37 protein-coding genes (2 of these 37 running past the window's edge) are annotated in these 57,671 nt (G+C 34.7%); 17 read left to right on the top strand and 20 right to left on the bottom strand.

The window, feature by feature from the left end:
* From FLAPXU55_RS15855 to FLAPXU55_RS15815, 9 genes are all read right to left on the bottom strand, one after another.
* On the bottom strand, nucleotides 1–566 hold the 5' end (the start) of the coding sequence (locus FLAPXU55_RS15855) for a RagB/SusD family nutrient uptake outer membrane protein (RefSeq protein WP_053470730.1). It extends 931 nt beyond the left edge of the window; 566 of the gene's 1,497 nt are visible here — the first part of the coding sequence; it begins with the start codon at nucleotides 564–566; the stop codon falls past the left edge of the window.
* An 8-nt stretch (nucleotides 567–574) separates the two neighbouring features.
* A complete protein-coding gene (locus FLAPXU55_RS15850) occupies nucleotides 575–3,583 on the bottom strand; it encodes a SusC/RagA family TonB-linked outer membrane protein (protein ID WP_053470729.1) in 3,009 nt (1,002 codons plus the stop codon).
* 514 nt (nucleotides 3,584–4,097) lie between these two features.
* The gene (locus tag FLAPXU55_RS15845) at nucleotides 4,098–8,228 is read right to left on the bottom strand and encodes a hybrid sensor histidine kinase/response regulator transcription factor (RefSeq protein ID WP_180859319.1); all 4,131 of its coding nucleotides are present in this window, start codon (nucleotides 8,226–8,228) and stop codon (nucleotides 4,098–4,100) included.
* 106 nt (nucleotides 8,229–8,334) lie between these two features.
* Nucleotides 8,335–10,278, bottom strand: coding sequence for a glycoside hydrolase family 97 protein (locus tag FLAPXU55_RS15840; protein WP_180859317.1), 1,944 nt, complete (start codon nucleotides 10,276–10,278; stop codon nucleotides 8,335–8,337).
* A gap of 39 nt (nucleotides 10,279–10,317) precedes the next feature.
* Entirely contained in the window at nucleotides 10,318–12,912 is a 2,595-nt protein-coding gene (xyl3A, locus tag FLAPXU55_RS15835; RefSeq protein ID WP_180859315.1) for a xylan 1,4-beta-xylosidase, read from the bottom strand.
* 40 nt (nucleotides 12,913–12,952) lie between these two features.
* Nucleotides 12,953–14,500, bottom strand: a complete 1,548-nt coding sequence (locus FLAPXU55_RS15830) for a glycoside hydrolase family 43 protein (protein ID WP_180859313.1) — start codon at nucleotides 14,498–14,500, stop codon at nucleotides 12,953–12,955.
* Between the two features lie 74 nt (nucleotides 14,501–14,574).
* On the bottom strand, nucleotides 14,575–17,283 hold the full coding sequence (locus FLAPXU55_RS15825) for an alpha/beta hydrolase-fold protein (RefSeq protein WP_180859311.1): 2,709 nt from the start codon (nucleotides 17,281–17,283) through the stop codon (nucleotides 14,575–14,577).
* Between the two features lie 44 nt (nucleotides 17,284–17,327).
* Nucleotides 17,328–19,058 (bottom strand): glycoside hydrolase family 43 protein, encoded by a 1,731-nt coding sequence (locus FLAPXU55_RS15820; RefSeq protein ID WP_180859309.1) that lies wholly within the window; start codon nucleotides 19,056–19,058, stop codon nucleotides 17,328–17,330.
* A gap of 640 nt (nucleotides 19,059–19,698) precedes the next feature.
* Nucleotides 19,699–20,733 (bottom strand): hypothetical protein, encoded by a 1,035-nt coding sequence (locus FLAPXU55_RS15815; RefSeq protein ID WP_180859307.1) that lies wholly within the window; start codon nucleotides 20,731–20,733, stop codon nucleotides 19,699–19,701.
* A gap of 351 nt (nucleotides 20,734–21,084) precedes the next feature.
* Between FLAPXU55_RS15815 and FLAPXU55_RS15810 the strand changes: the two genes are divergently transcribed.
* Both FLAPXU55_RS15810 and FLAPXU55_RS15805 read left to right on the top strand, forming a co-directional pair.
* A complete protein-coding gene (locus tag FLAPXU55_RS15810; protein WP_180859305.1) occupies nucleotides 21,085–21,780 on the top strand; it encodes an AraC family transcriptional regulator in 696 nt (231 codons plus the stop codon).
* Nucleotides 21,780–21,926, top strand: coding sequence for a helix-turn-helix domain-containing protein (locus tag FLAPXU55_RS15805; RefSeq protein ID WP_235992068.1), 147 nt, complete (start codon nucleotides 21,780–21,782; stop codon nucleotides 21,924–21,926). The genes FLAPXU55_RS15810 and FLAPXU55_RS15805 overlap by 1 nt, the downstream gene beginning before the upstream one ends.
* 15 nt (nucleotides 21,927–21,941) lie before the next feature.
* Here the strand turns inward: FLAPXU55_RS15805 and FLAPXU55_RS15800 are convergent, their stop codons facing one another.
* The gene (locus tag FLAPXU55_RS15800) at nucleotides 21,942–22,499 is read right to left on the bottom strand and encodes a cupin domain-containing protein (RefSeq protein WP_053470721.1); all 558 of its coding nucleotides are present in this window, start codon (nucleotides 22,497–22,499) and stop codon (nucleotides 21,942–21,944) included.
* Nucleotides 22,500–22,517: 18 nt separating this feature from the next.
* The gene (locus FLAPXU55_RS15795; protein ID WP_088636395.1) at nucleotides 22,518–23,528 is read right to left on the bottom strand and encodes an NAD(P)/FAD-dependent oxidoreductase; all 1,011 of its coding nucleotides are present in this window, start codon (nucleotides 23,526–23,528) and stop codon (nucleotides 22,518–22,520) included.
* 308 nt (nucleotides 23,529–23,836) lie between these two features.
* Here FLAPXU55_RS15795 and bglX point away from each other — a divergent pair, with 308 nt between their 5' ends.
* The 7 genes from bglX (at nucleotide 23,837) to FLAPXU55_RS15760 (ending at nucleotide 39,595) form a co-directional block, all read left to right on the top strand.
* Nucleotides 23,837–26,116 (top strand): beta-glucosidase BglX, encoded by a 2,280-nt coding sequence (gene bglX / locus FLAPXU55_RS15790; protein ID WP_180859332.1) that lies wholly within the window; start codon nucleotides 23,837–23,839, stop codon nucleotides 26,114–26,116.
* A 393-nt stretch (nucleotides 26,117–26,509) separates the two neighbouring features.
* Nucleotides 26,510–30,664, top strand: a complete 4,155-nt coding sequence (locus tag FLAPXU55_RS15785; RefSeq protein WP_180859303.1) for a hybrid sensor histidine kinase/response regulator transcription factor — start codon at nucleotides 26,510–26,512, stop codon at nucleotides 30,662–30,664.
* Between the two features lie 627 nt (nucleotides 30,665–31,291).
* Nucleotides 31,292–34,396 carry a SusC/RagA family TonB-linked outer membrane protein gene (locus FLAPXU55_RS15780; protein WP_180859301.1) on the top strand — a complete coding sequence of 1,035 codons (3,105 nt, stop codon included), beginning with the start codon at nucleotides 31,292–31,294 and terminating at the stop codon, nucleotides 34,394–34,396.
* A gap of 60 nt (nucleotides 34,397–34,456) precedes the next feature.
* Nucleotides 34,457–35,980, top strand: coding sequence for a RagB/SusD family nutrient uptake outer membrane protein (locus tag FLAPXU55_RS15775; RefSeq protein WP_180859299.1), 1,524 nt, complete (start codon nucleotides 34,457–34,459; stop codon nucleotides 35,978–35,980).
* A gap of 6 nt (nucleotides 35,981–35,986) precedes the next feature.
* On the top strand, nucleotides 35,987–37,090 hold the full coding sequence (locus tag FLAPXU55_RS15770) for a hypothetical protein (RefSeq protein WP_180859297.1): 1,104 nt from the start codon (nucleotides 35,987–35,989) through the stop codon (nucleotides 37,088–37,090).
* Between the two features lie 123 nt (nucleotides 37,091–37,213).
* The gene (locus FLAPXU55_RS15765) at nucleotides 37,214–38,605 is read left to right on the top strand and encodes an endo-1,4-beta-xylanase (RefSeq protein ID WP_180859296.1); all 1,392 of its coding nucleotides are present in this window, start codon (nucleotides 37,214–37,216) and stop codon (nucleotides 38,603–38,605) included.
* Between the two features lie 57 nt (nucleotides 38,606–38,662).
* Nucleotides 38,663–39,595, top strand: coding sequence for a glycoside hydrolase family 16 protein (locus FLAPXU55_RS15760; protein ID WP_180859295.1), 933 nt, complete (start codon nucleotides 38,663–38,665; stop codon nucleotides 39,593–39,595).
* Nucleotides 39,596–39,762: 167 nt separating this feature from the next.
* On the opposite strand, the gene FLAPXU55_RS15755 is transcribed toward FLAPXU55_RS15760, so the two are convergent.
* The 3 genes from FLAPXU55_RS15755 to FLAPXU55_RS15745 all read right to left on the bottom strand — a co-directional run bounded on the left by FLAPXU55_RS15755 (nucleotide 39,763) and on the right by FLAPXU55_RS15745 (nucleotide 41,433).
* Nucleotides 39,763–40,209, bottom strand: coding sequence for a carboxymuconolactone decarboxylase family protein (locus FLAPXU55_RS15755; RefSeq protein ID WP_180859294.1), 447 nt, complete (start codon nucleotides 40,207–40,209; stop codon nucleotides 39,763–39,765).
* 102 nt (nucleotides 40,210–40,311) lie between these two features.
* Nucleotides 40,312–40,716: a DoxX family membrane protein gene (locus FLAPXU55_RS15750; RefSeq protein WP_180859293.1), complete on the bottom strand. Its 405-nt coding sequence runs from the start codon at nucleotides 40,714–40,716 to the stop codon at nucleotides 40,312–40,314.
* Nucleotides 40,717–41,013: 297 nt separating this feature from the next.
* Nucleotides 41,014–41,433: a winged helix-turn-helix transcriptional regulator gene (locus FLAPXU55_RS15745; RefSeq protein WP_235992066.1), complete on the bottom strand. Its 420-nt coding sequence runs from the start codon at nucleotides 41,431–41,433 to the stop codon at nucleotides 41,014–41,016.
* Nucleotides 41,434–41,625: 192 nt separating this feature from the next.
* Between FLAPXU55_RS15745 and FLAPXU55_RS15740 the strand changes: the two genes are divergently transcribed.
* The 5 genes from FLAPXU55_RS15740 (at nucleotide 41,626) to FLAPXU55_RS15720 (ending at nucleotide 45,539) form a co-directional block, all read left to right on the top strand.
* Nucleotides 41,626–42,768, top strand: coding sequence for an alkene reductase (locus FLAPXU55_RS15740; protein ID WP_180859292.1), 1,143 nt, complete (start codon nucleotides 41,626–41,628; stop codon nucleotides 42,766–42,768).
* Between the two features lie 151 nt (nucleotides 42,769–42,919).
* The gene (locus tag FLAPXU55_RS15735; RefSeq protein ID WP_180859291.1) at nucleotides 42,920–43,495 is read left to right on the top strand and encodes a Crp/Fnr family transcriptional regulator; all 576 of its coding nucleotides are present in this window, start codon (nucleotides 42,920–42,922) and stop codon (nucleotides 43,493–43,495) included.
* Nucleotides 43,496–43,552: 57 nt separating this feature from the next.
* On the top strand, nucleotides 43,553–44,002 hold the full coding sequence (locus tag FLAPXU55_RS15730) for a carboxymuconolactone decarboxylase family protein (protein ID WP_180858879.1): 450 nt from the start codon (nucleotides 43,553–43,555) through the stop codon (nucleotides 44,000–44,002).
* 30 nt (nucleotides 44,003–44,032) lie between these two features.
* Complete coding sequence (locus FLAPXU55_RS15725) at nucleotides 44,033–44,680, top strand: HD domain-containing protein (RefSeq protein WP_180858878.1); 648 nt, start codon at nucleotides 44,033–44,035, stop codon at nucleotides 44,678–44,680.
* A 94-nt stretch (nucleotides 44,681–44,774) separates the two neighbouring features.
* Nucleotides 44,775–45,539: an SDR family oxidoreductase gene (locus tag FLAPXU55_RS15720; protein ID WP_180858877.1), complete on the top strand. Its 765-nt coding sequence runs from the start codon at nucleotides 44,775–44,777 to the stop codon at nucleotides 45,537–45,539.
* 3 nt (nucleotides 45,540–45,542) lie between these two features.
* Here the strand turns inward: FLAPXU55_RS15720 and FLAPXU55_RS15715 are convergent, their stop codons facing one another.
* Genes FLAPXU55_RS15715 through FLAPXU55_RS15690 form a run of 6 tightly spaced genes read right to left on the bottom strand, consistent with a single transcriptional unit; the run spans nucleotide 45,543 to nucleotide 50,874 of the window.
* Nucleotides 45,543–47,306: an STN and carboxypeptidase regulatory-like domain-containing protein gene (locus FLAPXU55_RS15715; RefSeq protein ID WP_180858876.1), complete on the bottom strand. Its 1,764-nt coding sequence runs from the start codon at nucleotides 47,304–47,306 to the stop codon at nucleotides 45,543–45,545.
* A gap of 12 nt (nucleotides 47,307–47,318) precedes the next feature.
* The gene (locus FLAPXU55_RS15710) at nucleotides 47,319–48,299 is read right to left on the bottom strand and encodes a FecR family protein (protein WP_180858875.1); all 981 of its coding nucleotides are present in this window, start codon (nucleotides 48,297–48,299) and stop codon (nucleotides 47,319–47,321) included.
* A complete protein-coding gene (locus FLAPXU55_RS15705; protein ID WP_235992065.1) occupies nucleotides 48,296–48,901 on the bottom strand; it encodes an RNA polymerase sigma-70 factor in 606 nt (201 codons plus the stop codon). The genes FLAPXU55_RS15710 and FLAPXU55_RS15705 overlap by 4 nt, the downstream gene beginning before the upstream one ends.
* Nucleotides 48,902–48,938: 37 nt before the next feature.
* Entirely contained in the window at nucleotides 48,939–49,223 is a 285-nt protein-coding gene (locus FLAPXU55_RS15700) for a hypothetical protein (protein WP_180858873.1), read from the bottom strand.
* Nucleotides 49,145–50,176, bottom strand: coding sequence for a sterol desaturase family protein (locus FLAPXU55_RS15695; RefSeq protein WP_180858872.1), 1,032 nt, complete (start codon nucleotides 50,174–50,176; stop codon nucleotides 49,145–49,147). Before FLAPXU55_RS15695 ends, FLAPXU55_RS15700 begins: the two co-directional genes overlap by 79 nt.
* A gap of 20 nt (nucleotides 50,177–50,196) precedes the next feature.
* A complete protein-coding gene (locus tag FLAPXU55_RS15690) occupies nucleotides 50,197–50,874 on the bottom strand; it encodes a DUF6134 family protein (protein ID WP_180858871.1) in 678 nt (225 codons plus the stop codon).
* A 514-nt stretch (nucleotides 50,875–51,388) separates the two neighbouring features.
* Here FLAPXU55_RS15690 and FLAPXU55_RS15685 point away from each other — a divergent pair.
* The 3 genes from FLAPXU55_RS15685 to FLAPXU55_RS15675 form a co-directional block, all read left to right on the top strand.
* Nucleotides 51,389–54,775: a SusC/RagA family TonB-linked outer membrane protein gene (locus FLAPXU55_RS15685; RefSeq protein WP_180858870.1), complete on the top strand. Its 3,387-nt coding sequence runs from the start codon at nucleotides 51,389–51,391 to the stop codon at nucleotides 54,773–54,775.
* Between the two features lie 13 nt (nucleotides 54,776–54,788).
* Entirely contained in the window at nucleotides 54,789–56,789 is a 2,001-nt protein-coding gene (locus FLAPXU55_RS15680; RefSeq protein WP_053470709.1) for a RagB/SusD family nutrient uptake outer membrane protein, read from the top strand.
* A 685-nt stretch (nucleotides 56,790–57,474) separates the two neighbouring features.
* Nucleotides 57,475–57,671, top strand: partial view of a polysaccharide lyase gene (locus tag FLAPXU55_RS15675; protein WP_053470708.1) — the beginning only. It continues 595 nt past the right edge of the window; the window shows 197 of its 792 coding nt (coding positions 1–197); the start codon lies at nucleotides 57,475–57,477; its stop codon lies beyond the right edge, outside the window.

The following is a 57,671-nucleotide window of genomic DNA, read 5'->3' as shown; positions in this document are numbered from 1 at the left end:
CTGATCAAATCAAAAGCTTCTGCTTTAGGACTTCTTGCGGCGCCTGTAATAGTTCCGGTTTTATAAATGGGCACATCCCCAAAACGATTCACTAAAAGAAAATAATAATAAGCTCTTAAAAAATGTGCTTCGCCTAAAAATTTATTCTTCTTCGCTTGTGATAAAACTGAAGTTGGTAAATCATTAATCTTACCTTCATTATCTAATACAAAATTAGCTCTGGATATTCCTAAGAAACAAGATTCCCAGTAATACTGAATAATGTCATTTCCTGCATTAAAAGAAAAATCCTGAAAAGGTTTTTTATTACCTTCTAACTGCGGATTTCCTGCTGCATCCTGCGCCATAAGATCCATGGCAAAAGCAAGATTTCGGGCATACAATCCTCTTGTCTGTAAATTTGCATAAGCTGCATTTACAGCAGATTCTACCTGCGCTTCGGTTTTAAAGAACGTGTCGGGAGATAATGTGTTTGGATTAGTTAATTCTAATTCCGAAGTGTCACATGAATTTATTGCGAAAACTCCCAACAATGCTGCAACTATATGTTTTATTTTTTTCATCATCTTATATATTAAAATTTAACATCAAGTCCAAAAATTACTGATTTAGGCTGTGGATATCTTCCTAAGTCGATACCCGCAGAATTTGCATTAGTATCTGCACGTGCAATTTCAGGATCTAACCCAGAATAATTTGTAATCGTAATAAGGTTTTGACCACTTATGTAGAATCTAATATTTGAAAAATGGCTGTCAAATGTTTCTCCAGATAAGGTATATCCTAAAGTGATATTTTTTAATCTAGTATAAGAACCATCTTCAATATAGCGTTGATTAGCCGAAGACCAGTTGATATCTGCTCCCTGCGCCCTTGGCAAAGTAGCCGATGGATTGGTTACAACACCATTTACAACAATTGCTCTGTCTAAAACTTCTGTACTGGCATTGAACAAGCGATTCATTCCTGTTAAATCAAATTTATTGGCATTGTAAATATCATTTCCCTGAACTCCAGTTATGAAGCAGTTGAAATCAAAATTTTTATAAGCTGCCGTAAGGTTTAAACCATAAGTAAAATCCGGATATGGATTTCCAATATTAGTTTTGTCATTTGAGTTGATGATTTTATTACCATCACGATCCACAATGCGAATATCTCCCGGTTTAATATTAGTTTGACCCGGACCAAAAACGGCGTCTACTTCTGCCTGATTTTGATAAATTCCATTTGTTTGGTAACCATAAAAGTAAAATAACGGCTGACCTACTTCCAGTCTTGAAAAGTTTTCCAAACCTGCTCTTGCAGTTGGACCGCCTAACACACTGGTTACTCCCGGCGCTAAACTTGTTACTTCGTTTTTACTTGTTCCTAAATTAGCTACGGCAGACCATGTAAAATCTCCTTTTCTGTCATTGTAGCCTAATGAAATTTCATATCCTGATACCTTCACATCGGCAATATTTTGAATTTGAGTTCCACCGCCGGCAGATCCTACAGAGGCCGCTAACGGAACTGCAAAAAGAATATCACTGCTTTTATTATTAAAATATTCAAAAGATCCTGTAAATTTTTCGTCAAACAAACCAAAATCTAAACCTATGTTTCTATCTTTTTTAGACTCCCATTTCAAGTCAGGATTAGAAGCAACTCCAAGAGAAACACCTGGTGCATTTCCTCCGTTAATTGGATAATTATAATCAGCAAGTAATGTCGCTGCATATTGATAATTGTCTATTCTGTCATTTCCTGTTGTTCCTGTACTTGCTCTGAGTTTTAGTGTACTAAAAACAGAATCTGCCATAAAACTTTCTTTGGCTATATTCCAGCCCAAAGCAAATGAGTAAAAATTACCCCAGCGGTTATTTGCTCCAAAACGAGATGAAGCATCTCTACGTCCTGAAACTGCAAGTATATATTTATCATCGTAATCGTAATTGATACGGGCGATATATCCAATATTTTTTTCTTCAAAATTTCCTGAACTCAAACTTCCTTCATTGTATCTCAGCTGATCAATTTCGTTTGAAATATAGTAACGGCTTCCTGCTGCTAAATTCTGCCCTTTTCCGTCAATTTTAGTGATAACTCCTAATACCTCAATATTATGCTTTGCAGCGATAGTAGTTTTATAAGTTAAACTATTATCAAAAACAATATTTTGACCTTGGGTATTTGTTTCATTGGTTGTTGAAAATGCTTGTTTATGATAGGAACCATCATTAAAACTAGGAATAAAGGTATGATCCTTGCTTGTAAAGTAATCTAATGAAACTTGTGATTTAAATTTCAGGCCTTTGTAAATTTCTAATTCAGCGTAGATATTTCCTATTATAGATAAATTATTGATTTTTTGATATCCTAAATTAGCTACACGAACAGGATTTTCGGCATCATTACCATCAATTGCGCTTGGGCCTTGATAGCCTCCTAAATTTGCTCCATTGTAAACCGGTAAATAAGGTGCCATTTTAATAGCATGTTCTAATAATGTTCTTCCTCCTGAGTTACGCTCGGGATTGATTTTACTAAAAGATATTCCCATATTGCTTCCTACCTTAAGTCTGCCAATATCCTGTGTATTATTTGCTCTAAACGAATAACGCTCAAAACCAGTATTGATAACAGCTCCTTCCTGTTTCAAATATTCCGCAGAATAACGTGCTGTAGAAGTTTCAGTACCATTTGAAAAACTCAAATTATAATCCTGCATTACACCGCTTTGAAAAATCTGATCCTGCCAGTTGGTATTGGTATTGCCAAATTCAGCAGCTCTTGCTGTTAAATCACTTCCTAAATCTTTAGCATACTGCAGATATTGCTGCGTATTTAAAACATCATATCTTTTTGTAATAGTCTGAAAACCCGCATAAGTGCTAAAATTCAACTGCCCAGGTCCTTTTTTACCTTTTTTAGTAGTAACCATAATTACTCCGTTAAAAGCTTTTGAACCGTATAAAGCTGTTGTTGAAGCATCTTTTAAAACAGACATCGATTCAATATCATTAGGGCTCAGTCCAGATAAGTTACTGGTTAAAACTCCGTCAATTACATATAAAGGAGCACTATTTCCCATTGTAGCCAAACCACGAATGGTAACCGTAGGATTAGAACCCGGAGCACCATTTACAACTGTAACACCCGCGGCTCTCCCTTGTAAAGCTGACTCTGCATTTGTAATTGGCACTGCGGCAATATCTTTTGAACCTACTGTTGAAATTGCTCCGGTTACCTTGGTTCTCTTTTGAGTTCCGTAACCTACAATAACTTCATTTAAGCTTTGTGTGGATAAAGCTAAGGTAACATCAATAGTATTTCTGGTACCTACAGTGATCGTTTGTGAAATTAGGCCAACAAACGAAAATGTAATTTTGTCTGTAGGGTTCACACCTTTTAAAGTATACTTCCCGTCAAAATCTGTAGCGGCACTGTTTTGTGAGCCTTCTACGTTAACACCGGCACCCGGTAAAGGAAACCCCGAGGGATCTGTAACTACCCCTTGTATGGTCTTTGACTGTGCCATCATATTATGACTGCTGATTATCAGCAATGTGATTATTGCATATTTCAATTTTAACATCATTTCAATTGGTTTTTTGATTAGTTTAAATAGTTATTTGGTTGTAAAGTTTTAGTTATTGTAATGCTTATTCTAAAACTTAAAAGTGGTTTTTATAGCTCTTAAATTTTAATACAAATAAGGATTCAATACATAATTTGGTTTTCAATTCATACTGTAATTTTTAAAAAGGTTAATACTTGTTTTCCTGGGTTATTTAATTTTTCTTACATCCAAAAATATAAGGTTAGCCTAAATTTTGTCTATTAAAAATGATGCAAAAACTATCAATTTTGTAGCATGAAAACTACAGAAACAGCCATATTGACGGTTTTTGAGCGATTTATCGAATAAAACAGAAATAGGATTTTAATAATTATGTTATTCCTTTTTTAAGCATGAAATAAAAAAGGCTTTAATTACAATTATTTCATAATTTCTAAAAATGACTTTTACTGTTTATTACTTTGATTTTTAATTATTAAAACAAAAAAAAGACGGTATAAACCGTCTTTAAGTGGAATTCAAAATCAATAAATTATTTGCTGTGCGTAGGCAGCTGCCCGTATTTTTCTTTATAACATTTTGTAAAATAAGAAGGAGAACTAAAACCCGTTTTAATACTAATTTCAGTTATATTGTCATTGCCCAGTTCTATCAATTCTTTGGCTTTTTCTAAACGAACATTTCGTATAAATTCATTTACCGAAACACCGGTTAAGGTTTTAATTTTTCGATACAACTGGCTTCTGCTTAAAAATACTTTTGATGCCAGAACCTCAACACTCAATTCATATTCATTGATGTTTTCATTAATGTAATTCAGTACACTTTTTATGAATTCATTATCCAGTGTGGTCGTTTTTTCTTTTGCTTTTGGAGTAATCCCGTTATAGAATTTATTAAACATAATCTGCCTGCTTTTAAGCAGCTGCACTAAACTGGACCTTAAAATATCCATGTCAAATGGTTTGCTTAAATACATATCGGCACCGGAATCTATTCCTTCTAATTTATCTTTGACCAGTGCTTTTGCAGATAACATCATTAACGGAATATGACTGGTTTTTAAATCGGCTTTAATGTTTTTGCACAATTCTAAACCATTCATAACAGGCATAATTACATCGGTCAAAATCAAATCAGGCTGTTTTTGCAAAGCTGCTTCTAAACCAATCTGACCGTTTTCTGCCGTGATTACTTTATACTCTTTCTTGAGCTCATTTTTTAAATAATTCCGTAATTCTACATTATCTTCCACAATCAAAATGGTATAAACACGATCTTTTTGTTCCTGATCATCTGGTGATTGAACGGTTTCTTTTTCGATGGGTGGTGTGAAACTTATTTTTTTCTCCTTTTTAAATTCTTCCTGCAGTATTTCATTTTCATTGAAGAAATCTTTTCCAATCGGAAATATTAATTTAAAAGTGGTTCCGGCTCCCAATGCACTTTCTACTTCAATAACTCCTTTGTGCAGTTCTACAAATCCGCGAACTACTTCCAAACCTATTCCTGTGCTTCCGTAATACGCTTTATTTAAATTGTTTACCTGATAAAAACGGTCAAAAATTCGCTTAATATCTTTTTTATCCAATCCCGCACCGGTATCTTTAATAATAATCGAAAAAGAAGGATTACTGTAAGCAGGCTGTAATAATGGAAAATAAATTAACTCCTCGTCAATTACTACTTTTACTGCTATTTTTCCGTTATCCGGAGTAACCTTAAAAGCATTTGAAATTACATTAAAAATAATTTTTTCAAACATTTTAGGATCTACCCAATCGTTTAATGCTTTTTTATCTGATTGAAATTGCAGCTCAATTCCGCGGCTTTGCGCTTCTTCATCAAAATAGCTTACAATTTCTTTTGTAAAACCCACTACCTCTAATTGCTGCACTTTGAGCGGCATTTTATTAAACTGAAGCTGATTAAAATCCATCAGTTCGTTGATTAATCTTGAAAGTCTGTCAGAACTTTTTTGAATTGTCTGCAATTTATTCAAAACACCGCCTGAAAGTTCCTGCGTATTGTTCTTGAGAATATCTGCTAAAGGATTTAAAATTAAAGTAAGCGGTGTTCTAAACTCGTGGGAAATATTGGTAAAGAACTGTAGTTTTTTATCATTTAATTTTTCAATCTGAGCTGCTTTTTTCTGTTCAAATTGTATTAATTGTTTCTGTTTGAACCTATTTTGATAATATTGATTTCCGAAATAAATTGCCGCCAGTACTAACAGCGAATAAAATAGATAAGCAAATGATGTTTTCCACCACGGAGGTAAAATTTCAATTTTTAATTCTAATGGCTTTTGGCTCCAGGCTCCGTTTTTTTCAGATGCTTTAACTTTAAAAACATACTTTCCGGGAGCTAAGTTGGTGTAAGTTGCAGAGCTTTTACTGCCCACATAATTCCATGAATCTTCAAAACCCTCTAAGTAATAAGCAAATTCATTTTTGGCAGGGAAAGAATAATTTATACCAATAAAATCAATTGTAAAAACGGACTGATCATGTTTAAGAATTATCTTTTTTGTTTCTGATATTACTTTTATTAACGGTGAATTTTTTTCGAGCGGCTTTACTGATTTATTGAAAAGTTTCAGATCTGTAAAATAAATAGGAAGCTGCTTTTTGCTTTTTACCAGATTCTCAGGATTAAAATAGTTCAAACCTTCGTAGCCTCCAAAATACAGGATTCCGTTTTCATCTTTTAGAACCGAATTGTTGTTGAAATCATTTCCAAACAAACCGTCGTAAGTCGAGTAATTTACTGTTGTTTTACTTTTTAAATCCAGTCTGCTGATTCCTTTTTTTCCGCTTAACCAGATTCGTCCGTCATTCGATTCTATAATGGAGGAAATTGATTTTTCATGAAGCCCATTAAAATTTATATACCATTTTAGAGCATCGGTTTTTTTATTGTAGCTAAATAATCCTGCGCCATCAGTGCCAATCCAAATTTCTTTGTTTTTCGCCTGATACAAAGTATTAATAGTGTGGATACTTTTATGGTTTTTAAGCTTTTCTGACATTTTATCGCGTAAAGAAGTCACAGAAAAAGTAACAAAATCCTTTGTGCTTACTTTGTATAAACCTGTTGTTGAACCGACCCAAACAGCATCATCTGAATCTACCATTACTTTTCTAATGTCTAAATTCACCATTCCGTTGGCATAAAATGGTTTCGAATTGCAATGATGAAAACGACCGTCTGAAGGAGTAAAATAATGTAATCCTTTTGCAAAAGTTCCTATCCATATTACGCCTCTCGAATCTTCGCCAATACTCATAATATTATCTGAGGCAAGATCAGGAGTGTTTTTTGTGTTGTAATTAATAAAGTTTCGGCTTCCTTTCTTCAAAAAAAAGATTCCCTCATTCCAGCTCGCCAGCCAGACATTTTGTTTTTTATCTATAAAAACTTTAGTAATGTTATTATTCGTTAATCCCGAATAAAATTGAGAATCTGATTTTGTAATATGTTTAAAGTTATTGGTTTCCGGATTGTATACATCGACGCCTCCGCCTTCCATAGAAATCCACAACTGACCTTCATGATCTTTGGCAATTCCGGTAACACAATTGGTTTGGAGTGACTGCGGATTTCCGGCTAAACTTTCAATTCCTTTAACCTTATTGTTTATCCTGTCAAAAACACCTAAACCTTTATTATAATATCCCAGCCATATTCTTTTTTCTTTGTCTACATATAACGACCAGACAGAATTAGAACCTAAACTGCGATTATTGAATTTACTGTTTTCATATTTTTTTTGAACAACACCTTGTTCGTTTACAACAATTAAACCGTCATTTTCTGTTGCGCAAAGGATAGTTTTGTCATCAGCTCCCACAATCGACATAATTCTTTTTCTGGTAATAGGAAAAGTAACAGCCTGTTTTTCTTTAGAATACAAACTGGCTTTAACCAGACCTTTGTATCCGTTACCAATCCATAAGTTTTGTTTACTGTCAAAAAACATAGATATAATGGTCCCTGACAGCAATTCATTATTTTGGGTAATTTTTACCTTTTTTACTTCATTTTTTAGTAGGTCAACTACTTTTAAACCCGAATTAGTTCCTAAATAAATCGTTCCATTTTTATCCTTTACTAAACAATGAATCAAATAATTTACAGCATTTGGAGTATCGAGTTTAAGGCTTGTAATTTTCCTTGACTTCACATTTAGTTTCAGCAGACCATTATTAAATGTTCCTAAAAAGATATTACCGTTATTGTCTTCAATGATGCTTCTTACCGAAATTACAGTTTCTTTTTGGCTTGGTTTCCTAAGATCGATATTCTCAAAAGTATCCAAATTCCTGTTGTAAAGACACAATCCTTCATCTGTTCCTGCCCACAAGCGGTTTTGCGTATCTACATAAACCGTATAAATTAAATTGCTGTTAATAGAATTGCTGCGTTTTGAGTCCTGCTCGTAACCCACATAATTTATTCCATCATATTTATATAAACCTGCTCCATTTGTTCCCATCCACATAACACCAAATTGATCCTGCGCAATGGTATAAATACCGCTTTTTGAAGTCTCACTATCTACCAGACGAAATTGATAGTTTTCAAATGTATTTTGAGAAAACAAGCTGTTGATTATAAAAAACAAAATAGCAATGGCTCTAAAACATTTTTTTGAAGACATTATAAAATGATTATTAAATTAAAATTCAATGTATATTGTTTAATAAAACACAATTTTGAGACTATTTCTTTTTAAGATTAAAAGGCAAAAGACTGCTTGTTTTTTATTAGTTCACCAGCAGCATTCCTCCATTAGAAGGAATCTTTATTTCAACTTCCTGATTGCTTTTATGTTTGATTGTTTTTACTTTTCCGTTTAATTTTTCATCATCAAAATAACAGGTTAATAATGCATTGGTAACAATCATTGGGAGTTTCAATTTTAAACTCAATGTTTCTTTTTGAGCGTTTACTCCTGCTATGTACCACTTCGTTCCTTTTCGTCGGGCCAGGATTACATATTTGCCCGGATATCCTTCTAAAAAACGAACTTCATCCCAAGTCGTGGGAACTTCTTTCATAAAATTTACGGCCCAGACCGGAGCATCATTTAAATTGTTTGGTGCCAATGCAAAATGCTGTACGCCACTTTGAAAAAGTACAGCCGTCGCTAAAGCAAATACATCTGAAGTAATTCGTTTTGATCCTTTGTTGGGCGTGTTTTCACTATTGTAAAATTTGTTTAAGGCGCTTCCGCCAAAATCCATACTTCCTACAGTATTTCGAATAAAAGTATGTGTAGCGGCATTAATTGCTTCATTGTCGCAGCTTGCTTGTCCAAAATGCAGGTTTTCGCTCGCTAAAACTGCTTCGCTTGAGGCATAATTGGGATACATCCGTTCCCAGCCTCTCGGTAAGGTACAGCCGTGAAAAATAACCATCAAACCAAAATCATTAGCATCTTTTAAAATATCTTCGTATAACTTCATGGTGACTTGTTTGTCTCCTCCAAAGAAATCTACTTTAATGCCTTTTACATCGATGCTTTTTAACCACGCCATTTCCTTACGACGAATAATACTATTATCCATCATTCCTCTTGGTCCTTGCGGCGCATCGTTCCAATACCCATTTGAATTGTACCATAAGTATAAACCAACACCTTTTTCAGCACCATATCTCGACAGTTCTGCAATTTTATCTTTTCCGATTTGAGTGTCCCAAAGCGCATCAACTAAAATAGTCTGATATCCCATTACTGCACTAAAATCGATATATTCTTTTTGTACCGGAAAAGTAGTGTTATCATCCATTTTCATAATCCAGCTCCATGAACCTTTGGTATATCGGTACTCTTTTGAGGCTTCGTATTTTGGTTTAACCAAATCAAAAGGGATTGTTGTTTCTACAATCGGGCCCAGAGTTTCGCCAACTGTAATAGTTCTCCACGGCGTTTCACCCACAAGCGGTATGCCTGGCGAAGTTGTTCCGTTTCCGTTATTTTCTCCCGTCATTGGAAAACCAATGCTGTATAATCCTTTTTCATGTCCTATTAATCTGCTGGCGCAATATCCGCTGTCAACGCCTGTTTCTGATAGTAAAACCCAGCCGTTATTGTTGACTTTAAAAAGACATGGAAATGTGTAGCCTTCGCCAATTCCGTTTTTTTCCATAGAATCATCTAACGCATATGACATTTCATAACTAGGCATCGTTCTGGCAAATCCGGTCATTGGTTTACTTTGCGGACAAAGAAATGTTGTTGTGCCTTCCGGCAGAAGAAAACCTGAAGCTTCTTCCTGTATGACGCAGGAACGACTTTCATTTTGCGGATATATTTTATATTTGAAAGCTGCATTGTTATTGCTCACCCTAAATACAATATCGATCGCTGCTTTATTTTCTTTAGTAAAAGAAAATAAAGCTTCATTCGCTTCATAATGCACATTACTGTTTTTGATATTGGGAAGCTGGTATTTTTCGTCAATTTTATTTTGAACTGGATCTGTTTTTAAAACTAATCCTGTTGTAAAATCCCCAACATTAGTTTTTAAACCAAGCGGTGACTTTTCTAAAAACGTCTTTTCATTATAAGAAAGGCTGTAAAAGGGCTGACCGTTAGAAACAAAAAGAGAAACTTTAAGTTTTCCGTCGGGGCTTTTTACGACCGATTGTGCATTTAAGTTTAAAAAACTAAATAGACATAAACATATAACATATTTAAAACTCATAGCTCAGTTTAGATTAATTACTTTTTTATTGAGTTTCGTTTATTGAACGACCAATTTTACCATTTTTAAATCTTTAGCATCAGAACTACTGCCATAATAAACTTCGTATTCTCCAGAAGTGATATTCATTGCTCTGGTTTTAGTATCATAAAACTCAAATGAAGAAGCCGGTAAATTGATCGTTACATTTTGCTTTTCGCCTGCTTTTAACTCCATTCGTTTAAAAGCTTTTAATGTTTTTAACGGTCCGTCTGCGTCATTTAATTTTCGAACATAAACCTGAACAATTTCTGTTCCGTCACGTTTACTGGTGTTTTTTATTGAAAATTTTAGCTGCGTTTCTTCATTAGATTTTATCTTGTTCTTACTTAGATTTCCTGCCTGTATATCGAATTTAGAATAGCTTAAGCCAAAACCAAACGGAAACAAAACATCTGTCGTATAACGATACGTACGCCCTTTAAGAGAATAATCTTCAAAGCCGCCTAATTTATCTGAATTTTTATAAAATGAAACTGGGAGTTTTCCCGCTGGATTATAATCTCCAAAAAGAACATCGGCGACAGCCTGACCTCCCGATTCTCCCGGATACCAAGCTTGCAGAATTGCATCGCAGCTTTCTGTCTCAGGCGTTAAAGCAATGGCAGATCCTGAACAGTTTACAAAAATTACTTTTTTACCAGCTGCTTTCAATTCTTTTAAACATTTTCTCTGTACGGCAGGAAGTTCAATATTGGTGCGGTCGCCGCCTTTAAAACCGGGAAAAGAAACAGGCATTTCTTCTCCTTCCAGTAAAGTCGAAAGTCCGCCTGCAAAAATCACGGTATCAATACCTTTTAGTTTTTGAATTAAACCTTGAAAATCGATATCAAACTCTTTTCCAAAATCAAATTCTAAATTCGCCTGCCAATCGTTTAACTGGGCAAAAAGAATTTCGATTTTATATTTTTTTCCCGCTTCAACTGCAAACGGAATTTTGCCTGGAACAGTTCGCCAGTTTGTATATTTAGCTATCGATTTTCCATCTACAAATAATTCAAAAGCTCCTGTTGCTCCGGTTTTAAAAACAAGATTTTCAGTTTCTTTAGCTGTAAATTCGGTTTCGTATTTTGCCGAAAATCCTTCTAGTTTAACTCCCGAAGCAAATTCATGCTGACCTGCAGTGGTCATTTTTATAGGATTTAAAATTTGCTGCGAAACAACACTATTCCCTTCTCTATTGGAATTGTTCCAATAAGTGGCTTTCATTCCTTTTTTTCCTTCAAATGAAAATTGATCAAAATAAGTGTCTGTTACTTTATCTTCGACTAAATCACAAGATTTATCATATAGGACTTTATTTGCAGTGAGTTTTGTTTCAATTCCGTTTTTAATCGTAATAGTTTTATTGGGTGTTCCGTTATAATTTCCCCACAACATAGGTTCATTATCTGCATTTGGCCCAATAACGGCTACTTTATTTATAGCTTTAGCTAAAGGAAGAATATTGTTTTTATTTTGTAAAAGCGTCATTGATTTTTGCGCCATTTCCAAAGCTAACTGCTGATGTTCTTTACTGTTAAGCACCGTTGCCGGAATTTTAGTCCAGGGCACAATCGAGTCATCATCCATTTCGCCTAAATCAAAACGACCAATTAAAACACGAAGCAGACTTTTATTGATTTCTTCTTCTTTAATTAAATCTTTTTCAACGGCTTCGGATAATTTTTTAAAAGAGTATTTATCCCAAACACATTCAACATCAGTTCCTGCCAATACAGCTTTTGATGCGGCGTGCACATCATCTGATGAAACTTTATGGGTGGTATAAAAATCTGTAACTGCGCCGCAATCTGAAACTACCAGATATTGAAATCCCCAATCGTCGCGAAGAATTTGCTGTAAAAGTCTTGTATTACTGCAGCAAGGTTCGTCGTCTAAACGCTGATAGGCACACATTACTTGTCGAACATCAGCTTCCTGTACCAACGCTTTAAATGCAGGCAGATAGGTTTCGTATAATTCACGTGGGTTTACATTATTCAGGTTCAATTCATGTCTGCTCCATTCAGGGCCGGAATGAACGGCAAAATGTTTCGCGCAAGCCAAAAGCTTTCGGTATTTTGCATCTGCTGGTCCCTGAAGCCCTTTTACAACCGAAACTCCCATTCTTGAAGTAAGATACGGATCTTCTCCATAGGTTTCCTGTCCGCGTCCCCAGCGTGGGTCTCTGAAAATATTGACATTGGGCGTCCATACCGAAAGGCTTAAAAAGCGTTTGTTTTCATTTCCGTTTTGTATCCATTGATTGTATTTTGCACGGCCTTCATCTGAAACGGCATCAAATACACGAAAAACCAATTGATCGTCAAATGAAGCCGCCATTCCTATAGGTTCTGGAAAAACAGTGACATTGTCATTATTAGCATAACCGTGCAAAGCTTCACTCCACCAGTTAAACTTTTTGATTCCCAGTCTTGGTATAGCATCGCTCTGATCACACATTAATGTTGCTTTTTCTTCGAGCGTTAATCGGGAAATTAAATCTTCTGCACGCTTTTTAGAACTAAGCGACGGATCTTTATAGGGATACTGCTGTGCGTTTAAATTGAAAAAGCATAGTAAACTTAAAAGATATAGATAATTATTTTTCATGTTTTTTTTTTGATTAAAGATTTTACTCTTCGTTTATCATTTAATTTTTATTGTCAAGATGGAAATAATCAAAATCAACATAACCTCCTAAATCTTTCTCTGCATAATTAAAAAGACCAAATCGATAGCCCATAAAATGAGGAAGCGTATAGGGCAGTTTTATTACGTTTCCTATACCAATCCATTCTTTTCCATCCAGACTATAGTAAAACCGGCCCAAATCTGCTTTGTCTTTAAAATTGCATGCTGCTTTAAAATAGATTTTATTTCCGGTGAAGGGAACGCTTTGAATTTCTTTTGAAATGCCATCTATGGTTTCAACCATGACAATTCTTTTTGATCCATTTTCGGCTTTTATGCCAACCAGACCAAAATCTTTTTGAAGTAAAGAAAGCCCTGCAAAATCACCTTCTTTCATTTTAAAAACTTCCAGCAGAGTTATTCCTGAACATTCTGGCCCAAACGTTCTTTGTGTGAGCGTATTTTTAGCCTGGGTAAAAGTGTTTGTTATCGAAGCTGTTTTTAATCTTAAATAACCTTTTCTTTCTTTAACTGACCAAAATGAATTATCTGGATTGTGGTTCCATTGCCAGACTAAGGGCAAATCGTTGTCTCCTTTTTTTCGATTAAAATCATCTGAATTCACAATTCCCGGAATTAATCCTTTACTTTCAGGTAAATCTAAATATTGGGGCACTTTATTATTTTCGCCCAAAACTGGCCAGCCGTCTTCCCATTTAACCGGAACAAAATACGGAATACGTCCTACGCCTCCGTAGTCTCTAAATAAGTACGAAAACCATTTTCCGTCTGGAGTATCAATTAAACCTCCTTGTGCGACTCCTAAATCCTGCAAGCCAATCTTCCCTTCCCATGGTCCCGTAATTTTATCGGCTCTGTGAATAAGCACTGTGCGCATTCCGTTTTTTGGCCAGACAATATTAAATAGATAATATTTACCTTTTATTTTATACAATTGAGAACCTTCTGCGCCAAGCATAATAGCATTTCCTGCCGGACTGCTGGCATTTTCGATTAAAACCTGATTTAACCCGTTTTCTTTTATTCCTGATAAATCTGACTTTAGTTCTTTGATAAAAAGTTTACCATTTCCATAGACCATATAAACGCTGGCATCATCATCAAACAAAATACTGTGATCGTGATATGCCGGACTAAAACTAATTTCTTTCCAAGGTCCTTTTTCGATATCTTTTGTCGTGTATATATAAGTCTTTCCGGTAGTCTGGGCAAAAGTGGTTACATAAAATGTATTGTTGTGAAATCTAATATTACTTGCCCAAGAGCCTCGACCATAGTTGTTTTTGTCATTATCCAGATTTAGTTCGTCTGTATTTCCTAAAGTATTAGAAGCATAATTTATTATTTTCCAGTTAATTAAATCTTTTGATTTCATAATTGGAACGCCCGGGCTCATGTGCATCGTCGTACTGCTCATAAAATAATCACTGCCAATTCTAATGATGGACAAATCAGGAACATCTGCAAAAATTACAGGGTTCTGTGCTTTTTGTGCAGCTAATGAAATTCCAAAAAACAGTAATATGACACTTAAATATTTTTTCATCTTCTTTCTAACTGAATTAAAAACCTTTACACTTTCCTATTACTTTCGGACGCTGGTTATCTTAAAAAAAGATTTCAATTGAATAACAATGGGGCAAACTGAAATAAATCGTGTCTCCATACCGGCCAGGTATGCCCGCCCGGATATTCACTGTATTTATATTTAACTCCCATCTCGTCGAATTTCTTCATCATTATTTTACAATTTTCATAAGCGATATCTTCTTTACCGCCCATTGAAATCCATAATTCTCTAATATTTGAATTAATTGTTGCTGCATTGTTTTTCATAAATTCATATTGAGGTTCTGATAAAGCTGTATTATTGGCCCACCATCCTGAACTAAACACACCAATACTGGAAAACATATCTGAATTTTTAATCCCTGCATAAAGTGTCTGCAATCCTCCCATCGATAAACCGGCCAGCGCTCTGTTTTTAGGATCTTTTGCTGCTTTAAAATTACTTTCTACAAAAGGTATTGCCTCTGTTTTTAATTCATTTTCAAAAGCTTTAAGTGCATTTTCATTGAAGCCTGCACTTCCTGCTACATTTCCGTCAAGCATTACAATCAGCATTGGTTTTGCTTTATTTTCGGCTATTAAATTGTCTAAAATTAAATTCGCTTTACCTTGAGAAGCCCATCCTGTCTGATCTTCACCTCCTCCGTGCAATAAATATAAAACCGGATATTTTTCGCTGGCATTTTCATAACCGGGCGGTGTGTAAACATACATCTCACGCCACGAATTGGTTACTTTTGAAAAGTACTGTTTGATTCTTACCTCTCCATGCAGAACATTTTTTAAGGTATAAAAATCCCCTTCTTTATTGGGAATTTCAATACCGCTTGCCATACGTCCCATACCATAAAATGATTGACTTGCCGGATCAGCCACAGCGACACCATCAATAAGTAACGAATAGTAATTAAATCCCGGATTTATGACATTAGTTGTTACAGTCCAAAATCCTTCTGAATCCCTTACCATATCGTATTTTTTGCCTAAATCAATTTGTAATCTTGAGGCTTCCGGGGCTTTGATTTTAAAAATAACCCTGTTATCCGGTAATATTTGAGGATATTCAGCTTTACGGATATTAGTCTGGGCAGGATTGCCTAAAATGGTATATGCTGCAAATTTTGACTGATCGACTGGTTTAAATAAAAACTGTGAAAACATGTATAAGCCATTTTTCCATACTTTAAAATCATGCACACCCGGTTCGATATAGTAAATATGAGGCACATTATTTTTGAATAAGTAATCGTGTGTACGTGAGCTGTTTTCTATAAGCCAGTCCTTATCGCCGCATGAAATCCAAAGCAGTTTGAGTTTCTTTTTTGCTTCTTCGGGGTTAGGCAGTAATTCTTGTGGCAGCTTTGTATTTGGCGCTGCCGAAAATGCTCCTACCCAGGCAAACTTATCTAAATTCCCTAATCCGAAATTCAAAGATTGTCCGCCTCCCATAGATAAACCAGCGATTGCACGATGTTCTCTGTCTTTTAAAACCGGATATTTTTTTTCAATAAATGGAATTAAATCCTTTAAAAGATCCTGTTCAAAAACGCTGAAAGCTTTTACCTTTTCCGGGTCCATTATATTTCCTGTAGCGCTGTCATCTTTCATTGCCCTACCGTTTGGCATCACAACAATCATAGGTTCTATTTTTCCTGCCGCATAAAGATTATCTAATATAACCTGCGGATTTCCTCCGTTCAGCCATTCTTTTTCATCGCCTCCTATTCCGTGTAAAAGGTATAAAACAGGATATTTTTTCTTTTTATTGAATCCCGGTGGTGTATAGATTGTAGCTTTTCTAACGGAGCCTACCGTTTTAGATTCGTAAGTTACAGTCTCGATTTTTCCTTGTTTTGCATTTGGGTCAGCCACATCAAATCCAAGTGGAGCCTGAACTATAAAAGACTCTTTTCCATTAGATAATGCATAACCGGATAATGATAACATTTTTTCAGCGTAACGTCTGCCCAATTCTCTGTAACCATCGGCATTAAAGTGTAGAAAATCAGGTTCAGCTTTACATCCTTTTGAAGAAATAACATAGGAATTTGGTATAACCTGAGGCAGTTTTGCAATTATTGCATTCATACTGCCGCATTTACCGTTCTGGTCTTCATTTACGGTTTCTCCAGAAAGTAACGGCACTTTTTTAGGATCGAGATTTAAGTCTTTTATTAAATTATCGTATACAATTTTTACTTTTTGAGGCCAAAGCGTATCGCCTGTATTCGATTCTCCCTGATGCAGTAAAATACCTTTTATAACGCCTTTTTGCTGCGCAATTTTTGCCATTGCTACTAATCTTGCATATGGATTTCCGTCGTATTCTTTTACAATGTTTTTTAGCCAATCCGGAGAACCTGCAACATACGTTTCAAAATTATCTTTATCAAAAAGTTCTATTTTACAGCCTCCAACAGCAACATTTATAACGCCAACTTTTATTTTCTCAGGAAGATTAGATATCATCGTTCTTCCAAAATAGTCTATTGGAGTAAGTCCGGTTGTACATCTGCACAAAGGCGGAACTGCTGTATACCATTTTCCCATTTCACGTCCCATTTCAGGACAGTCGACTGCAGCTAAAACCTGAAAACGCGGATTAACATTAACTTTATCCTGCGGTTCAATTTTAGCGTAACCTTCCATATTGGATTGTCCTAAACTCAAATAAATATGAAAATCTGAATCTTGAGAATATCCTTTTTGGACTATTAAAAAAAGAATTACGAATTTTAAAAACCTGCTTATTGATTTCATTATTTACAAATTTGTTTTTGGTTTGAAGATTTAAAAATGAACAACTATTCCGGATGCGCATCATTGACAGCCGTAGCATATAAACCGATCAATGCTCCGGTAAAACCTCCGGCGATATTGGTTGAAAGAATATCTCCCGAAACTGCTCCGCCTAAGTTTTCAAAATCAACGCCGTTGGCAGCATAACTAAATTCATAGCGGTCTCCTTTGGCTTTTACCTGCAGACGTAATGAATTTGTTATTTTGATTTTAGCACTTGCTATAATTTTTGATTGTCCTTTTTCTGTTCTTTCTAATAAAATAAAAGTATCATTTCCTTTTTTTGTGATTCCAAATACATAATTAGAACGCTCATTCTGAAGACAAACAATACCGGCTAAATCCTTTTCTGACTCTGGTTTGTAATCTACCGTGGCAGTAAATGAAAATATGTTGTGCTGCTGTCTGTAAAAAAGTGTCGAAGTGGGTTTTACTTCTTTAATGTTTACTTCAAAAGGCGTTATTTCCAAGCCTTTTTTAGTCTGTAAAATAAAATTTTCGCGCGGCCCCCTTAATCCAATCCATCTGTAATCTAATTTTTTTGAAGTAAAGTTTTCGGTAAACGTGAAATTTCCGTTAGGAAAAAAACCATCTTTTCCTGTTTTATTTGTAACTCCTGTCGGCATTTTTAATTTTGGCTGCATTGGAATTAATCCGTTTTCAAAAACAGGAAAATCGCCCGACCAGTTTACAGGCAGTATAAAAGTTTCTCTCCCTGTATTTACCCTGTTTTGATTATTTGGGCGAATGCCTAAAAAAACGCCATAATATTTATTATTCGGACCTTGAATTAAATCAGCATGACCCGTCCAGTCTACTTTATTAGTTCTGTCATTTGGAAAATAACGCTGCGTAAGTATCGGATTATTTGATGACGGTTTGAAAGGCCCTTTCGGAGTATCACTTATAAAAATAACTTCGCTGTGGTTGTCTCCTGTTCCTCCTTCGGCACACATTAAATAATATTTTCCGTTCTTTTTGTATAAATGCGGCGCTTCAATCCAGATTGGTTTTTTAGAAAGATCTACTCCTCCGTCTACAATAATTTTATCGGTTCCGGGAATTACTTTATCTGTATTAAGGTCGTACTCCCAAACTTTTATAACACGATGTCCTTCATACAATTCTTTTCCTTTATCCGGCGCATCATTATGAACAATATAACCTTTGCCGTTATCATCAAAAAAGATGGAAGGATCGATACCGCCAAAGTCTAATTTTATAGGACTTCCCCAGCCTTTCACAGGATCTATTGTCTTCACAATAATATTTCCCAGTCCGCCGGAAAATGCGGTCACAATCATATAGAAGGTATCATTATGCGGATTATAAGTAATTCCGGGAGCATAAACGCCTTCGCTGATTCCGGTATTATGCGGATTAAACTCTGCAACATTATTTAAAATACCGCCCAAATCTGTCCAGTTTACTAAATCTTTAGAATGAAAAATGGGTACACCGGGAAACATGGCGAATGAAGAACAGACCATATAATAATCTTCGCCTTTTTTTGTAATGGCAGGATCAGGATAACAGCCTTGTAAAATTGGTGTATAAAATTCATCTGATTTTAATGGATTGTCATTATAAACCTGATCGTCACCAATATAACTAACATTAGAAAAAACAGCGGTTTTTTTAGCCTGTGTTTTTTTCAGATTCGTGCTTTGAGCTGTTCCTTCAAAAAAACATAAAAATAGTACTGCTGTCAAAAAAAAGATATTCCTTTTAATCATTTTATATACTCTTTATTTATTAGAAAATATTAAAAGCCGGGAGAATGCCTCCCGGCTTCAACTAACAAACCTAAAGCCAGTATAAGGTAACTGTAAGATTAACACTCATTACTATAATTAAATTTGCTGTATAAGTTTAAATAGTGCCCGAATTTTAATAACCGCTCTTCAGCGATTTATGATAAAATGTTAATCCTAAAATTGATTTAAATGAAGTCAAATATCAACTTATTCAATAAGTGTATTTGAAACAAATATAACAAAAAACAAACACAACACAATCGGTTGTGTAATATTTATATTGATAATATCAAAAAAAATAGCTGTAAAAAAAATATTAATTAAATTTTATGGCCACAATACTAAGTTTTATTTAAAAAAAGTATTTGTAAGAAGTAAGATGATTATTAAATGTAAAATGATTTGCTATAAATTTTAAGAAAAGAATAAAACATTAAAAAAATATTACTTTTTTGAAAAACGAAGTAAAACACATTTAAAATATAAGATAGAGGTAAATTATCTATTTTACAATAATCTTTGAAAAGTCCTTAAAGCATAAAAAACTTTCCAAACCCATAAAAAAAAGACAAAAAAAGCTCCTGACACAGCAGGAGCTTTTACTTGGAAGATGGTTTACTTACTTACATTTGTATTCAATACTTAATTTCACAGTTTGGTTATGAGGTGTTGTGGTAATGATCTCAGCACCAAACAAACCATTGGACTTCCGTCTTGTAATGTTTTTTAATACTGCTTTTTCAAACGTAGGAAACCCATCGGCGTCATACTCGTAAGAATAATCAATGTTCATTGTATCACGTGTTCCGTAACGGTGGGCAATAATTTCAATATTTTTAAGCATATTTTTGCTGGCACTTGCTTCATGCACCTGAAAATACTGTGCAATGTAATCCACAGACTGGTACTGCAGCGTAGGACTCTGCGCAATATTGGCCAAAATACGCAGTCCTAAAGGGCCGTCAAAAATTGGCTTTACTTTCATTTCTTTATCCTCATAGGTATACTTGTAATCTGCGTTGTAGTATTCCTTGGAATCATTGTCAAACAAATTCTTGGTTGTCTTTTTAATCAGATTGCCATCATTGAATTCATAAATATTACTCAAATGCATACCATTATCATTGCCTTGTTTAAAAGTGGTAATCTTGCTTAGTAGACCAGCGGCGTCATACTCCGCGTTGGTGTAATACACCAGTTTACCCTCTGCATCATACTCTGATTGTTTGCTTAACTGATCCTTAGTATTGTATTCCAAAACATAATAGCCATCAGCCTTGTCTGCAGTTGAATTGTTTACTTTCTCGGGCTTGCCCTGTGCATTATAGCTAACAGTATAAACTGTCTTAATCGGCGGATCAGAAAGTTTTCTGTCATTGACCATATTGGTTGTAAATTCAACCACCTGATCCTTATCATTGTACTTCACATCGATTTTATGAAGACCGTAGATAATCTGGCTTGGCTTCTTTCTGCACGCCAGCGGATCAGCAGCTGGATTGTTTACTGGCTCGGCCGGGGTTGTAACTTCTTCCTTTGGATCCGTTTCGACATCAGAAGGTTCACTGCTGCAGGCCACAGCAAACAAAACACTGACAAAGGCTGCGACTAAAAAACGAAAAGAAAATAAAGAGATTTTAAAGGTTGTTTTCATACAGGTATTTTTTTAGATTTTTTAAAGATAAATTCTGAATTTTTCATTGTAATTTTAAGGGCCTTTTGGGTTTACAAAAAACTTCGGCAGCAGATCATCAAGGGGCGGTGGTCCCAATGGAATTTTTATCATCACAGGCCGGACAAAAAAAGAAGTCCTGATAAAGGAAAATGGCAGTTTTTTCATTAGTAATAATTTAGGGTTTAACTTTTAATGCATGCAAATCTAAATAGGGATTCTGCAAAAAGAGTGGGACATATTTCTCAAAGACTTGACGAATTTTCCCAATTTCATTTTTTTGAACAGATTATCAATAGTTTTGCAGCCGCAGCACCAATAATCCATTGATATATGCAGCTTATACACCATTGTCCAAAAACCAAAGCCAAACTGATTTTTACACATCAGGAATCCACGCCATCTTATTTCAATAAAAATGGACTCAATGAAGACTTATTGCTCACCATTGCCCTTAATGGGGAACAGTCCCAGCAGATTGTAATTAATGGGGAACTTCATCAGTTTCCTCCTTATAGTATTATACCGTTGGTTTCTGCTCAGGATTACAGTTTTGAAAAACCGGAGCAGATCACAGCCTGGCAGTATTCAAGAGATTTTTACTGCAATGTGGACAGCAATTTTGAAATCAGCTGTTTTGGTGTGCTGTTTTTTGGTTTTAGAGGAAATCAGTTCTTAAGTCTAAAAGAAGACTGCCGGGAAAAATTCAATGTATTAAAGCAGCTCTTTATTGAAGAATTTCAAACCATCGACACCATTCAGACCGATATGCTGCAGATGCTCCTCAAAAGACTTATCATTTTAACTACACGGCTGGCCAAAGAACAGTATCTGGCAGGGAAAATTTATGAGGAAGAAAAATTTGATCTTATAAGACAGTTTAATATTCTGGTCGATAAGGAATTTAAAAACCAGCATCAGGTACGTTATTATGCAGGTCAGCTTCACAAAACACCCAAAACGCTTACCCGAATTTTAATGGATTTAATTACAGCTCCCCGTCAGTCATTATTCAGGACCGAATCATAATGGAAGCCAAACGGCTTTTTACCTATACAACGCTTTCTATTAAAGAAATAGCTTATGAACTGGGTTTTCGCGATGCAGGGCATTTCAGCCGATTTTTTAAAAATGCCACTAACCTGAAACCTTCTGATTTCAGGAAGCAGCAATAAGTAAAGGCGCCGGTTTTATTTCTCTATTCCGGAATACTTTTTATAGACCGCTCTATACCCTAAAATACGCCCAAGGGGTGCAAGCGCATTCACCAGAGCGTTCTGAAGTCCCAGGGGAACATCGGCCAGCACCCTTTTACTTTCTATGTACTTCAGCAGTACCATCTGCTGCAAAAAACCAATTTTTCCTTTTCTAATTTTACCATCACAGCTGAGCCCGTGCAGGGTTTCCAGCAAATAATCAAAGTCCAGCGCCGGAGAAACAGTCTGGATAAAAATCACTTTGCCCAGATGATTGTTATAATGATTGTGCGGACGGTCTTTTGGAAAAAAACGTTCTCCACCCGGATAAATAATTATTTTCTCTCTCCTGTCTATAACTGTCAATTTACCGGACAGTACCTCAAAAAACTCATCCTGCACGGTATGGATATGATCTGGCATCCTGACTCCCTTTGATTTCAAAGTAACCATCACCTTGATATAATTCCCATTGGTATCGGCAGCCGTTTCTAAAAATTCGTAAGTATCACCCGTGTGAGGATTCTCAAGTTTCTGACCTTTACTTGGCATAATCGTAGTCGATATTAATTAAAAAGTATCATCTGTAAGTTCTTTATTGATCATAGCTCCTGCTACCGTGCCAGACGCAACAGCATTGGAAACAGATCGAAGCGGATTTGCACTGTCACCGCATGCAGATATACCATATACAGACGTTTTCTGAAATTCATTAACTTTTATAAGTCCCTGAGCCGTGAAATCACAGCCAAGAGCTAAAGGCAGTACACTTTTCTGTACAAAAGGCAGCTTGGCATATAAAACTTTCAAAGGATAGTCTGTTAAATCCGAAAACACAATATGTTCCAGATAGCCTTCTTTATGTTCAAAATAAGCAATTGGCTTTTCAATAATGCTAATATTATATGATTGTAATTTTTGCATCTGAATTGGTGTAAGCGTAGAAGGACCATTGGTAAACAAAATCAGATCCTGTGTCCAGTTCGAAATCATTTTGGCGAATTCAAATCCCGCATCCCCATTTCCAAGAATTCCTGTGGGTCTGTTTTTAACCTCGTATCCATGACAGAAAGGGCAATGAATTATAGATTTACCCCAACAGGCTGAAAAACCATTCAATTGAGGCTGAATATCCCTAATCCCGCTGGCAAAAATAAGCTTCTTGGCTTTAAATATAATTCCTGAGAGCATACAGACTTCAAATCCGCCGCTCACCTTGCTGGCCATCACAGCCTCTCCCTCATGAAACTGCACAGTTTCGTATTTTAAGACTTCATCTTTACCAAGAGTTGCAATCTCTTTTGGCGCTTTACCATCCTGAGTCAGGAAATTATGTGAATGCGGCGTCTGTATATTACAGGGATAACCGCTGTCAATAATTAAAACCTTTTTGAGCGCCCTGCCTAAAGCCATCCCTGCAGATAGTCCGGCATAACTTCCCCCGATAATAATAACATCAAAAAAAGAAACATCCTTCATAGTATATTGTTTTTTAAACGAAACCAAACTCAAAGGCAGCATTACTGCACCCAGCGCAAGCCCTGTTTGTTTTATAAATATTCTTCTCGATCTGGTCTTCATAACAGTATCGTATAATGTATTGGTGGTAACGCTGGCAAATTTCAAGAAATAAAAAATCTGAAAAAATGGATATATAGCCTAATGTCTTGACAATATGGGACACCGATATTTAATCGAAGAATGGCTCGTGATACTTTTAGAATCTGTTATTGATACAGCTCTCTTTACTGCTTATTTGATCAGAAAAGAATACAAATACATCATTTCTATCATATAATGCTTCAAATCTATTATTCTAATTAATACTGCAAAAACTACATTTACAACCTTGTATTCAAACTATCTAGTATAAAACCAAAAACACAATGATGAAAAAACAAATTAAAAGATATGCATTTTTAGTGCTGATCGTTTATGGAAACAGTTATGCTCAAACCAAAAAACATATGGATGCTAATAAACCTATTGAAGACCGCATTACACTTTTGATGAAAGAAATGACATTAGAAGAAAAAGTTGGACAAATGAACCAATACAACGGTTCATGGGATGTTACCGGACCAAAACCGGAATCTGGATCTAATGAAGAAAAATACAACAATATAAAAAAAGGATGGGTTGGTTCTATGTTAACCGTTCGAGGCGTTAAGGAAGTTCGAGCCGTACAAAAAATTGCCGTTGAAGAAACCCGTCTTGGGATTCCGTTACTATTTGGTTTTGATGTAATTCATGGTTATAAAACCCTAAGCCCTATTCCGCTCGCAGAATCTGCAAGCTGGGATTTAGAAGCCATTAAAAATTCGGCTCGTGTGGCTGCGCTTGAAGCTTCGGCATCTGGATTAAACTGGACTTTTGCGCCAAATGTAGATGTTGCCAATGATGCACGCTGGGGACGCGTTATGGAAGGCGCTGGCGAAGATCCATATTTAGGAAGTAAAATTGCAACGGCAAGAGTAAAAGGTTTTCAGGGCGAAAAATTCGATAATAACTCCATTATAGCTTGCGCCAAGCATTTTGCCGCGTATGGTTTTGTAGAAGCCGGACGAGAATACAACAGCGTTGATATGAGTAATTCAAAGCTTTATAATACGGTGTTACCGCCTTTTAAGGCAACTGTTGATGCGGGAATCCGCACTTTTATGAATTCCTTTAATACGCTAAATGGAGTTCCTGCAACGGGAAATGTTTTTTTACAAAGAGATATTTTAAAAGGTGCCTGGGGATTTAAAGGTTTTGTTGTTTCTGACTGGGCTTCTATAGGCGAAATGATTACACACGGTTACGCTGCTAATGCCGCCGATGCTGCTAAAAAAGCAGCCATTGCAGGTTCTGATATGGATATGGAATCTAATGTTTATGTGACGGAATTGGCTAAACTAGTAAAAAACGGATTGGTTAAAGAAAGTGTAATTGACGATGCCGTACGCAGAATTCTTCGTGTAAAATTTGAATTAGGTTTGTTTGACAATCCGTATAAATATTGTGATGAAGACCGTGAAAAAGCAAACATTGGCAGCAAATCTAATAATGACGGCGTTTTGGACATGGCAAAAAAATCAATTGTTTTATTGAAGAATGATAAAAATCTTTTGCCTCTGAAAAAATCAGGCGCTAAAATCGCTTTAATCGGCGCTTTGGCAAATGATAAAAATAGTCCGCTGGGAAGCTGGAGAATTGCTGCTGATGATAATACAGCCGTTTCTGTTTTAGAAGGAATGCAGCAATATAAAGACAACTCGTTAGTGTATGAAAAAGGAACAGATGTCGCTGTAAATAAGCAATCCTTTTTAGACGAAGTAAAATTGAATACGACTGATTTTTCTGGATTTGAAGCGGCAAAAACAGCTGCAAAAAATGCCGATGTTGTCGTAATCGTTTTAGGTGAAATTGGTTTTCAAAGTGGTGAAGGACGAAGCAGAACTGAATTAGGTTTACCTGGAAATCAACAGCAATTGTTAGAGGAAGTTTACAAAGTAAATCCTAATATCGTTTTGGTTTTAAATAACGGACGTCCGTTAAGTATTCCGTGGGCTGCAGAGCATATTCCAGCAATTGTCGAAGCGTGGCATTTAGGAACACAAACCGGAAATGCTGTTGCACAGGTTTTATACGGAGATTATAATCCAAGCGGAAAACTGCCAATGTCTTTCCCAAGAAATGTTGGCCAATGCCCTATTTATTATAATTTATACAATACCGGAAGACCTACAGATAAAGATCAAAATGTTTTTTGGTCGCATTATTCAGATGTGGAGAAAACACCTTTATATCCTTTTGGTTATGGATTAAGCTATACTTCTTTCGCTTATAAAAATTTAAAAATTGCAAAACCTTCTTTCCAAAAAGGAGAAAAAATTGAAGTTTCTGTTGATGTTACCAATACCGGAAATTTTGACGGAAAAGAAGTTGTTCAATTATATATAAATGATCCTGTTGCCAGTATTGTTAGGCCTGTAAAAGAATTAAAAGGTTTTGAACTTATCGAATTAAAAAAAGGAGAAACCAAAACAATTCATTTTACCTTAACCGATAAGGAACTTGGTTTTTATGACAACGATGGCAAGTTTTTAGTAGAACCGGGCTTGTTTAATGTTATGGTGGGCTGGAATTCAAATGAAGGACTTACGACTAAATTTGAACTAAAATAATTAGAAAAATCTGTTTTTATCAGCGTTTTCGCTTTAGCGAATCAGTAAAATCAGCGTCTAATTTTGACGCGGATAAAACAGATTTACTTCGTAAAGACGCAGATAAAAACGGATTTAATTAACAATAATTTTATTTTTTAAAAGCTTAAGCCAATGCCATTGTCCGAAGCATCTGGATTTATTCTTAAGCAAACAACCTAATAACCTGAGTACGATAATACCTTTTTAAGGTTATTAATCGGCTCAGGTTTTTTTGGTGACAGGCTAAATTTCTATAAAAAAGTAAAGGTTCAATTTAGTTTTATTAATATTGTTTCGTATATGCTTAAAATAAAATCAATTGCAAATTTTATTTTCAATTAAAATTGACCAATAACCACATTAAAAATGCAAATGAAAAATATCCAATATATTCTTGTATGCTTCTTTTTGCTTACAAACTGCCTGTTTTCACAAGGCAAATTTGACAGCTATCAATTTAGAAGCATACAGGAAACTACTTCAAAAAGAGCTGTTTCTTCTATCATTCAGGATAACAACGGTTTTATCTGGATTGGCACAAACGGCGCTGGTTTGTACCGATATGACGGCGTAAATTATTTTGGATATAAATATGATAAAAAACCCAGCTCTGTAAACAGTAACTTTATTTATACCACTTTTATTGATTCTAAAAATAACCTTTGGGTAGGAACTGATGAAGGTTTGTGTTTGTACAACAGAGATTTAGATAATTTTACCAAAATCAATATTGAAGATGTAATACGAAAAGGATACAGCGAACCTATTACCGTAAAAACAATTATTGAAGACAACAACGGCAATTTATTCTTAGGCGCGTATGGTTTCGGATTATTTAAATTGGATACCAAGACTTTAAAAGTAACTTTAGTTCAGTCAAAAGTTTTGGAAAAACCTAATTTTCTAATAAAATCTTCGGTAAAAAATAAGCAGGGTATTATTTATTTAGGAACCAGTTACGGCCTTTTAGAAATTGATTTAAACGGAAAAGTAAAACAGGTTTACAAAGATAAATTTAAAAGAGAACCTTTACTGGACGATATAGAAAGTCTTGTTGTAGACCAATTTGGATATATCTGGCTGGGAACAACAGAAAACGGCCTTATAAAAATTAAACCTGAAACCGATAATTATCAATTTGAAAAGTACGCCATTACCAAAAACAAAATCTTATCGATTGTAAAAAGCAGTCTGGATTACATTGTTTGCGGTACTGAAAATGACGGATTACTGGTTGTAAATTATAAAGGGCAAGTGCTTAAAAAATACCTGCATAGTAAATACAATAGTTTTAGTTTACAATCTAATTCTGTCTGGTCGTTATACGAAGACAAAGAAAAACGCCTTTGGTTAGGATATTTCAATAAAGGACTTGGTGTTTTTGATAAACCGAATAATAAATTTAATTCGCTTGAATCACTTGTCAATAATGATAATTCTTTACAGACCAGCTTTGTAACTTCGGTTATAAAAGATAAAAAAGGAAATTTATTAATAAGCAATGAAGGCGGCGGACTTGACATTTATAATCTTACGGATAAAAGTTATATTCACGTTAATCAAAATAATCAAAGCTATTACTCTGGTTTAGATGCGATTGATATTCAAACGATATTTATAGACAGCAAACAAAATATCTGGATTGGAAGCTGGGATCGCGGTATCTATTTTTTAAAAAATGGAACAACCAGATTCATCAATTACAATACAGCCAATACATCTGGATTAACATCCAATCGAATTTTCAGCTTTTCGGAAGATTCAAAAGGCCGAATCTGGATTGGAACTTTTATAAAAGGACTGCATTATTTTGACAATAAAACCAGCACATTTGTACATTGCGATTCTAAACCATTTGCCGAAAATGCTTTAGACAATGCTTTTATTCGTAAAGTTTTTGTTGATTCAGATAATGTGCTTTGGGTTGGAACAATTTTAGGATTGTATCAGGTAAATTTAAAAGACGAATCGAATTTTAAAGTCACAAAAATGCGTGACGCCATGTTCAGCGGCATTAATAAGCATAACAGTATTCAGACTATTTTATCCATTTATGAATCTAACGATAAAACAATTTGGTTAGGAACTGACGGTCAGGGATTGTTTAGTTACAATAAAAAAAATAAGACATTTTCTAATTATGATGATTTTCCGGGTTTTAAAGAGAAATCTGTTCGTGCGATAATTTCAGACAATAACGGTTCTTTATGGGTAAGCGGCGGATCTGGCTTAACAAAACTTGATTTTAAAAATAAAAAAAGCACCAATTTCAATAAAGATGATGGTCTTATTGACAACGATTTTAATAATAACGCCGTTTTTAAAGATGGAAATGGAGAGTTGTATTTTGGCGGTTATGAAGGTGTGAATTATTTCAATCCTAACGAAATTAAAAAGGCCGAAAAAGCGCCAAGATTGTATTTCAGTGATTTTAAATTATTCAACCGATCTGTAAAACCAAATGAAGAAGCTTCGCCGTTGACCAAAGTAATTTCGCAGACTAAAGAAATTACGCTTAACTACACACAATCGGTTTTTACGATTGAATACGTGGGCATTAACTACAATTATTCTAAAAAAAATCAATACGCTTATTATCTGGAAGGTTTTGAAAAAGACTGGAATTATGCCGGAAATAACAGAACGGCAACCTATACAAACCTTGCACCGGGCAATTATACTTTTAAAGTAAAATCCGCCAATGCAGATGGTTCGTGGAGTAATAACCAATTAGAACTAAAAATAAAAATCCTGCCGCCGTGGTGGAAAACAATCTGGGCTTATTTAATTTATGCCTCTATTTTAATTTTCCTGATTATATATCTTAATAAGATTTATCAAAATCGCTTTAAAGCAAAACAGGCAATCATTTTAGAAAAGGAAAAAACAATTCAGTTAGAAAAATTGAACAATAAAAAATTACAGTTCTTTACCAATATCTCGCATGAATTCAGAACGCCTTTAACGCTGATTATTAATCCGCTGGAAGATATTTTAAAAAGTAAAAAAATATCTCCCGAAATACATAATAAATTAAAAATCGTTCACAAAAGCTCTGACAGGCTTTCCAGACTGATTAATGAGCTTATGGATTTTAATAAATTAGAGTTCAATAAAATTTCGCTTCAGGCGAAGAAAATTGAAGTCGTAGCTTTTACCGAAGGAATTATTGGCTATTTTGATGAAGAAGCCGCTGCCCGAAACATTAAAGTTAATTTTGAATCATCACAAGATGAACTCGAAGACTGGCTCGATCCTAAAATGCTGGAAAAAATACTCTTTAATATTATTTCAAACGCATTCAAATTTACGCCCGATAATGGTTCCATAACTATTATTATAAATACTTCTGAAACGGAAAATGCCTTGATCATTTATGGAGAAAAAGTGCCTTCATTCTCTATAACTATTACAGACACAGGATCTGGAATTCGCAAAAAAGATTTAAACAGAATTTTTGATCGTTTTTACCAGGTTAATAATGTCAATAAAGATTATTATGGCAGCACCGGAATTGGTTTAGAAGTTGTAAAACAATTTATTGAACTTCATAAAGGAAAAATTGAAGTGGAAAGTGAAGTTGGCCAAGGCACAAAATTTAAAGTAACATTTCCTTTAGGCAATTCTCTTTATAAGAAAAATGAAATCGTTAACGAGGTTTTTAAAATAGAAAAGAATAAAAATCAGTTTTTATTTGAGCCTGTTAATAATCAAACAGATGAAGACGATTTTACAACTGAAATCATTGATAATGCTGCAGAAGAAACAACAAAATCATATACGGTTTTGATTGTCGAAGATAATCCTGAATTGCGAAATTATCTAAAAGAAGAACTAAGCAAATCATATAAAGTTATTACTGCCGAAAATGGTAAAAAAGGCTACGAGCTTGCGGTGCAGAAATTACCGGATTTAATTATTACAGATGTTATTATGCCGGTTATGGACGGGCTGCAGTTGTGTAAAAACATAAAAGGAGATTTAAAAACAAGCCACATTCCGTTACTAATGCTGTCGGCAAAAGCAATGGTAAAAGATCGATTAGAAGGAATTGATTCTGGTGCAGATATGTATTTGAGCAAACCATTTGAACTGGATATTTTAAAATCAAGTCTGGCGCAGCTTATTACAAGCAGACAAATCATGTTTAAGAAATTTTACAGCGGCATCACCAAACAAGGAAAAGATAAAACAACATCGCTGGATAATGATTTCATTCAAAAAATCCTGCACTTTATTAACGAAAATATCAGTGAACCAGAATTGACGGTAGAACTTTTATCTTCTAAAATTTACTTAAGCAGAAGTCAGCTGTATCGAAAAATAAAAACTTTAACCGGCGTTTCGGTTAACGAATTTATTCGAAATGTACGATTGGAAAAAGCAAAACAGCTCATCGAACAAGGCAACAATAATATTAATGAAATAAGCTATAAAGTTGGGTTTACTTCTCCCTCCTATTTTGCCAAATGTTATAAAGTTAAATACGGTCATTTACCCAATCAGGAAAAAAAGACAAAAGAATAAACTATACAAACATAATATTTAAACACATAGGAACATAGATTTAGAATGCTTAAAAAAGGCGTTTCACTTGTTTAAATGCCGATAGCTATCGGGACTATGTTTTAGAAACGAGTTTCTTTTTAAGCTCTTTCTTAGTAAAAAATCTATGTCTCTATGTGTTGAATAAAAACATATATGAATTACACCCAACAGGTAATAATTAATTACTAAAGAGCTTCAGTTTAAAACTGAAGCTCTTTTTTTTGTCAGTCAATTTTTTCAAAAATGAAGACTTTTGACTTCCAATAAAAATTAACATATCAAAAATATTCCTGTTCTTTTTTAAACAAACAATATTTTTTAAGTGAAAATTTTAGCAATACCTCAGCACTTGTTTTTCTGCCAAATGCGCTTATTTGGCTTATAATAAGGGTTCGGACACTTTTTTTGCATCATTTGTTGCACAATATGCAACATCTGTTCTACAATACAACACCTCTACAATTTACTTTCGTTAAGAAATATTTAAGAAAAAAATCTTCTTACCAAAACTCAAAACAATCAACCGGCAGAAGATCAAAATTTTAAATGTTTTTCAAAAACTTAACGATTAACTAATTATTTCAATTAAACTAACAACCAAATTTTATGCAGAAAAGAACATTAAAAAAACTATTGTGCTTAATAGTATGTATGTGGGGAAATTTTTTCTACGCACAAACTGTTAAAGGTAAAGTAACATCTGGCGGAGCCAACCTTCCGGGTGTTAGTGTAATAGTACAAGGAACAAAAAACGGAACGGTTACCGATTTTGACGGAAGCTTCGTTTTAAACAATGTAGAACCAAAAGCGTTGCTGCTTTTTAGTTATGTAGGATATAAAAATTTGTCAATTCCGGCAGATACAAAAGCAATTATGCAGATCATAATGGTAAACGATCTGGAGAAATTAAATGAAGTAGTCGTAATTGGGTACGGAACTTCCAAAAGAAAAGATATTAATGGAGCCGTTTCTTCTATCAAAGCTTCGGAAATTCAGGACAAGCCTTTTGTCTCTATCGATCAGGCGCTTGTGGGTAAAGCTGCGGGTGTAAACGTTACTCAAAATTCAGGAACTCCCGGAGGAGGAATTTCGGTGCAGATTAGAGGAATTACTTCTATCAACGGAAATGAACCTCTGTATGTTATTGACGGAACTCCGGTTTTTGCAGATAAAAACAACGAAACTTTTTCATTCAGCGCATTGGGCGGAGGAAACGGACAAACTAAAAACTCGGCTTTGTCTGGTTTGAATATTTCAGATATTGAAACTATTGACATCTTAAAAGATGCATCTGCAACGGCAATTTATGGTGCAAATGGTGCAAACGGTGTGGTTTTGATTACAACTAAAAAAGGAAAAAAAGGAAAATCAAAATTTGCCTACGAAACCTATTTAGGAACTCAGGAAATAACTAATACCGTTGATGTTTTAAACTTACCTCAGTATGCTAAATATCAGGCAAAAATTTACTCATTAAACGGTGAGCCTGTTCCCTATCAATATCAAAAACCAGATTTATTAGGAAACGGAACAAACTGGCAGGACGAACTTTTTAGAACGGCTACAATGTACAATCACCAGTTGTCATTTTCGGGAGAAAAAGAAGGAACACGTTTTTATACTTCTTTGAATTATTTTGATCAGGAAGGAATTGTTTTAAATTCAGATTTCAACAGATTATCAATGCGTTTAAATGTTGATTCTAATGTAAAATCATGGTTAAAAATTGGTAACAGCTTATCTGTAAGCAAATCATCTCAACAAGTAGTTCGAAACGATGACCGAGGCGGATTAGTAATGAACGCTTTAAGACAATCTCCAGAATTACCGGTTAGAACTCCGGATGGTTCTTATGCTGGGCCAACAACAGGTTTAGGATCTTCGGCAAATGAGGCAACTAATCCAATTGCTTTGTCTGAATACAATAATTCGACTACAGAAAGATTTAAGATCAACGGTAATTTATTTGCAGATTTTACTTTAATCAAAGGTTTAGTTTTTAGAACCGAATTAGGATACGATTTAAACTTTTCAAAAAGTGCCACTTTTGCCCCAAAGTATACTTTAGGAAATGTGTCTGAACTTTTAAACAAATCATTCAAACAACAGGATCAAAGTTATTACTGGAACATCAAAAATTATTTAACGTATAATAAAACCATAAACGACAAACATAATTTTACTTTCTTATTAGGTCAGGAAGCGCAGGAAAGCCGATACGAATACATCAGCGGTTACAGAACCGGAGAGTTTTTAAACAAAGATTTTACGAACTTAAACATTGGTGATATTGATACTGCATTGAACGGAAATGGTTCTGGAAGATGGTCTATGTCGTCTTATATTTCAAGATTGAATTATAGCTTTTCAGACAGATATTCTTTCTCAGCTTCTTTAAGAGCAGATGCTTCGTCAAACTTTGGCCCAAATAATAAATGGGGTTATTTCCCTTCTTTTTCCGGAGGTTGGACAGTTAGTAACGAAGAGTTTTTTCAACCTTTATCAAACAGTATCAATTATTTAAAATTTAGAGCAGGTTACGGTTTGGTAGGAAATCAAAATATTCCGGCAAACAGGTATCAAACAATTTTATCATTGCTTTCCTCTCCTTTTGGAGGCGTTTCGCCAACAATTGACAATTTAGGAAACCCAGATATTAAATGGGAATCTCTTAAATCTTTCAATGCTGGTTTTGAATTGGCGATGCTGAACAACAGAGTAAAATTAGATTTTGATTATTATATTAAAAATTCATCTGATTTCTTAACCAAACAAATTAACGATGAATCCAATCAAAGTGCCCTTAATTATTACCTAAATACGGGTGAAATTGTAACAAAAGGAATCGAGCTTACGCTGAATACCAGAAATATTTCGACTGAAAATTTTAACTGGGATACTACAATTATTTTTTCAAAATACAATAACGAACTGACAAGTTTTCAAGGCGAAGGAAAATCTTTATTAGGAAAAGTACAATTTGATTTATATACCGTTACCAGAACGACAGAAGGTGAACCTGTTGGACAATTTTACGGATATGTAACGGATGGTTTGTTTAAAAATGCTGCAGAATTAGCTGCAGGGCCAACTCAGGAAACTGGAACCGGAATTGGAGATATTCGTTTTAAGGATCTTAACGGCGATGGAAAAATTGACAGTAAAGATCAGGCACCAATAGGAAGTGCAATTCCTGATTTTACTTATGCATTTACCAATAACTTTAAATACAAAAACCTTAGTTTATCTGTGGTTTTAACCGGAAGCCAAGGCAACCAGATTTACAACTTTACACGTCATTATACTGATGGAATTTATCCGGGATTTGGAGATAGATTCGGAAATGTCAGCACTCAGGCCATGCGCGCTTTTGAACCTGGCGTAAACGAAAATACAGATGTACCAAGGATTACGCTTAATGACCCAAATGGTAACGGAAGAATTTCGAACCGATTTGTTGAAGATGGTTCTTATTTAAGAATTCAGAATGTTTCGTTGAGCTACGATTTACCAAATAAAATATTCGATAACTCTTTTATCTCTAAAGTAAGATTGTATGTAAACGTTCAAAATTTATACACGTTTACAAAATATACTGGCTTTGACCCAGCTCTTGGAAATTTAGACCAAAACATAACCTTAAGCGGAATTGATTTAGGACGTTATCCTGTGCCAAGAACGACTTCTGTTGGAGTGAATTTAGAATTCTAAGATTGATAAAAAAACACATTTAACTTAATGATTCATACTCATTAACATAAAAATATAGTTATGAAAAAACTTTTTAAACTTTTTATGATGGGAATGCTGATACCATTGCTGTCTTTATTTTCTTGTTCAGATGACTTTTTGGATGCACCATCTGAAAATCAATTAACACCAGCCGATTTACCCGAAGGAGTTACCGCTTTTGACGGAATTGCTGAGAGTTTGTACTTTAAACCGTGGTTTACTTTTAATGATAAATTCCTGATTGCCGTTGGAGATATGTACGCCGGAAACGCTTTTACATTTGACGGTGCTTATGCGCAGTTTAAAGATGCTCAGGTAACGTCACAAAACCCAATTTTGACTGAAGGATATGTTTCGTTGTTTTCGGTTATCGATCAGTCGAATAATTTAATGAGTTTAGTCGAAGACAGAAAAAGCGAACTTCCCGAAGCATCTTATAAAAATGCAATTGCAATTTCACGATTCATGAGAGCAAATGCTTATTTCTATTTGGTAAGAACTTTTGGAGCTGTGCCAATTATCAACAAAGCAGGTTCTGCAGCGCAGCCAAAAAGAAATCTTGTTGCTGATGTGTATAAATTCATCAAACAGGATTTAGAATATGCTGTCGCAAATTTACCTGAAAGAGGAGCAAAAAAGGGATATGTTACGAAATATGCCGCTATGGGTATTTTGGCAAAAGTGCATTTGACTTTGAATGAATATGGAGAATGTGCTGCTTTAACCCAAAAAATTATCGGAAACCAATATATTTTGATTCAGGAGTACGGAAACTTGTTCAGCAGTCCTGAGAATAATAATAGTGCCGAAAGTATGTTCGCTTTACAATGGAAAGCGATTGCTACAGAATGGGGAACGCAAAATACCAATCAGGCGTATATTGTTCCGGGAGGTACAGGAATCACAGGCGGTGGTGACGGATGGGGAGTTTATCTTCCTTCTATTTCTCTACAAAATGGATTCGAACCAAAAGATACCAGAAAGAAAAGTACAATCATGACAGATGGTGATTTTTACCCTGAATTATTAAAAAATCAAGGTGGTTTTACGTATAAAAAAATATACTCTTCTACAGCGGCTAATTTCAGAAAATACATTGTAGGTTCTGCTGCCGAAAGAAACGATGTGTTTTTTATGAGAACTTCTCAAAACACTATCATTTTAAGATATTCTGATATTTTATTGATGAACTCTGAAGCGATTTTGGCCGGAGCGCCTTCTACTACTTCTGCATCTGCTTTAAGTTCTTTTAATGAAGTAAGAGCAAGAGCCGGATTACCAGCTAAAACGGTATTAACAAGAGATGAACTTTTTAATGAAAGAAGAATTGAATTTGCACTTGAAGGACAATATTTCTTCGATTTAAAACGCCGTGGACTTTCTGAAGCAACAGCAATCATTTCGCAGCAAGAAGTTGGTTTTTATTCTGATGATGCCAGAACCGATTTGATTTCGAGAAAGATAACTCCGGGAAGCAATTATTTTGAACTACCGTTGCCGCAGTCTGCTATTGATACTAACCCATCATTATTAGAGCCTCCAGTTCCTTTTAACTTTAACTAACTTATTATGATCAATAAAATAAAATATACAATTCTAATTCTTTTCGTATTGACTGCTTTTACAGCTTGCGATAACGACGATGCGGTTACTGCAAACGTAGATGCAATGGTTGCAGAACCAGGAGATTTACTTAATCAGGCTTTTCCATTAAACAAAGTGAGAGTTGAAGGTAAAGGTTTAGAAGGATTAAAAAAGATAACGCTGGATAACAAAATTGACATCAGTTTCAATCCGAATTACAATTCAGATAAATCGTTTATTTTCACTATTCCTTTTGATGAAAAACTAGGAAGCCGATTTGGAAAACAGCCCATTACATTTGTAACCGGAACGGGGTCTCTAACTAAAGAGATTGAAATTTTACAGCCAGTTCCAACCATTACAAAAACAATTCCGGCAGTAGCAACTCCGGGGTTTCCGTTAGAAATTGAAGGAACATGGTTTTATAATATTTCATCCATAACCTTAGGAGGAAAAGCGTTGAGTTATACAGTAAAATCATCTACTTCTGTTATTATTGGTTTACCTGCCAATGCCGTTTCAGGATCTGAACTGGTGATTACTACACCGGGAGGCGCCGCCAAACAAATAATCAATTTTGCTACAATTGTTTTGGTTTCTGATTTTGATGGAAATGGCGTAAGAACCGAGTGGACTTCTTATGGTGATATAGAAAGTTTTAATGCGAGTACTCCGGGCGGGCCAACAGGAAATTACACCACATTAGTTTGGGGAGGTTCAAATGCAAATGGTTATAACGGAAGCAGCGCCGGCGGCGGAGCTAGTTTCTTAAGCACTTCAAATACAGATGCGACAAAAGCTTATATTGATATTGATGTAAGTGCCAATGTTGTTGGGGCAAATTTTGCCATTCAGTTAAATACGATCGACGGTGTAAACTATGGTTATAATTTTAAAATCACCGATGTAAACTGGACCACAAAAACCATATCAATAGCTGATTTTAAAGATAATTACGGTTTTGGTTCTAACACGGCTGCAGCACTTAATGTTTCTAAAATTAATGAAATTAAAGTTGGAGTTGCTCAGGGAGATTCACCGAATCCAAGTGCTATTAAATTTGATAATATTAAAATTCGTTACCAATAATTGATTGGTCTTTAACTAAAAAAGAGGCTGTTTCAATTACAGCCTCTTTTAAAAGTAAACCAAATAAATAAACTATAAATAAGGACATTCTTTCTAAAAGAATATTCTATAATAAAAAACAGTATGAAAATTAAATTTTTACTAATGCTGACCAGCGTCGTCTTCTTTTTAAATGCCTGCTCAAAAGACGACAATGAAGTTGCTGAAACTTTAGAAACGCCAGTTGCAAACGCTCCAAAAGATGTAAATGATAATGGTTTTAAAGCAAAATGGAATTATGTTTCCTATTCAAAAAGCTATCTTTTAGACGTTTCAACAACCGAAAATTTTGCCAGTTTTGTCCCAAATTACAATGCAAAAGAAGTTACTGATTTAAACGAAGTTGTAGTAGGTTTAACCGGAGGAACTCAATATTATTACCGAGTAAGAGCTAAAAATGAAACAGAAATTTCAGGTTATTCAAACGTGATTAGTGTTGTAACAACAGGTTCAAGCGGTATTCCTGAAGATCCTACTTTCTTAAAAGTAAAAGCAAATAAATTAGCCAATCCGTTTTTTGTGGGTATGGCGATAAAAGCTTCACAATTAACAAACGGAAGTCCTTATGATATTATTTTGAAGAATGAATTCAGCAGTATTTCTGCCGAATACGAAATGAAAATGGATCAAATTTCGACTGCAAGCGGTGTTTACAACTGGACTATAGCCGATAAAATTGTGGCTTACGGAAATGCCAATAACATCAATGTCCACGGTCATGCTTTAGTTTGGCACAATTCGGTACCGCAATGGTTAAAAGATTTTTCTGGTACTGATGCCGAGTTTGCTGCAGAAGTAAAAAAATACATCACGGATGTGGTTACGCATTATGCAGGAAAAGTAAAATCTTGGGATGTGGTTAACGAAGCTGTAGATGATAATGGCGGTACTATGAGAAATACTATTTTTCTACAAAAAATGGGGCCTAATTATGTAAAAGATTGTTTTCAATGGGCAAGAGCTGCTGCAACTGCCGCTGGTGATACTTCATTATTATTATTCTATAATGATTATGCAACCTCAACTAATATCTCCAAACAAGATAAAGTTTTTAGCATTGTAGATGATTTAAAAGCTGCTAATGTGATTGATGGTGTTGGTTTCCAAATGCACAATACTTATTTAAGTCCAACAAAAACTCAAATAGAAACTGATCTTAACAAAGCGGTATCAAAAGGATTAAAAATTCACGTTTCTGAATTAGATATTCAAGTAAACCAAGCTAATGATATCTCTAGTTTTACAAACGAAAGAAGATTAGCTCAAAAAGAGAAATACAAAGAAATGGTGAAAATTTATAATGCGCTTCCGGCAGCAAATAAATACGCCTTAACTATTTGGGGAATGAAGGATAATGAATCTTGGATTCCGTTTAACGCTGAACTAAATCATCCAGGAAATGACTGGCCTTTATTGTACGATTCTAATTTTGCAATCAAAAGTTCACACACCGGATTCCTTGAAGGTTTAGATTAAATCTTTTTAAAACTATAATACTTTACTTCAACTATTAATAAACCAAAAAATTAAATTATGAAAAAATTAAATTTGTTAGCATTAGCAGTTACATGTGTATTATGTTTAGGTTTTACATCCTGCGCAGATGATGCAAGCCCAGCTGAACAAGACCAATCAGCAAGTGCAAGTGCGAGTACAAAGAACAGCACAAGCAAAGTAGCCGGCGCGCCATGGGTCAAACAATTTGAAGATACATTTGATGTAGGTTCAAATTTGTCACAATGGACAAAAGAGCAGCGTGCAGATTATAACTCCTGGTATTGCGACTATTATAGTTCAGTACCCACAACACAATGGAGAGATGGAAAACAATGTTTGGAAATCAAGACTACAAAATTGAGCACGTATAAATATCAATCCGGATTCATTTCTTCTAATTATCAATATAAGCCTGAAAACAATACAGAGTATATGCTTTCTGCCAATATTAAATTAATAGCAATGGATGGCGGAACTTACAAGTCTTTTACAGAAACTTACGGTGCATGGCCTGCCTTTTGGTCTGTGCAGCAAAATGCATGGCCAACCAAAGGTGAAATAGATATTATGGAAGGCTATTCTTTTGCCCCTAATGCAAGTCGTTTTACTTCAAATCTTTTTTATGGAACTTCTTCAGGAGCAAATTTATTAGGAAACGCTGCAGAAAGAAGCTATCCGGGTAATTTCGATATTAACGGAAATGGCGGATGGCATTTATATGAATCATTTTGGAAAATGCAAAACAATGTTGTAACGGTGACTATAAAAGTTGATAACGTTACGGTTTCAACCTATACAAATAGTAGTGCAGGCAATCTTAACTTAAATAATTTTGGACCACACTCTATTATATTTAATCTGAATGTTGGATCAAAAGATTCTAACTTTATTGACCCTAATAAAATTAACTTATTTTCAACTGTAATGATGTGGGTAGATGATGTAACGGTTTATAAAAGACCAATTTAATTTGTATTATAAAGAAAATACGAGGGGTTCGAGTTTTAGGTTAGAATCCTACTCTCCCCATAAAATAATAAACCTGCAAATCTTTCGATTTGCAGGTTTATTATTTTACTTTTCATTCTTTTTATAACCGCTTAAAATCTCTATCGCAAAAGATGACTGTGTAAAATTTAGTCCTCAATTTCCTCATGGGTGCTGATTGCAATTCGATTCCACGCATTAATTGTGGCAATTGCTATAATGATTTCTGCAATTTGATCTTCATTAAAAAATCGAAGTGCATTTTGATACATTTCATCACTTAATCCATTTTGATGAATTAAAGTGATTTGTTCTGTAATAGTCAATATCGTTTGTTCTTCTTCCGTAAAAAATTTACTCGCTTCTCTCCATGCGCTTATCAGAAAAATACGTTGAAGACGCTCTCCATTATCTATAGCTTCCTTTGTATGCATATCTATACAATACGCACAGCCATTAATTTGTGATGCCCTAATTTTGATAAGGTCTTTTAAAGTTTTTGAAATAGTGGCCTGTGCCAGATAAGTTTCTAAAGCCATCATAGCCTTGAATGCTTTAGGCTGTTCAATACTGTTGATTTTAATACGTTTTTGCATTTTTTATTAAATTTAAAATTGGACTTTTTTAATAGATGTTATGATTAAAGAGCATCATTTATTTTCAAACTGGGCTAGTTGCAGTGACACTAACAACTGTTTTTACTGCGAATTATTTTTTTGAGCCGCCAGCAAAAAAGCAGCTGAACTTCCAACCAAAACCGAATAATCAAGTGGTGCTTTTACCCCTAATGAAATACTCATTGACAACGCAAACAGCAGAAGAAGAATCCCTGTAACAATGGCTGTCAATTTTACCTTAAAACCTGATAGTAATAATAAGGATAAGGCAATTTCAAGAAAAGTGGCGGTGTATGCCGAAAATTTATTTAGAATTGGCGGGAGAAAAAAAGTAAGTTGTGTAGTATATTTTTCAAAATTCTGCCAGTTTCCCCAAGTTGAATTTTCTCCCCAAAAACCAAACCTGTCTGCAACAGCTGAAAGCATTGTTACCGCAAGGGCAAGCCTTAAAAAAAGTTGCGGTAATTGTTCTATTTTTTTGTCCATTATTTCTTCCTTTTTAATTAACAATACAAAATTGAGAACTAAAAATCACAAAAAAATTAAACTGGTTTAAGAATCGCTTTTATTGCAAACTGTACACAAATGCAATGCACCCCCCTTGAAAGTCATAACATGCTCTCGTGGTATTAATTAAAAAACTACAGGTAAACGAATCCGATTTTGAAGTATGCAAAACAGACTTTTATGTAGCATAAGCATTTTGATAAACGCACTGCTTAAAGTTTTTTTTAAATGACAGATGAGATGAGATTTGCACTGGCATTCTTATTAATTATAAATTTATTTATGTTTGGTTTTCTCCTCTTTTTTATCCTCTATGTACGCCAGACCCCATGATGTGAGCGCATCAAAAACATTTTGAAGAGACAAACCTAAAGCAGTCAGCTGGTATTCAACACGCGGAGGTACTTCGGGATAAACAATCCTCGTTATAATACCATCCTGCTCCATTTCACGAAGCTGGGATGTCAGCGTCTTTTCAGAAATGCCTTCCAGTTTGTTATTAATAAGACAATACCTCACAGTTTCCCCTTTACTTAAGACATCATAGATTCTTAATTTCCACTTTCCACTAATCGTGGCAAGCGCCAGTTCAATCGCACAGGTGTCAGGATCTGTTATCCAATTTGATCTGAGAGTTCTATTGTAGGCCATGGTATTCTTTTTTGCAAAAATAAAGAAGAAACCTTGTCTCTGCATTCAAATCCCATATTAATATTCTGTTATATGCAAAAAAAAAAAATTTTTTTTTTACGGGATAAAGCTCTGAAAATGAACAATACGAACCTTAGAGAAAGTAACGAACTAAATCGTAAGTTCTTGTTTACTAAGTATATATAATTTTATTTTGTCTTAAAAATCGAGTATAAAAACTCCAAAATATAAATTAAAATGAATACTATTTCTCTGGTTGAACCTTATCAAATGGGTTCAACAAAATTAGAAAATCGTGTTGTAATGGCTCCTATGACCAGAACACGTACATCACCTGGCGATGTGCCAAATGCCTTAATGGCAAAATATTATGGACAACGAGCAGGTGCCGGATTAATTATAGCAGAAGCAGCTGATATTGCTCCTCACGCTAAAGGCTATTTATGGACTCCTGGTATCTACTCGGATACACAAGTGGAAGGATGGAAATTAGTAACTAATGAGGTTCATAAAAACGGAGGTAAGATCTTTTTACAGTTATGGCATGTAGGACGAATGTCACATACTTCCATGATGCCGGATGGACAAGCGCCTTGGGGGGTAACGGATGTACAGGCAATAGGATCTGATGTATTTGCACATGATGCCAGCGGTAAATTAACATTCGTACCTGCAGCAGTTCCGAGAATGCTTAGAACCGAGGAAATTTCTGGTCTGGTAGAGGATTTCAGACAGGCTTTTCGTAATGCCGCAAAAGCTGGATTTGATGGAATTGAGCTTCATTCTGCGAATGGCTATCTGATCGAGCAGTTTCTGAATTCAACCCATAATACACGCACTGATAAATACGGCGGACAAACTCCTGAGAACAGAAGCCGTTTCCTGCTGGAAGTAGTTGATGCGGCAATAGAAGAATTAGGTGCAGATAAAATAGGGATCAGGTTTTCGCCATTTGGCCGTTACAACAGTACTCCTCATGATCCTCTTGTGGAAGAAACATTCTTCTACTTATGCAAAGAATTGAACCGCAGAGGTATCGCTTATATTCATCTGCTTTATCAGCTTATGCCTATCGGAAATATGCAGGAAGTTACCAAGTTCGAAGAAACCCATCTGCCAGACGAATTTGTCAAAAAAACGCGTGAAATTTTTAAAGGCAGTATTATTTGGTGCGGAAGCTTTACTAAAGATTCTGCAATCGATGCACTGGCTACCGGCTGGGTAGATCAAATAGCTTTTGGAAGACCCTTCATAGGCAATCCGGATCTTGTTGTGAGGTTTAAAAATAATCTGCCATTAATAGAAGCCGAGCGATCTGTTTATTATACCCGAAATGGAGAAATTGGCTATACAGATTTCCCTAATTATTCGCCTGCATAAGAAATCTGTTTTATAAAATATTGAAGTGGTTACTTAATAAACTTAAGTAGCCGCTTCTTTTTATATTGAATATAAAACCAATTAACGGGCACACTAATGTATTGTGCTACGGCATTTTTATTTCTTAAATTTGTTTATGAAAAAATAGATTATGATAAATCCTTTACTGATTCATATTGAAAAAATCTGTTCCATTAAAATAAATGAAACTGATTTGTTTGATTCTTTTTTTGAACATAAAATCTACAAGAAAAAGGAGTTTCTGCTGATTGAGGGACAGCAATGTTTCGAAAAATTCTTTATTATCAAGGGATGTGTTCATTTGTTTTTTTTAAGGGAAAACGGAACGGAGCAGACTATTGATTTTGCTTTAGAAAATTGGTGGGCTTCTGATTTTAATGCTTTCTCTGGCGGAGGAATCACACAATTTTCAATTCGAACTACAGAGAATACAGAGGTATTATGTATTAGTGCTGAGAACCAGAATAAACTGCTTAGACAAATACCAGAAATGAACCTGTACTTTCACTTGGTTTTTCAAAGGGCTTATGCAGCATCCCAAATGAGAGTGAGATATCTTTATGAATATTCAAAAGAAGAACTATATCAGCATTTTCTATTTGATTTTCCGGAGTTTACACAACGTGTTCCTCAATATCTGCTTGCTTCTTTTTTAGGATTCACACCAGAATATTTGAGTGAAATAAGGAAAAAATATCTTTCTTAAACCAGTTTAAGAATATTCCGATTCGTGTTTTAGAACTTTGTAAAAACAAATAAAAACATGGATAAAGTCATTAAACATCGTCTTGACGTATGGGAAGAAGAGCCCCTATATTGGCAATTAATAGCACAAATTGACAAACGCCTATACCAATCAACCCTGACAAAAAGCCTCATTGAAATTATTAAAATCAGGGTTTCTCAAATTAATAAGTGTGCTTTCTGCATAGATTATCATACTGAAGATGCATTAAGGAATGGTGAATCTCCTCGCCGAATATTTGCCTTATCAGCCTGGCAGGAAAGCCCTTTATTTACTAATATAGAAAGGAGTGTTTTGGAAGTAGTTGAAGAAATGACATTGATATTTAATCATGGTGTTTCAGATAATGCATATGAAAAACTCAAATCCTATTTTACAAAAAAGGAAATAGCCGATATCATTATTTGTATCTGTCATATGAACTTTTTAAACCGTGTTGGCATTTCAACTAAAACAGAAGCTGTTTGATACTTTTCAAAATTATAAAATTACATAGTTATGGCAATTTCAGGTAAAATTATAGCAGGCATAAAAATGCCCGATAGCGCAATCGCTGTGCAGGCAACAGAATTATTACGCGAACATGGAAGCGATCTTTTGTACAATCATTCTTTGCGTTCTTTTCTTTTTGCTTCTTTAAATGCCCAGCAAAATAACATTCAGTGCGATACAGAATTATTGTACGTGAGTGCCGTCTTTCATGATTTAGGATTAACGCCTCACTATCGCAGTAATGATAAGAGATTTGAAGTTGACGGAGCTGATGCGGCCCGTAATTTTCTTCTTGGTCATGGTGTTTCACCACAATCACTGCAATTAGTTTGGGATGCCATCGCTCTTCATACTTCACCAGGTATAGCCGAGTATAAAGAACCTGAAGTAGCATTATTGAATTACGGTGTGGCGCTGGATGTAGTGGGAAAAGGATACAATTTGTTATCGGATACAGATCGCAATGAAATTTTAAAACACTTTCCACGAAACGAGTTGAAGAAAAATATGATACCCGCTTTTTTCGATGGTTTTAAACATAAACCACATACAACCTTCGGAAGTATGAATGCAGATATTTGTTCCTGCATGATTCCCAATTATAAACAACTAAATTTTTGTGATGCAATTTTGCATTCGCCCTGGTCAGAATAAATCTAATCAGTCATAACAACAAACCTGAACATTTTGAAACTAAATATAACTATTAAAAAATGGGCAGTAATTATAACAATATAATATAAAAAAAATGGAAAATTGGAATTTAAAAGGAAAACTGGCACTAATTACCGGAGCCAGCAAAGGAATTGGAAAAGCAATTTCAGAAGAGTTTCTATCTCTGGGAGCAAGTTTAATAATTGTAGCGAGAACTGAAAAAGATATTAGGTCTTTAGAAAAAAAATGGAAAAGTGAAGGCCATAATGTACATGCGGTAGCTTGTGATGTGAGTGATCGAAATGAGCTGGAATTAATAAAAGAAATAATTGAGCAAGAAGGAGGAAAACTAGATATTTTAGTTAATAATGTAGGTACAAATATTCGTAAAAAACTTCATGAGTACGAAGAGGAAGAATATGAAAATATTTTTAAAATTAATATGTTTGGTCTGCTTGACATGATGCGTTTGTGTTTCCCCTATCTTAAAAATAGTAAAAATGCTTCTGTCATAAATTTAGGCTCAGTTGCAGGGATGGTAGATGTTAAATCTGGTGCTCCCTACGGTGCTTCAAAGGCAGCTGTTTTACAATTAGCTAGAAATCTGGCACCAGAATGGGCCGAATATAATATAAGAGTAAACACTGTTTCTCCATGGTATACAGACACACCATTGGCGGCACCTGTATTAAATGATCCTGAGAAATTAAGTCACGTTTTATCCAGAACTCCGTTAGGCAGAGTTGCCCAGCCTTCTGAAATTGCAAACGCAGTAGCTTTTCTGGCAATGGACAAGGCTTCCTATATAACTGGTCAAAACATAATTGTAGACGGTGGTTATCTGGCGAAAGGTTTGTAAAGATTAAAACAGCGTAACACCAAAACTCCAGCCAACCCAACCGCTTATACCTTTGTTATTATCTTTTATGACATTATAACGTTTGGTTCGATCCTGAACAAAAGTTGAAGTATTGTTATCCAGCGTATTTTTATCTCTTTTTTCAGAAGTATAAATATTGAAAGACGGTCCGGCAGATATGGCTAAACCTTTGAATATACGAAAAGTAAAAGGCGAATCGAATTTAGATAACGAGTTGTAACGGTCCCAATTTCCTAAATAAAGGTATTGCGAACTAATTTCAGGATTATAAGTAAAGCGTTTTCCTAAAAGGATATTGGTTCCAAAACCTATTCCAAAAGAAGTTAGTTTTTCTTCGTCGCTTCGTTCGCTTCTTCCTGCCATCAAAATAGTATAGAGTTTATTATCTCCCGTTTTTACAGCAACATTTATATCGGATATTTCATTACTGGTAATACTTATTTTTTTGTACCCATTCTTTTTAAAATTCAATAATCCCATACTATAACCTGACGGTGAATCAGTAATGTTGATTAATCCAAACTGGAATCCATCTAATTCTTTGGCATAATTTAAAACTCCGGCAATTTGGGCACCGCGCACAATTCCGCTTCCTGAATTATAAATACCCGAAATCTGCAATCCGTTTTGAGTACCTTTTACCGTATTATAAATAGCAGACATTTGCATTCCTTTAGAATCCTTTTGTACACTGTTGTAAATACCCGTAAGCTGCAAACCATGTAGCGAGCCTTTTATACTGTTATTAATTCCGCTCATTTGCAGTCCATTTAGATCGCCGAAAACATTATTGTAAATTCCAGCTAATTGAACTCCATTTACAGAACCTCCCACCGTGTTGAATATCCCAGCCATTTGTAAGGCATTGACATTCATACGCGTAATATTGTAAAGACCAGCCATTTCTAAACCACGAACTCCTCCCGTATATCCTCCTAATAAGTTTAGAGAGAAACTGCTGTTTAATTGTGAATTCATCATACCGCGCGTGCTCAAACTCGGAATTATGGAAGCTTGTACCGGGACTTCAGAAATAAATCCTCCCAAATTGAGTGATTGTATTTTTTGTTTGGAAGAAATAAAGAAACGTCCAATTCCTGTTCGTTCAACGGCAGAGAAATCACCATCGACATAATCTGAGTTAGATTTTCTGGACCCCATTTGGATTTTAACTTCAGATAGAAAAATGGTGGTAATGGTTTTGTAGTTTTCTTTTACAACCGTCAATTCAATGGTTTCGAGTACATTTTTAAGTTTAAGCTCAAAAACCCCTTCCTTATCTGTTAAAGTTGACTGCAACGCATTTTTTTCGTAAACACTTGCGTTTTCAATACGTTTGTTAGTTTTTACATCCATAATGTAACCGCTAACCACCTGATGATCGCCCACAACGCTGTTTTTTTCTAATACAAGTGCGAGTTCTAAAGGCGCATAACGCAGAATAATAAATCCTTTTGATTCTTTATATTCGTACTTATTGCCTAGTAACTGGTCTAAAACATCTTTTATCGTAGATTGCTTAGAATGAATGGTAACAGCACTATCTTTTACAACTAGTTTACTGTAATAAGCAAACCTGAAATTTCCTTTTTGTTCCATTAAATCCAGAATATGGCCTAATGGTTTTTTATCTGCATCGATAGACATATCAGTATCTAAGATAGATTGGGCATGTGCGCCAAAAAAAGCACTCGAAATAAATAAGAATAAAATTTGTACAAAAGTAAATTTTGAATTGATGGGCATATAAAAAAGGAATTATTCTAATATAATTTGATTGTTTTTACGTTCAATTTCGATCCGGAAGGTTTCTTGAATTACTTCTAAAACCTGATCTAAGGATTGATCTTTAAATACAGTTGTTAAGGGTTTTTCTTTTAAAGAAGGATTTTTAATGATGATATTGACATCGTATATTTCATTAAGTACCTCAACTAATTCTTCTAATGGTGTTTCATCACAAACTAATTCTTTATTGCGATAATAATTGTACAATCTGCCTTTGCTTGTACTTTTTAATAATTCCGGCTTATGATCGGCAATGATTACTTTTTCGCCGTGTCTTAATTCTACCTGATCTTTATTTTTGCTCACTTTTACAATTCCGGTTTCAACATCTACAGTTGTTTTTCCGTTTTTGTTTTTCACATTAAAAGAAGTTCCTACGACTTGTACTGTAACATCATTAATTGTAATGATAAACGGTTTTGTTTTGTTTGGAGAAACATTAAAAAAAGCTTCGCCCTTTAAAGTAACCGGACGGGTTTTACCTTTAAACTTGCTGGCATAAGACAAAGACGAATTTTTATTTAAAGTAACCGTTGTACCATCTGGTAAAGTATCATTTAAAGTAGAATTTGAAGCATATATCTGAATTAAAGTGTTTGATTTATTTTCGAAATAAGAATAACCAAGCCATCCTAAAGTACTAATTAAGAGAATAGAAGCCGCAATACGCAGCCAATAGACGGAAGATTTTTTAGGCGTTAATACCCTCACCTCTTTATCATGAATGCGATTTTGCAGCCGTTTCCAGGCCGCATCTTCATCTATGGTTTTATTCTCGGCGGCAATTAAAAGGCTGTCTTCCCAAATTTTTTTAAAACCATTGTAGTAGTTCAGGTTTTTTTCATCGGCTTTAAGCCAAAATTCTACTGTTGCATTTTCGTCTGCATCAGTTTCGCCAACTAGATATTTCACTAGTAAATCATCGTTCATATTCATATTGTTTTGGCTCATGATCTTCGGATTAAATGTAATAAGGATAATAGAAACGGAAGATATTCAACCAGTTTTGATCGTAATACTTTTAGGGCTTTACCCATTTGGTTTTCGACTGTTTTTATCGAGATATTCAATTGATCGGCAATTTGCTGATATTTAAGCTGTTCAAAACGACTCATTTGAAAAATCGTTCGGCATTGCGGCGGCAATTCGCTGATTGCTTTTTGAATATCGTTTTCGAGTTCAGCTGCCATCATTTGGTTTGATGCATCTTGATTTGAGGATTCCATATTACCTGAATACTGGAGTTGAAATGAGTTTTTTATTTTAAGGTGTTTGAGGTGATTGAGACTTTCATTATGAACTGATCTGTAGAGATACGCTTTTAATGAATCGTCAATTTGCAATTGCTCTTTTTTTTCCCAAATCCTAAAAAATACATTTTGTACAATCTCTTCGGCAATGATATCATCTTTCATAAAAGTATAGGCAAAAGCATGAAGGTTTCTAAAATACGTTTTAAAAACCTTTTCAAAAGCAGCTTCGTTTCCGTTCTTTATAGAACTAATAGGATCTATATTACTATACTCCACTAATACGTTTTGACATTCAATCAAAGATATATACTTTTTATATTTAATATTATTTTTTTGATTAATTGTAAGATGGACTCGGCTGATCGTATATGATATTATGATTGGCCAATAGCTGAATAAAAGCATCAATCGTGGTATCGAGATCGAGATCTGTATTCAGGCTAAATTCATAACAGTGAACAATACAGCTGTGATCTGAGAGATAAGTAAACGATAATCCTTTGTCTGTTCCTTCGGTAATTACAATTTCGTTACCTATGGTTTTTACACAATTATCTTTTCGGCTAAAGTATTCGAATAACTGCTCTTGAAATGTTTGTTGTTTTTCTTGACTTGTTGGCATGATATAGATAGTTTAAGAGATTGAGTTGTTTCTTTTTTTAATTTGTTTTTAGCAATAATATCGGGACTGGCAAAAATGTAATACACCTTTTTCCGGAAACCTTTTGCTTTTTTTACATCGCTGATAATATCCTGAAATTCATGTATATTGAGATATAAAGGATTGAGTTTGCTTTTGAGTAAACTCGTAATGCCATAGCGCGGTTTTTCTTCTTCATATTGAAAAGAACCAAATAAATGATCCCAAATCATAAAAGTCGCTCCAAAGTTTTTATCAAGATATTTTTCCTGACTTCCGTGATGTACGCGGTGATTAGAAGGAGTTCCGAAATATTTTTCTATAAAAGGATGTAGTTTTCCAATGGCTTCAGTATGTACCCAAAACTGATATAAAACACTCAGCTGATTAGCAATGAAAAATACGGCTGGATGAAATCCGGCAAAAATTAACGGAATAAAAAGTACAATTTTTATATACTGAAACCAGCTCTGCCTAAAACTTACGGTAAGATTATATTGTTCTGCAGAATGATGTACAACATGAGTCGCCCAGAAAAATCGGCAGTAATGAGAAATTCGGTGTGTCCAATACGAACTAAAATCATACAATATAAAACACGGAATTAAGCTCCACCAGTTAAATTCCATTCGATACGGGAGAATATTATAGATTGCAACTACGGCATAAAGCAGTCCCGCTTTCATTATTAAGTTAACGGTTAGATTTCCTAAACCTATTAATACAGATCCCAGAGTTTCTTTTTTATCGTATTCTTTTCTTTCTAAAAAATAAAAAACAACAAATTCAAGTACCGTAAAAAACAATACAACGGGCAATGCATATACAATTAAATTGGGAGCGCTTTTTTCTACTTCATAAATTCTATCCATTGCAATGGGCTTTGCACCAAAAATGGTCAGCTTAACAAACAGGTAATTGATGATTTTGATCATGATGATTTTTTTTGATTGATTTATGCTTTTTGAATGTTGATTGTAAATAATGAATGATGCAATTCGACTTTTTGACATATACCATTCTGGAAATGATAATCATTATAATTTCCGTCAGGCAATTCGATACGATACGAGTGATTGTCTGTTTTTTTGATCGTTAAAAATTGCTGAAAACTATCTGAATAAACCTTTTCTTCACTTACAGGTTCTTTGCTGTAAAGCAGCATAAGGTTGTAGTTGATATAGGGTTGTTTGATTTCTCCTTTTTTGTTCTCGTCAAAAATTTTATAATTTGAATCTATGAACTGTGTCGTTTTATTGGCTTTTTCTTTTCCGTTAACATGACGCTTTACGTAGGAGGAAATTAATTTTCCGTTTTTAAAATGAGAACCTTCTTCTGTTTTTACATTGATGCCAACAATCAATCGGGTTTTTACTTCCGAAGAAATTTTCAAAAAGACTTCACCATTATTATTGTTTTGGTAAAACTGCATTTGCCCAATGACAGTACCATTTCGAAGTACATTATAGTTTACCGTTTTTTCCTGCGCCTGAGAGATAGCTGTAGAAAGAAAAAGGAACACGACAGATTTTGTCTTAAGATTTATGGTTTGAAAACTGAAAATCTCAGATAAAGACACATATTTTTTATATAACCAAAATAGTGATGCTACAGTGATAATTAAAAGTATCATAAGGCAATTGGAGGTTAAAAGTTATTAATTGTGTTCTTGCTACAGCAGTAATACAACCGAATAACACTTTACCCCTATTTCAAAATGAAAGTTTTTTTAATGCTCAAAAAAATAATGCGGGAAACAGCTCAAACTCCAGCTATGGATTTTGGCATAAATATTTATTTATTAGCAGTGTAATAAATGTACAGATTTTGCAGGATGCTGATTTTACGGCTATAAATCCATTAAATGATTTTAAAAAAGCATGATAGTCATTACAAGTCAGGTCAAAATCGTATTTTTTTATGTATTCAATATTTTTTTAATACTTTTTCTTACAATAATAAATTTTTAAAGCTAAAAAAATATCAAAAATGATTTCATAAGACTTTTGAATACCCTAATTCGTATTTTATTACTCCTTGCAAAACCCATTATTATTCATTTTTGCACAGTTAATCACTTATCCACTTAACCCAAACCATAGTGATTTTCATACTAACTAATTATTAACCAAAAATGAAAACCAAAAATGACAAATCTAATTAGGATCAAAAAAAGTCCTGATTGCGAATCTGTGTTTAATTTGAAAAAGAAAATGATGATGCTCTGTGTATTATTTTCTCTATCTCAGGTTCATAGCTACGCAATTAGTTCAAAGAGTACAACTAACCTAAAAAATGTACTGGAACAAAAAAACATCAAGGGACAAGTTAATGATGAAAATGGTATGCCGCTGCCGGGCGTTACTATTTTAGAAAAAGGAAGTAAAAATTCTACTTTAACAGATTTTGATGGAAAATTTACTTTAAAAACAGATAATGATAATGCTGTCCTGATAATATCTTATTTGGGCTATACAACCAAAGAGATTACTTTAAAAGGAGAAACTTCAATTACTGTAAAACTCCAAAAAGCAACAACATCACTAGATGAAGTTGTGGTTGTAGGGTATGGTAAAATGAAGAAAAAGGATTTAACGGGGGCAATTGTTCAGATAACACCTGATAAACTGGCGAACCAAAATCCGCAGACTGTTCAGGATATATTAAGAGGTACTCCAGGTTTAAGAGTAGGTTATGATCCTTCTGCAAAAGGAGGTGGAAATATCCAAATTCGTGGGCAGACTTCTGTATATACTGGTAATGATCAAAAAACGGGAGGACCTCATAATTCACCGCTTATTATTTTAGACGGAATGCAGTTTTATGGTGAACTTTCAGAAATCAATCCTGATGATATTGCCCAGCTTGATATTTTAAAAGATGCATCGGCAGCATCTGTATATGGATCGAGAGCGGCGGCAGGGGTTATCCTTATTTCAACTAAAAAAGGTAAATCGGGTAAACCTATGATTAGTTTTACTACAAACACAACAATTAGTAATAAGAGTGCTTATCGTGGTGTGTATTCTCCAGAGGGCTATTTAAAATATCGTGAAGATTGGGAAACTGCCCAAACTTATGGTATCAACACAGCAACTGGACAATACGAAGCATGGATATCAGGAACAGTTGCTAATGGTAAACCAGGCTATTTCTCAAATCCTAATGATTTAGGTAAATGGGGAATTACAGAAGCACAATGGTTAGCGTATCAACCAGCTGCTCAAACAAATGGAAAAAGTTCAAAAGAAGTATGGGGAGCACGCTTGGGATTGAATTTTGATCCTTCGCTAATGGCTAATTTCCTAGACGATAAAACACACGATTGGAGCGACAGTTCTTTTAGAACGGGTATTAATCGTGATAATAATTTGAGTATTTCCGGAGCAGGCGAAAGAGTTAATTATTACATGTCTTTTGGTTATTTAACCTCACAAGGAGCAATTGTTGGAAATGATTATAAATCAGCTCGTTCTAATATGAAAGTTGATGCTAAAATTACAGATTGGCTTGACTTTGGGGCAAACATTAATTTTCAGGATCGATCAGATGGAGATATTACGCCTTCTTTAGGTACAAATGCCGGGGATAATAATATGATGAGAACCAGCCCGTTTGGAACTTTTAGAGATGCAAATGGCAATTATGAGAGACAGCCAATGGGTAAAAATGTCTCTGGACAGAATTATAACTATTATTACGAACGTCAATTTATTGACAAGGAAACAGGATATACAACGTTGAATTCTATTTTTAATACAAAAGTAACTTTGCCTTTGGGTATTACATATTCATTTAACATTGCTCCTCGTTATCAATTTTTTCATGATCGTTATTTCAGGTCAACACAAAATCCAAACTGGCCTGCAGCTACTACAGGAGCAAATAGAAATAGTGCTATAAGATTTGATTACAACCTGAATAATACCATAACATGGGATTATACATTTGCTGAAAAACATCACATCGTTGCAACTTTTGTTCAGGAAGCTGAAGAGCGTCGTTATTGGTCAGATGGAATGGATGCCTATAATATTCAGCCTTCAGATGCTTTAGGGTTTCACCTTGTAAATACGGCAACAATGGCAAATAGTGCAATCAGATCAAACGATACGCATGAAACAGCAGATGGATTGATGGCAAGACTTTTCTATTCGTTTGATAATCGTTATATGCTTACAGCGACAATTCGTCGTGATGGATATTCAGCATTTGGAGCTTCAAATCCTTACGCAGTTTTTCCTTCTTTTGGGGTTGCTTGGAACTTTAAAAATGAAAACTGGTTTCCATTAGATGCTATGAGTACCGGTAAATTGCGTTTGTCTTGGGGCAAAAACGGAAACAGGTCGCTTGCTGATCCATACGTTTCTTTAGCAAACTTAGTAAACACAGGAACAATGGGATATTTAGATCCTTCTGGAAAAGCACTTGAGATTAAATATTTAGCACTTGATCGTTTAGCAAATCCAAATTTGGAATGGGAAAAAACAACCTCAACAAATATCGGTCTTGACTTAGGTTTCTTAAATGATCGTATCACTGCTACTTTAGACCTTTACAGGGCATCTACTCATGACATGATTATGAGCCAGTCCCTTCCTGGTTTTACTGGTTTTTCATCAATCGCAACTAACCTTGGAGAGGTTCAAAATCAAGGTCTGGAATTAAGTATCAACAGTCTTAATATGAAAAACACAAACTTTGAATGGCGCACTTCATTTGGAATCTCTTATAACGAAAATAAAATTGTGTCATTATATGGCAATATGGTAGATATTAAAGATGAAAATGGTAATGTTATTGGAACGCAAGAAGGAAATGATTCTGCTAATGGATGGTTTATAGGCAGACCAATCACTCAAATTTGGGATTACAGAGTAACTGGAATATGGCAAAAAGATGAGTGGAAAGAAGCTCGAAGATATGGACAGCGTCCAGGAGACCCAAAAGTTGCAAACAGCTATACAGCAGATGATGTAGATGCAGTAGATCCTGATGGTGTTCCTTATAAAAAAGCAGTTTATAATGAAAAAGACAAACAGTTTTTAGGGAATTCAAACTCTCCTGTACAATGGTCGATGCGCAATGATTTTAAGATTTATAAAAATTGGGATTTAGCTATCAGTATGTATTCAAATGTGGGAGGTAAATCACTTAGTTCAATTTATATGAACACTTTCAACGATGCCAGTTTGTATAAATTCAACTTCAATCCATATGTAAATCCGTATTGGACACTTGATAACCCAACCAATGACTGGGCACGTCTTGATGCTAAAGGGCCTGCAGGAACTCCGGTTGCACCGGGAAGATTGTATGATCGTAGTTTTATTCGTTTAGACAACATTTCGTTAGCCTATACACTTCCTAGAGATCTTTTAGATCGTGCGCATATTAAAAATATAAAAATTTATGCTTCAGTTCAAAACGTAGCAACATGGTCTGCTTCTAAAGAATGGAAATATTTTGGAGATCCGGAAACAGGAGGATTAGCTACGCGACAGTTTAATTTAGGTTTTAATTTCCAACTTTAATAATTATTCAACAATGAAAAAATATATAAAAAATAAAGTTACAAGACTAGTGCCCTTTATTCTATTGGCTGCACTGTCCAGTTCTTGTTCAAAGGATTTTCTCGACTCAGATCCGCTTTCGTTTTACGAACCTGAAAATACGTTTTCTACAGAAGCCGGATTACAGGCAACTTTAGCACTGTGCGATAAACAGCTGCGTAATAATTATATTCACTATGGTTTTTCTGGTGTGAGTGTGCCTATTGGTACTGAGTATCTTTTCTCTGACATGGCACAATATGGAAAAACAGACACAGGAAGTAATATTGCTGATTATGCCAATACTATTGTTCCTACCGGAGATTTTAGAAGAGATCCAAGCGGAGAATCTATTTATCTTGGGTTTATGTGGACTGAAGCTTATACAGGTATTAAAAATGCCAATACTGTATTAACGTATATTGGGAATGTGACAAGTTTATCCGAAGAGGTTAAAAATAAATATATTGGGCAGGCTTATTTTCACAGAGCATATCGCTATCTTAATCTGGTTTATCAATTTGGAGACATACCATTGATTACTAAAATTTTATCTGTTCCAAAGCAAAGTTACTATTCTACTAAAAAGGAAGCCATCATTGAAATGATTACAGCAGATATGGAGAAAGCTGTACAATATGTTCCAGAGCAGTCAAAAATAGGATATGTAGGTATGGTTAGCAAAGGTGCTTGCCGTCAGTTACTAATTAAATGTTATTTAGCATCTGGAAGATTTGCTGATGCCGAAGCACAAGCTAATATTTTAATTGGTCAATCAGGTTACTCTTTGGTACAAAATAATTTAGGAATTTTTGATCCGGGAGGAAATCCTACGGCTTGGCCTATTACCAGAAATGTAATCTGGGATTTGCACAGACCTGAGAACAAGGTAATATCTGCAAATACCGAAGCTATCTTAGTAGCACCAAACGGAGGAGCACAATCATTTTTAGCATTTGCTTCGATGAGAATTTTTGGACCTAACTGGAATGATGCCAATTTAATTACTCCTGATGGTAAAACAGCAGCACCGCGTTTTCCATTGACTGATAAAACTAATTATAATGCAAAATATGATTATCAAAGAGCAATAGGACGTGGTATTGGTACTATTAGTGGTTCTTATTATTCACAACATCCTATGTGGGTTGTAAACAATGTTGAAGACAAACAAGATCTTAGACATAACAGCACCGTAGGAAACTGGGTAAATATGGAAGACCTTAAATATGCTCCCGGAGCTGGTGGAAGTGCAACATGGGCCGGGCAAAATTTTAGAATGAGAGAAGCGGGCAAATTGTTAGCACAAGATTCTATTCGTGACTGGTTTGATTTTCCGCATTATAAAATCTATTATCATGATGTTGTAGCTGAAGCTAATCCTGCAGCAAATGATTTTCAGGGAGCTACGGCCGGATCAAGCGCGCATATGTACATATACCGTTTAGCAGAAACTTATTTATTACGTGCAGAAGCCCGTTTTTATCAAGGAAATGTTTCCGGAGCAGCTCAGGATGTAAATGTTGTAAGAGCTAGAGCAAAAGCTTCGCAAATGTATTCAACAGTAACTATTGGTGATATTTGTGCAGAAAGAGGAAGAGAACTTTATATGGAAGAATGGCGAAATGTTGAATTAAAACGTATTTCACACTGTTTAGCAATGAGCGGTAAACCAGATGAATGGGGCCATACTTACAGTTTAACAAATTGGGATAAACAATCTGGAACAGATGCAGCCGGAGGTAGTTATTGGTATCAGCGTATTGTGCATTATACCCTTTACAACAAATATCCGGCTGGTATTTCTCTTAAACCAGGTGTTAAGTTTTATACTATGGACAAACGTAATAATTACTGGCCAATTCCATTTAGACTTGCTATAGAGCCTAATATCAAAGGTCAGTTAAGTCAGAACTTTGGTTATGATGGTTACAATGCAGGAGTTAAAGTATGGGATAAATGGCAGGATGCTGTTGAAGACGAAAGCAAAATTTAAACCTCTTTTATTTATCTTAAATTAATGATATTAAGAAAAGAATAGATTATAAATAGCTTTATTCAAAAAGTTAAAGTAAAAGCGAGTTAATATATTTAACTCGCTTTTTTTATTTTCAGCAGAGATATTGTTTCTCTATTTACCAAGTAGAATTTAATAATCAAGTTCACTGTAATTCTTTGGTCAAAATGAATGTGTTTATTTTGAAACAATTATAAACGAAAAAAACATTCCCTGAATTAAGATTAAACTTCTACAAATCAATTAGATGAATATTTTTCAAAAGACAAAAAATACTAAATCCTTAATTATTTAAACTTTGTCAATTTTTCTCATACTTTTTTTATTGATATTGTTTTTTTAACCTGAAAAAAATACATAAAATACATACATAAGATTTTTTTGTACCCAATTACGTACTTTATTACTCCCCTTTCGAATTGTTTTTAATCAACTTTACATTATCAAATTACTAATTGTGTAACCACAACAAATGTGATTTGAATGTAAGGCAATGTCTAGACAAATTGCATGACCCATACGCAAATAAAAACATTTTTACTTACGTATACATTGATGCCGATTTCACGAACTGTAAGTTTTTGTTTCAGCAGCCAATGCTATTTTAACTATCAATTTTTACTAACCATTAAATTAATTATTACTAACCTTTAATTATTTAAAAATGAAAAAATTCCTAAAATTAACAAGTTTCCTATTTATTACAGTATTAGTATTTAATTCCTGCGACAAGGAGCAAGATTTAAATGAACCGCAAAGCGTGAACAAAGACGTACAGCAAACCAATAACAAAGAAGTTTCTTCAAGCACTGCAGCGGCAGATCCTCTTGCTGAAGCATTAGCAGGCAGCGCCGGAGCCAG

The sequence above is a fragment of the Flavobacterium panici genome, from assembly GCF_903819335.1.
Taxonomy (GTDB): Bacteria; Bacteroidota; Bacteroidia; order Flavobacteriales; family Flavobacteriaceae; genus Flavobacterium; species Flavobacterium panici.
Note: the sequence above shows the minus strand (reverse complement) of the source record. Positions and strands in the feature narration are given on the sequence as shown.

Excerpts from the sequence above, each read along its gene's own strand:
- FLAPXU55_RS15850 (WP_053470729.1), bottom strand. The coding sequence starts at position 3,583 with ATGATGTTAAAATTGAAATATGCAATAATCACATTGCTGATAATCAGC.
- FLAPXU55_RS15845 (WP_180859319.1), bottom strand. The coding sequence starts at position 8,228 with ATGTCTTCAAAAAAATGTTTTAGAGCCATTGCTATTTTGTTTTTTATA.
- FLAPXU55_RS15840 (WP_180859317.1), bottom strand. The coding sequence starts at position 10,278 with ATGAGTTTTAAATATGTTATATGTTTATGTCTATTTAGTTTTTTAAAC.
- xyl3A (WP_180859315.1), bottom strand. The coding sequence starts at position 12,912 with ATGAAAAATAATTATCTATATCTTTTAAGTTTACTATGCTTTTTCAAT.
- FLAPXU55_RS15830 (WP_180859313.1), bottom strand. The coding sequence starts at position 14,500 with ATGAAAAAATATTTAAGTGTCATATTACTGTTTTTTGGAATTTCATTA.
- FLAPXU55_RS15825 (WP_180859311.1), bottom strand. The coding sequence starts at position 17,283 with ATGAAATCAATAAGCAGGTTTTTAAAATTCGTAATTCTTTTTTTAATA.
- FLAPXU55_RS15820 (WP_180859309.1), bottom strand. The coding sequence starts at position 19,058 with ATGATTAAAAGGAATATCTTTTTTTTGACAGCAGTACTATTTTTATGT.
- FLAPXU55_RS15815 (WP_180859307.1), bottom strand. The coding sequence starts at position 20,733 with ATGAAAACAACCTTTAAAATCTCTTTATTTTCTTTTCGTTTTTTAGTC.
- FLAPXU55_RS15810 (WP_180859305.1), top strand. The coding sequence starts at position 21,085 with ATGCAGCTTATACACCATTGTCCAAAAACCAAAGCCAAACTGATTTTT.
- FLAPXU55_RS15805 (WP_235992068.1), top strand. The coding sequence starts at position 21,780 with ATGGAAGCCAAACGGCTTTTTACCTATACAACGCTTTCTATTAAAGAA.
- FLAPXU55_RS15800 (WP_053470721.1), bottom strand. The coding sequence starts at position 22,499 with ATGCCAAGTAAAGGTCAGAAACTTGAGAATCCTCACACGGGTGATACT.
- FLAPXU55_RS15795 (WP_088636395.1), bottom strand. The coding sequence starts at position 23,528 with ATGAAGACCAGATCGAGAAGAATATTTATAAAACAAACAGGGCTTGCG.
- bglX (WP_180859332.1), top strand. The coding sequence starts at position 23,837 with ATGAAAAAACAAATTAAAAGATATGCATTTTTAGTGCTGATCGTTTAT.
- FLAPXU55_RS15785 (WP_180859303.1), top strand. The coding sequence starts at position 26,510 with ATGAAAAATATCCAATATATTCTTGTATGCTTCTTTTTGCTTACAAAC.
- FLAPXU55_RS15780 (WP_180859301.1), top strand. The coding sequence starts at position 31,292 with ATGCAGAAAAGAACATTAAAAAAACTATTGTGCTTAATAGTATGTATG.
- FLAPXU55_RS15775 (WP_180859299.1), top strand. The coding sequence starts at position 34,457 with ATGAAAAAACTTTTTAAACTTTTTATGATGGGAATGCTGATACCATTG.
- FLAPXU55_RS15770 (WP_180859297.1), top strand. The coding sequence starts at position 35,987 with ATGATCAATAAAATAAAATATACAATTCTAATTCTTTTCGTATTGACT.
- FLAPXU55_RS15765 (WP_180859296.1), top strand. The coding sequence starts at position 37,214 with ATGAAAATTAAATTTTTACTAATGCTGACCAGCGTCGTCTTCTTTTTA.
- FLAPXU55_RS15760 (WP_180859295.1), top strand. The coding sequence starts at position 38,663 with ATGAAAAAATTAAATTTGTTAGCATTAGCAGTTACATGTGTATTATGT.
- FLAPXU55_RS15755 (WP_180859294.1), bottom strand. The coding sequence starts at position 40,209 with ATGCAAAAACGTATTAAAATCAACAGTATTGAACAGCCTAAAGCATTC.
- FLAPXU55_RS15750 (WP_180859293.1), bottom strand. The coding sequence starts at position 40,716 with ATGGACAAAAAAATAGAACAATTACCGCAACTTTTTTTAAGGCTTGCC.
- FLAPXU55_RS15745 (WP_235992066.1), bottom strand. The coding sequence starts at position 41,433 with ATGCAGAGACAAGGTTTCTTCTTTATTTTTGCAAAAAAGAATACCATG.
- FLAPXU55_RS15740 (WP_180859292.1), top strand. The coding sequence starts at position 41,626 with ATGAATACTATTTCTCTGGTTGAACCTTATCAAATGGGTTCAACAAAA.
- FLAPXU55_RS15735 (WP_180859291.1), top strand. The coding sequence starts at position 42,920 with ATGATAAATCCTTTACTGATTCATATTGAAAAAATCTGTTCCATTAAA.
- FLAPXU55_RS15730 (WP_180858879.1), top strand. The coding sequence starts at position 43,553 with ATGGATAAAGTCATTAAACATCGTCTTGACGTATGGGAAGAAGAGCCC.
- FLAPXU55_RS15725 (WP_180858878.1), top strand. The coding sequence starts at position 44,033 with ATGGCAATTTCAGGTAAAATTATAGCAGGCATAAAAATGCCCGATAGC.
- FLAPXU55_RS15720 (WP_180858877.1), top strand. The coding sequence starts at position 44,775 with ATGGAAAATTGGAATTTAAAAGGAAAACTGGCACTAATTACCGGAGCC.
- FLAPXU55_RS15715 (WP_180858876.1), bottom strand. The coding sequence starts at position 47,306 with ATGCCCATCAATTCAAAATTTACTTTTGTACAAATTTTATTCTTATTT.
- FLAPXU55_RS15710 (WP_180858875.1), bottom strand. The coding sequence starts at position 48,299 with ATGAGCCAAAACAATATGAATATGAACGATGATTTACTAGTGAAATAT.
- FLAPXU55_RS15700 (WP_180858873.1), bottom strand. The coding sequence starts at position 49,223 with ATGCCAACAAGTCAAGAAAAACAACAAACATTTCAAGAGCAGTTATTC.
- FLAPXU55_RS15695 (WP_180858872.1), bottom strand. The coding sequence starts at position 50,176 with ATGATCAAAATCATCAATTACCTGTTTGTTAAGCTGACCATTTTTGGT.
- FLAPXU55_RS15690 (WP_180858871.1), bottom strand. The coding sequence starts at position 50,874 with ATGATACTTTTAATTATCACTGTAGCATCACTATTTTGGTTATATAAA.
- FLAPXU55_RS15685 (WP_180858870.1), top strand. The coding sequence starts at position 51,389 with ATGACAAATCTAATTAGGATCAAAAAAAGTCCTGATTGCGAATCTGTG.
- FLAPXU55_RS15680 (WP_053470709.1), top strand. The coding sequence starts at position 54,789 with ATGAAAAAATATATAAAAAATAAAGTTACAAGACTAGTGCCCTTTATT.